Source organism: Pseudescherichia sp. AS216 (assembly GCF_037152055.1).
Taxonomy (GTDB): Bacteria; Pseudomonadota; Gammaproteobacteria; order Enterobacterales; family Enterobacteriaceae; genus Pseudescherichia.
This window is the reverse complement of record NZ_JBBCMV010000002.1, coordinates 743,054-795,171: the sequence shown is the minus strand read 5'-3', so window position 1 is coordinate 795,171 and position 52,118 is coordinate 743,054. Positions and strand designations below refer to the sequence as shown.

Below are 52,118 nucleotides of genomic sequence, written 5' to 3'. Positions count from 1 at the left end.
TTGAAGACGACGACGTTGATAGGCCGGGTGTGTAAGCGCAGCGATGCGTTGAGCTAACCGGTACTAATGAACCGTGAGGCTTAACCTTACAACGCCGAAGATGTTTTGGCGTGATTTGAGTGACGATTTTCAGCTGATACCAGAATTAAGTGCGCAATAATTTGCGCAGCAGCAAGGCGGCCAGTGAAGGAAAGGAAGGAGCATACTGAAGTATGTGACTGACTTTGCGAGCGCAGGCAACGCGGCTGATGCGATAAAGTATTGCGTACCGAGCACAAAGAATTTGCCTGGCGGCACTAGCGCGGTGGTCCCACCTGACCCCATGCCGAACTCAGAAGTGAAACGCCGTAGCGCCGATGGTAGTGTGGGGTCTCCCCATGCGAGAGTAGGGAACTGCCAGGCATCAAACAAGAAGAACCCCGTACCGTAAGGTACGGGGTTTTTTGCTTTGGTATTTTTCTCCCTTATTCTTGAAACTTTCTCACCTGGCACATGCAGGCTCGACATTTTGCCTATTCCTGGTTATTGTCAGCTATCTGGATGTCTACACGTTTAAACGTATGCTGTGAGGTAATAAGGTTATGCCGATTCGGGTGCAGGACGAGCTGCCAGCCGTCAATTTCTTGCGAGATGAAAACGTCTTTGTCATGACGACATCACGTGCAACAGGTCAGGAGATACGCCCTCTGAAGGTGCTGATCCTCAACCTGATGCCCAAGAAAATCGAAACGGAAAACCAGTTCCTGCGGTTGCTCTCTAACTCTCCGCTACAGGTAGACGTTCGCCTGCTGCGTATCGACGCGCGTGAGTCCCGCAATACGCCCGCTGAGCATCTGAACAACTTCTACTGCAACTTCGATGAGATCAACGAGGAGAACTTTGATGGTCTCATTGTGACCGGTGCGCCGCTGGGGCTGGTTGAGTTCAATGATGTCGCCTACTGGCCGCAGATCAAGCAGGTGCTGGAGTGGGCTAAAGATCACGTCACCTCAACGCTGTTTGTCTGTTGGGCGGTGCAGGCCGCACTCAATATCCTCTACGGTATCCCCAAGCAGACCCGCAAAGACAAGCTCTCTGGCGTATATGAACACCACATCACTCAGCAGCATGCGCTCCTAACCCGTGGCTTTGACGACTCGTTTTTGGCCCCGCATTCGCGCTATGCCGATTTCCCTGCAGCGCTGATCCGCGACTATACCGATCTGGATATTCTTGCTGAATCGAGTGAGGGTGACGCTTACCTGTTTGCCAGCAAAGATAAACGCATCGCCTTCGTGACCGGCCATCCTGAATATGACGCCAATACGCTGGCCGGGGAGTATTTCCGCGATCTTGAGGCCGGTCTCGATCCGGTTGTCCCGTATAACTACTTCCCGAAGGACGATCCGCAGAATACGCCGCGTGCGACCTGGCGCAGTCACGGTAACCTGCTGTTTACTAACTGGCTCAATTATTACGTCTACCAGATCACACCGTTCGATCTGCGCCATATGAATCCCACTTTGGATTAAGCGTTTCAGCCAACAAAAAAGCACCTTCGGGTGCTTTTTTTATTTCTGAAAATCACTTCATAGCCGTAGATAACTTTAATTTCTGTCTTATCAATGCATTGCAGCGTTTTCAAAATGAAAATGGAAATTGTTTTTGATTTTGTTTTTTAATTGAGTAGGCTTAACGGAGCTGAACGAAAACTGAACACGATCTTTTGTTCAGGACGGAAATCTATTCGGATCAACGACGAGGAGCCCGCTTATGGCACAACAGGCAACGACTACCGATGAACTGACCTTTACCCAGCCGTATGGCGAGCAGGAGCAGCATATTCTGACGCCAGAGGCCACCGCCTTTCTTACCGATCTGGTCACGCGTTTCACTCCGGCGCGCAATAAGCTACTTGCCGCACGTATCCAGCAGCAGCAGACGATCGATAGCGGCACGCTACCGGGTTTCATTTCGGAAACGGCTTCCATACGTGAAGGAGACTGGAAAATTCGCGGTATTCCGGCTGACCTGCAGGATCGTCGGGTTGAGATCACCGGTCCGGTCGAGCGCAAGATGGTGATCAATGCGCTGAACGCCAACGTCAAAGTTTTTATGGCGGATTTTGAAGACTCGCTGGCTCCCAACTGGCAAAAAGTGATCGACGGGCAGATCAATCTGCGCGATGCGGTTAACGGCACCATCAGCTATACCAATGAAGCTGGCAAGATCTATCAGCTCAAGCCCGATCCGGCGGTGTTGGTTTGTCGAGTTCGCGGTCTGCATCTGCCGGAAAAGCATGTCATCTGGCGTAATGAGGCTATTCCCGGCAGCCTGTTTGATTTTGCCCTCTACTTCTTCCACAACTATCAAAACTTGCTGGCCAAGGGCAGCGGACCCTACTTCTACCTGCCTAAAACCCAGGCCTGGCAGGAGGCTGCCTGGTGGAGCGAGGTCTTTAGCTACACGGAAGATCGCTTCAACCTGCCGCGCGGCACCATCAAGGCCACTCTGCTGATTGAAACGCTGCCAGCAGTCTTCCAGATGGACGAGATCCTCCATGCCCTGAAGGACCACATTGTGGGCCTAAACTGTGGACGCTGGGACTACATCTTCAGCTATATCAAAACGTTAAAAAACTATCCCGATCGTGTACTGCCTGACCGCCAGGCGGTCACCATGGATAAGCCTTTCCTCAACGCCTACTCCCGTCTGCTGATTAAGACCTGCCACCGGCGCGGTGCGTTTGCGATGGGCGGCATGGCGGCCTTTATCCCCAGCAAAGAGAGCGAGCGTAACAACTGGGTGCTGAATAAGGTACGGGCGGATAAAGAGCTGGAGGCGCAAAACGGTCACGACGGTACCTGGATTGCCCACCCCGGTCTGGGCGATACGGTGATGGCCATCTTTGATACCGCGCTGGGCGACAATAAAAACCAGCTCTCTGTCACCCGGGAGGAGGACGCGCCCATCGCTGCCGAAGAGCTGCTTGCGCCCTGCGACGGCGAACGCACGGAAGAGGGGATGCGCGCCAATATCCGCGTTGCGGTGCAGTACATCGAAGCATGGATCTCCGGCAACGGCTGTGTGCCAATCTATGGCCTGATGGAGGATGCCGCAACGGCAGAGATCTCCCGCACCTCTATCTGGCAGTGGATCCATCATCAAAAGACGCTCAGCAACGGTACGCCAGTAACTAAAGCCCTGTTTCGCCAGATGCTCGGCGAGGAGATGCAGGTGATCCAGCAGGAGCTGGGCGAGCACCGGTTCAGCCATGGTCGCTTTGCCGACGCCGCTCGCCTGATGGAGCAGATCACCACCTCTGACGACCTGATCGATTTCCTGACCCTGCCGGGTTACCGCCTCTTAGCCTAATAAAAACAGTGGAGCACAGCCATGAAAACCCGTACCCAACAAACAGAAGCATTACAGCAAGAGTGGAAAACCGCACGCTGGGAGGGCATTAGCCGCCCCTACAGCGCGGAAGAGGTGGTAAAACTGCGCGGCTCGGTGAATCCGGAGTGCACCCTGGCGCAGCTTGGCGCGGCGAAAATGTGGCGTCTGCTGCACGGCGAGTCTAAAAAGGGCTATATCAACAGCCTCGGTGCGCTGACCGGCGGGCAGGCGCTCCAGCAGGCGAAGGCAGGGATAGAGGCCATTTACCTCTCCGGCTGGCAGGTGGCGGCCGATGCTAACCTGGCCTCCAGCATGTATCCGGATCAGTCCCTCTACCCGGCTAATTCGGTTCCGGCAGTCGTGGATCGGATCAACAACACTTTTCGCCGGGCGGATCAGATCCAGTGGTCGGCAGGGATCGATCCCAACGATCCGCGCTACGTGGACTACTTCCTGCCGATCGTGGCCGATGCCGAAGCGGGCTTCGGCGGCGTGCTGAACGCCTTTGAGCTGATGAAGTCGATGATTGCAGCGGGAGCGGCGGCGGTACACTTCGAGGATCAGCTGGCCTCGGTGAAGAAGTGCGGCCATATGGGTGGCAAGGTACTGGTACCCACCCAGGAGGCCATCCAGAAGCTGGTGGCGGCCAGGCTGGCAGCAGACGTGATGGGCGTACCGACGCTGCTGATCGCCCGTACTGATGCCGACGCTGCGGACCTGATCACCTCCGACTGCGATGAGTATGACCGTGAATTTATTACCGGCGAACGCACCAGCGAAGGGTTCTATCGTACCCGGGCCGGGATAGAGCAGGCCATCAGCCGCGGCCTGGCCTACGCCCCCTATGCCGATCTGGTCTGGTGTGAAACCTCGAAGCCAGATCTGGAGCAGGCCCGGCGCTTTGCCGATGCCATCCATGCCCAATTCCCCGGCAAGCTGCTGGCCTATAACTGCTCGCCGTCGTTCAACTGGCAGAAGAACCTCGACGACAACACTATCGCCAGCTTCCAGCAGCAGCTCGCGGAGATGGGCTACAAGTACCAGTTCATCACCCTTGCGGGTATCCACAGCATGTGGTTCAACATGTTCGATCTCGCCCGCGCCTATGCGCAGGGAGAGGGCATGAAACACTACGTCGAGAAGGTTCAGCAGCCGGAGTTTGCTGCGGCGAAGGAGGGCTATACCTTTGTCTCCCATCAGCAGGAGGTGGGAACCGGCTATTTCGATAAGGTGACAACGATTATTCAGGGCGGCGCATCATCGGTGACCGCGCTGACCGGATCAACAGAAGAGCAGCAGTTCTGATAACGGAAACGCCCGGTGGCGCTGCGCTTACCGGGCCTACGCACGGATCCGAAGGGGGACGTATGACGCGTGGCCGGGAGCTATTAATCGCCCAAACTATCCTGCAGGGTTTTGACGCCCAGTACGGACGCTTTCTGGAGATTACCGCCGGCGCGCAGCAGCGCTTTGAGCAGGCGGACTGGCACGCCGTCCAGCAGGCGATGAAGAGCCGCATCCACCTCTACGACCACCATGTTGGGCTGGTGGCCGAGCAGCTGCGCTGTATAACCGAGGGTCGGCGCCTCGACGCGGATTATTTGCTGCGGGTAAAGGCGCACTATACTCAGCTGCTGCCGGACTATCCGCGCTTCGAAATTGCCGAAAGCTTTTTCAACTCGGTCTACTGTCGGCTGTTCGATCACCGGGCCCTGACGCCTGAGCGGCTGTTTATTTTCAGCTCCCAGCCCGAGCGCCGCTTTCGCACCATTCCTCGACCGCTGGCAAAGGATTTTCACCCGACCGGCGGCTGGCAGGCGCTGCTCAACAAGCTGCTTGCCGATCTCCCCCTGCGTCTGCCGTGGCAGGATCGCGCCCGCGACGTGGGCTATATCCTCATGCAGCTAACGGAGAGCATTGGCGACGCGGCGCTAGCGCAGGCACGTTTACAGGTGGCAAACGAGCTTTTTTACCGCAATAAAGCCGCCTGGCTGGTGGGCAAGCTTATCCTGGCCGATGGCACGGTTCCCTTTTTACTGCCGATCCACCGCAGCGAGGAGGGGGAGCTTTTTGTCGATGCCTGCCTGACCACCCACGACGAAGCCAGCATTGTGTTCGGCTTCGCCCGCTCCTACTTTATGGTCTATGCTCCGCTGCCCGCCGCGACGGTGGAGTGGCTGCGGGAGATCCTGCCAGGCAAAACCACGGCTGAGCTCTATATGGCGATTGGCTGCCAGAAGCATGCTAAAACCGAGAGCTACCGGGAGTATCTGCACTACATTGCCAGCAGCGACGAGCAGTTTATTGAAGCGCCGGGCATTCGCGGCATGGTGATGCTGGTCTTTACCCTGCCGGGCTTTGACCGGGTCTTCAAGGTAATCAAAGATCGTTTTGCCCCGCAGAAGGAGATGACCGCCGCCCACGTGCGCGCCTGCTATCAGCTGGTAAAAGAGCACGATCGCGTCGGGCGGATGGCCGATACCCAGGAGTTTGAAAACTTTGTGCTGGAGAAGCGGCAGATTGCGCCTGCGTTGATGGCCCTGTTGATGACGGAAGCGGCGGAGAAGATTACCGACCTGGGTGATAGCATCTCCATCAGCCATCTCTATATCGAACGGCGCATGGTGCCGCTCAATATCTGGCTGGAGCAGGTTGACGGTCAGCTGCTGCGGGACGCCATTGAAGAGTACGGCAACGCCATTCGTCAGCTAGCCGCCGCGAATATTTTCCCTGGCGATATGCTGTTTAAAAACTTTGGCGTGACGCGCCACGGGCGGGTGGTGTTCTATGACTACGATGAGATCTGCTACATGACCGAGGTAAACTTCCGCGACGTTCCCGCCCCGCGCTACCCGGAGGATGAGCTAAGCGCCGAGCCGTGGTACAGCGTATCGCCAGGGGATGTCTTCCCCGAGGAGTTTCGCCACTGGCTCTGTGCCGATCCGCGCGTCGGGCCACTCTTTGAGGAGATGCATGCCGATCTGTTCCGCGCCAGCTACTGGCGGGCACTGCAAACGCGTATCAAAGAGGGCCACGTGGAGGATGTCTACGCCTACCGCCGGCGGCAGCGTTTCAGCGTGCGGTTCGCGGCGTAACGCCCGCGTTTACTCTATCGCATTCCGCCATACGCCAGCGTCACCTCTTTCGCCGCCTTGATGACCAGCGCACCCAGCTCGGTCACGCGATCGTCGGTAATACGTGAGATCGGTCCAGAGATAGAGATAGCCGCAAAAGGCTGACGATGCTCGTCATAGATACAGGCCGCCACGCAGCGCAGGCCCAGCGCGTGCTCCTCATCGTCAAAGGAGTAGCCGCGCTTGCGGGTGAGGGCCAGATCTTCTTTCAGATGCAGGGGCGAGACCAGCGTAGCGTGGGTGTAGGTATGCAGCCCCTGGCGATGCAGCAGGCTGGTAACCTGATCCTCATCCAACTGGGCCAGGAAAGCTTTTCCCGCTCCGGAGGCGTGCATCGGCAGCTTGCCGCCAATGGGGGCAGACATGCGCATCAGCTGGTTACACTGCACCTGGTCAATAATGATGGCCTGATGATCGTTCTGGTCAAGCACCGCCAGGTTCACCGTCTCGCCGGAATCCTCCATCAGCTTACGCAGAATGGGATGCACAATGGCCAGCAGGTTGCGGCTCTGTAAGAAGCTGGCACCAATGACAAACGCATGCGCGCCTATCGCCCAGTGGCCCAGGTCGCCTACCTGGCGGACAAAGCCCAGCTGCTGCATGGTCGTCAGCAGGCGGTGGGTGGTCGAGTTGGGCAGGCCAGCCTGCTGCGCCAGCTCGGTCAGCGCCACGCTGCCTTGAGATTCAGCGATCCACTCCAGCAGCTTCAGGCCGCGCGTCAGGGACTGCACCTGTCCGGTCGCCGGCGGGGTGGCTGCGGCAGCAGCGGTGCGAGGTTTTTTACCGCGTTTCGCGGGTACGGAAGCCACCATGGCCGACTCCTTTTCTGTATCGTGGAAATCATTTTCGTTTTATCTGATTATAATGCAACCTGCGACCAGACTGATCGGATGAGTTCAGGTGAACATCTCTCATGTTTCATGCTGCTCTCTTTTCCACCTGCTGGCTTTGTGCCAGTATGTCCTGCTGGCCTTTGTGGCCTGGTTGAGCGTTGTCGGGAGCACGTGTGAGCAGCAAAGTTGATCAACTGCATCAGCAGTTAAAAGAGCGTATTTTGGTTCTGGATGGGGGCATGGGCACCATGATCCAGGGCTATCGTCTGAGTGAGCAGGATTTTCGCGGCGAGCGCTTCGCCGACTGGCCCTGCGATCTCAAAGGCAACAACGATCTGCTGGTGCTCAGCAAGCCGGAGGTGATCTCTGCAATCCATGACGCCTATTTTGCGGCGGGTGCGGATATCGTTGAGACCAACACCTTTAACTCGACAACCATTGCGATGGCGGACTACCAGATGGAGTCCCTGTCGGCAGAGATCAACCTTGCCGCCGCGAAGCTGGCCCGCGCCTGCGCCGACGAGTGGACCGCCCGCACGCCGGATAAGCCGCGCTACGTGGCGGGGGTGCTGGGTCCAACCAACCGCACCGCCTCTATCTCGCCGGACGTAAACGATCCCGCCTATCGCAACGTCACCTTCGACCAGCTGGTGGCGGCGTACCGGGAGTCCACCCGGGCGCTGGTGGAGGGCGGCAGCGATCTGATCCTGATCGAAACCATTTTCGATACGCTCAATGCGAAGGCGGCCATTTTTGCCGTGAAGGCGGAGTTCGAGGCGCTGGGCGTTGAGCTGCCGATCATGATCTCCGGCACCATTACCGACGCTTCCGGACGCACGCTCTCCGGGCAAACTACCGAAGCATTCTATAACTCACTCCGCCACGCCGACGCGCTGACCTTCGGGCTGAACTGCGCCCTGGGGCCGGATGAGCTGCGTCAGTACGTGCAGGAGCTGTCGCGCATCGCCGAGTGCTACGTCACCGCCCACCCGAACGCCGGGCTGCCCAACGCCTTTGGCGAGTACGATCTTGATGCCGGGCCGATGGCCGCGCAGATCCGCGAGTGGGCCGAAGCGGGCTTCCTGAACATTGTGGGCGGCTGCTGCGGCACAACCCCAGAGCATATTGCTGCCATGAGCCGCGCGGTGGAAGGGCTGCCGCCGCGTCAGCTGCCTGACCTACCGGTTGCCTGCCGCCTGGCGGGGCTGGAGCCGCTGAATATTGGCGACGCTAGCCTGTTTGTGAACGTCGGCGAGCGTACCAACGTTACCGGCTCGGCAAAATTTAAACGCCTGATTAAAGAAGAGAAGTACAGCGAGGCGCTGGACGTGGCGCGCCAGCAGGTAGAGAACGGCGCGCAGATCATCGACATCAACATGGACGAGGGGATGCTTGACGCCGAGGCGGCGATGGTCAAGTTCCTCAACCTGATTGCCGGCGAGCCGGACATTGCCCGCGTGCCGATCATGATCGACTCCTCAAAGTGGGATGTTATCGAGAAGGGGCTGAAGTGCATCCAGGGCAAAGGCATCGTTAACTCCATTTCGATGAAGGAGGGCGTGGAGGCCTTTGTCCGCCATGCGAAGCTGGTGCGCCGCTACGGCGCGGCGATGGTGGTGATGGCCTTTGATGAGGTCGGCCAGGCTGACACGCGGGAGCGGAAGATTGAGATCTGCCGCCGGGCCTACACCATTCTTACCCAGGATGTCGGTTTTCCACCGGAAGATATCATTTTTGACCCCAACATCTTTGCCGTGGCAACGGGCATTGATGAGCACAATAACTATGCCCAGGACTTTATCGGCGCGTGTGAAGACATCAAGCGCGAGCTGCCGCACGCCCTGATCTCCGGTGGCGTCTCTAACGTCTCGTTCTCCTTCCGTGGCAACGATCCGGTCCGTGAGGCGATCCACGCCGTGTTTCTCTACTACGCCATCCGCAACGGCATGGACATGGGCATCGTCAACGCCGGGCAACTGGCCATCTATGACGATCTGCCTGCCGAGCTGCGCGATGCGGTCGAGGATGTGATCCTTAACCGTCGCGACGACAGCACCGAGCGTCTGCTGGATCTGGCCGAGAAGTATCGCGGCAGCAAGAGCGACGATAGCGTCAACGCCCAGCAGGCGGAGTGGCGCAGCTGGGACGTTAAAAAACGGCTGGAGTATTCGCTGGTTAAAGGCATTACCGAATTTATTGAAGAAGATACCGAAGAGGCGCGCCAGCAGGCCGAACGCCCTATTCAGGTGATTGAAGGGCCACTAATGGACGGCATGAACGTGGTAGGCGATCTCTTTGGCGAGGGGAAAATGTTCCTGCCGCAGGTGGTGAAATCTGCCCGCGTGATGAAGCAGGCGGTGGCCTGGCTCGAACCCTTTATCGAAGCCAGCAAAGAGAAAGGCCAGACCAACGGTAAAATGGTGATCGCCACCGTGAAAGGCGACGTGCATGACATCGGCAAAAACATCGTTGGCGTAGTATTGCAGTGCAATAACTACGAGATTGTCGATCTGGGCGTAATGGTGCCGACGGATAAAATCCTGAAAACCGCCCGGGAAGTAAATGCTGACCTGATTGGCCTCTCCGGGCTGATCACGCCCTCGCTGGATGAGATGGTCAACGTGGCGAAAGAGATGGAGCGTCAGGGCTTTACCATTCCGCTGCTGATTGGCGGGGCGACCACCTCGAAAGCCCATACGGCAGTTAAAATCGAGCAGAACTACAGCGGCCCAACGGTGTACGTGCAGAACGCCTCGCGCACCGTGGGCGTGGTGTCGTCGCTGCTGTCAGCAACCCAGCGGGACGATTTCGTGGCCCGCACTCGCAAAGAGTATGAAACCGTGCGTATTCAACATGCGCGTAAAAAGCCGCGCACGCCGCCAGTCAGCCTACAGGCGGCACGGGATAACGATCTGGCCTTCGACTGGGAGAGCTACACCCCGCCGGTGGCCCATCGCCTGGGCGTGCAGGAGGTGACCGCCAGCATTGAGACGCTGCGCAACTACATCGACTGGACGCCGTTCTTTATGACCTGGTCGCTGGCGGGTAAGTATCCACGCATTCTGGAAGATGAGATCGTCGGCGTTGAGGCGAAGCGCCTGTTTCAAGACGCTAACGAGATGCTCGACCAGCTCAGCGCAGAAAAACGTCTTAACCCGCGCGGCGTGGTGGGGCTGTTCCCGGCAAACCGCGTCGGCGATGACGTTGAAATCTACCGCGATGCATCACGTACTCAGGTACTGACGGTGGCACGCCATCTGCGCCAGCAGACCGAAAAGGTAGGCTTTGCTAACTACTGCCTGGCCGATTTCGTTGCGCCGAAGCTGAGCGGCAAAGAGGACTACATCGGCGCGTTTGCCGTCACCGGCGGGCTGGAGGAGGATGCGCTGGCCGAAGCTTATGACGCCCAGCATGACGACTACAACAAGATCATGGTGAAGGCGATTGCCGATCGACTGGCAGAGGCCTTTGCGGAGTACCTGCACGAACGCGTGCGTAAAGTTTACTGGGGCTATGCGCCGAACGAAAACCTCAGCAACGAAGAGCTGATCCGCGAAAACTATCAGGGGATACGTCCTGCGCCAGGCTATCCCGCCTGCCCGGAGCACACCGAGAAGGGCACCATCTGGCAGCTGCTGGACGTTGAGAAACATACCGGCATGAAGCTGACCGAGTCCTTTGCCATGTGGCCGGGCGCGTCGGTCTCTGGCTGGTACTTCAGCCACCCGGACAGCAAGTACTTTGCCGTAGCGCAGATCCAGCGCGACCAGGTCGAGGATTATGCCCGGCGGAAAGGAATGAGCGTGAGTGAAGTTGAGCGCTGGCTCGCACCGAATCTCGGCTACGACGCGGACTGATTGACATTAAGCTCTTATACTAGGAGAAAATGTATACGATAAGGAGGCCGTAACCCTGTGCTAACGCTTTTACACCTGCTGTCCGCCGTTGCACTGCTGGTCTGGGGCACACATATCGTACGTACGGGCGTGATGCGTGTTTTTGGTGCGCGTTTGCGTACCGTGCTGGGCCGCAGCGTTGAGAAAAAACCGCTGGCCTTCTGCGCGGGTATTGGCGTCACCGCCCTGGTGCAGAGCAGTAACGCCACCACGATGCTGGTCACCTCCTTTGTGGCGCAGGATCTGGTGGCGCTTACCCCGGCGCTGGTGATTGTGCTGGGGGCGGACGTTGGTACCGCACTGATGGCGCGGGTGCTCACCTTTGATCTCTCCTGGCTTTCACCGCTGCTGATTTTTATTGGCGTCATTTTCTTTCTTGGACGCAAGCAGTCCCGCGTAGGGCAGCTTGGCCGGGTCAGCATCGGCCTTGGGCTGATCCTGCTGGCGCTGGAGCTTATCGTGCAGGCCGTGACGCCGATTACTCAGGCCAGCGGCGTGAAGGTTATTTTCGCCTCGCTAACCGGCGATATTATGCTGGACGCGCTGATTGGCGCGGTCTTTGCCATTATCAGCTACTCAAGCCTTGCGGCGGTGCTGCTGACCGCGACGCTAACCGCGGCGGGGATCATCTCGTTTCCGGTGGCGCTGTGCCTGGTGATTGGTGCAAACCTCGGCTCGGGTCTGCTGGCAGTGCTCAACAACAGCGCCAGCAGCGCCGCTGCACGCCGCGTTGCGATGGGCAGCCTGCTGTTTAAGCTGGTGGGTAGCCTGCTGATCCTTCCTTTTGTACATCCGCTGGCAGTGGTCCTGGACAGGCTACCGCTGCCGGATGCAGAGTTGGTCATCTATTTCCACGTCTTCTACAACCTGATCCGCTGCGTGGTGATGGTGCCCTTTGCCGGACCGATGGCCCGCCTGTGCGAGCGGCTGATCCGCGATGAGCCTGAGCTTGATATGCGTCTGAAGCCGAAGCATCTTGATACCTCGGCGCTGGATACGCCCACGCTGGCCCTGGCGAACGCCGCCCGCGAGTCGCTGCGCATGGGTGACGCCATGGAACAGATGCTGGACGGTCTGAAGAAGATCATGCACGGCGAGCCGCGTGAGGAGAAAGCGCTACGGAAAACTGCCGATGATATCAACGTGCTCTATACCGCCATCAAGCTCTATCTGGCGCGGATGCCGAAGGATGAACTGGCCGAAGAGGAGTCGCGCCGCTGGGCGGAAATTATTGAGATGTCGCTCAACCTTGAGCAGGCATCAGACATCATTGAGCGGATGGGCAGCGAGATTGCCGATAAGTCGCTGGCGGCCCGGCGCGCCTTCTCTGTTGAAGGGCTTAACGAGCTGGATAGCCTGCTGGAGCAGCTGCGCAGTAATCTGCAGCTGGCGATGTCGGTGTTCTTCTCCAGCGACGTGGCGAGTGCCCGCCGCCTGCGCCGCCGCAAGCACCGCTTCCGTATTCTCGACCGCCGTTACGCCCACGCCCACGTGGATCGTCTGCATCAGCAGAACGTGCAGAGTATCGAAACCAGCTCGCTGCATTTAGGCCTGCTGGGGGATATGAAACGCCTCAACTCGCTCTTCTGTGCGGTGGCCTACAGCGTGCTGGAGCAGCCGGACGAGGATGAGGAGCGCGGGGAGTACTGATTTTGGAAACCGCCTCGTGGATTTTGCTTTAAGCCCTGCATCGTGCAGGGCTTTTTGTTTATCTTCCCTTTAACACGGTGCTTTTTATACCCAAATAGGTATAATCAAGGAGGGGGAATGATAAAACCATTGTATTGGGTTGGTCAGTCGAAGAAGGATCTGCTGGCGCAACCGGAAAATGTGCAGGATGTTTTTGGTTATGCGCTTTGGCTTGCCCAACAAGGTAAGCGCCATAATCAAGCGAAGCCGTTAAAGGGATTTGGTAGCGCCGGGGTACTTGAAGTTGTTGAGGACTATCAGGGAAACACATGGAGAGCCGTCTACACCATCATGCTTAAAGATGCCGTTTATGTGCTGCATGTTTTTCAGAAAAAATCAGTATCGGGTAAAGCAATGGCGAAGCCAGATACTGCCCTCATTTACCAGCGGCTTAAGCCTGCTCAGAATCATGCACGAGGTTCCTGATATGCAAAATGAAATCGAAGCGGGTAGTGGGAATGTTTATAACGATTTAGGCTACGCTAACGCTGAGGAGATGCAGCTTAAGGCGCAGTTAGCAATGGCGATTCATGACATTCTACAAGAGCGTGGGCTGACTCAGCAGCAGGCGGCCCATATTTTAGGTATGACCCAGCCTAAACTATCAAACTTATTGCGTGGCCAATTTCGTGGGATCAGCGAGGCGAAAATGCTCGATTGCCTGACGCGGCTGGGAAGAGATGTCGATATTGTCGTCGGTAAGGCGCAAACCATACCAGGCACGATGAAAGTCGTATTCGGTTAAGATGTAAATATTTCCGGATAGCGCTGCGCCTATCCGGCCTGAGAAGCGTACCTATTTCCCTCTGGCACACAAAACGGCACCCAGGGTATATTTCGCCTTTACAGGAGAAACTATGCTGACACCACAATCCACCCGACTAAACAAATACATCAGCGAGAGCGGGATCTGCTCGCGTCGCGAAGCCGATCGCTACATTGAGCAGGGCAACGTCTTTATCAACGGCAAACGCGCCGGGATAGGGGATCAGGTTGTCGCGGGCGACGTGGTCAAGGTCAACGGCCAGCTTATCGAGCCTCGGGAAGAGGACGATCTGGTATTTATCGCGCTGAACAAGCCGGTGGGAATTGTCAGCACCACGGAAGATAGCGAGAGAGACAACATTGTCGATTTCGTTAACCACAGCAGCCGTATCTTTCCTATCGGCCGCCTGGATAAAGATTCACAGGGGCTGATCTTCCTCACTAACCATGGCGATCTGGTAAACAAAATTCTGCGGGCCGGCAACGATCATGAGAAAGAGTATGTGGTCACGGTGAATAAGCCCGTCACGGACGAGTTTATCCGTGGCATGGGCGCAGGCGTGCCGATCCTGGGTACCGTCACCAAAAAGTGTAAAGTTAAAAAAGAGGCACCTTTTGCCTTCCGCATTACGCTGGTTCAGGGCTTAAACCGACAGATCCGCCGGATGTGCGAGCACTTTGGCTTTGAAGTGACCAGGCTGGAGCGTACGCGCATTATGAACGTCAGCCTGACCGGTATCCCCGTGGGCGAGTGGCGTGACTTGACCGACGACGAGCTGGTAGAGCTGTTCAAGCTTATCGAAAACTCATCGTCAGAGGCGAAGCCGAAAGCGAAGCCGAAAGCGAAGGCGAAACCGAAAACCCAGGGGATTAAACGACCTGTGGTGAACGCCCCGAAATCAGCTGAAAAAGAGCGCAGCAAACCGGCCGGAAAACGGTTCGTGCAGCCGGGGCGTAAAAAGAAAGGGCGCTAATTAGCGCCTTCCACGGGTTGAGGTATTGGCTGACCAGGAGAAGGTCGACTCTGAATCGGGTTTATACGCCTGCTCTTTTTTTAACTTGCGGGCTTTTTTGGCCTCAGTCTCGCGCTGCGCCATCAGCTTGTCGGTGTACTCTTTCTTAACCTGATTGGTTTCGGCGTTGGTCAGGGTGCGGCCATGGGCGATACGGGCGCGATCCAGCAGGGTTTTCAGCTCGCGCTGCTCGCTCTCCGTCATATCTTTTTGCGTCAATCTTGGTGTAGCCATCGCTGAAGCCTCCTGTAGAAGAGGCTTCAGTGTAAAGCAAGCAGAGTAAATTAACCCTGTTTTACCGCATCTTTTTTCGGTTGCTCATCGATGGGTTTACCCGACCAGTAGCCTGCCAGCAGCGAGCCGGAGAGGTTGTGCCAGACCGAGAACAGCGCGCCGGGCAGGGCGGCCAGCGGTGAGAAGTAGATCTTACCCAGCGCGGCGGCCAGGCCTGAGTTCTGCATCCCCACCTCAATCGCCAACGTCCGGCAGATGGACTCATCAAAGCCAAACAGCTTTCCGCCCCAGTAGCCGCCCAGCAGGCCGATGGTGTTGTGCAGAATGATTGCGATAATCACCACGAAGCCAACGGAAGCGATGTGCGATGCAGAGCCTGCAACTACCGCGCTGATGATCGCCAAAATGCAGAGCATCGAAAACGCCGGCAGATACGGCTCCACCGCCTTCACCAGGCGTGGGAAGAGGTGATGAATAACCAGACCAAGCCCAATCGGGATCACCACGATTTGCAGAATGCTCAGCAGCATCCCCATCACATCCACCTGAATATGGGCATCCACGTAGAGGCGCGTCAGCAGCGGCGTTGCCACCACGCCTACCAGCGTAGAGACCGATGAGATAGTGACCGACAGCGCCACGTCGCCCTTGGCCAGGTAGATCATGACGTTGGAGGCCGTGCCGCTGGCAACGCTGCCTACCAGCACCATCCCGGCGGAGAGATCCGGGGGCATCTTAAAGAGCATGGCCAGCAGCCAGGCGGCGAGGGGCATTACCAGATAGTGAAGAAAAATGCCCGCGGCGACCGGGGCGGGACGCGACAGAACACGCTTGAAGTCCTCAAGCTTCAGATGCACACCCATGCCGAACATGATCAGCATCAGCAGCGTGGTCACCCACGGGCCGATGCCGGTGAACGTCGTTGGGGTGTAGTAAGCGAGAACGGAGAGCAGCAGCGCCCACAGGGGGAACAGCCGGGTGATGGCGGTTAACATAATGAATTCCTTGCAGTATTGTCGTGTCGTTGTGCCATTTAGTTATAAAAAAGCCGGGTTCGAGCCCGGCTATAGGTATTTTTTATCGTGTGCTGGAATTTTATTCAAACAAATTATGATGCAGCGTCTGCACAACCTGCTCGGCTTCTGCGCCAGGTACCAGGAAGCAGAGGTTGTGGCTGGATGCGCCGTAGCAGATCATGCGGATGTTAAACGGATCGAGTACGCCAAACACCTCTTTGCCCACGCCACAGGCTTTCGACAGATCGTTACCAATCAGCGCCACCAGGGCGAGGTTCTCTTCCACTTCCACGCGGCACAGCGACGACAGCTCGGTCAGCAGGCCCTGGGTTAGCAGGGTGTCACCCGTAGAGGTCGAGCCGGTGGTGTCCAGCGTCAGGGCAACGCTCACTTCTGACGTGGTGATCAGATCGACGGAGATACTGTGGCGCGCCAGCATACCGAATACTTCGGCCAGGAAGCCGCGGGAGTGCAGCATGTTCAGGCTGTGCAGGGTTACCAGGGTCTGCTTACGGCGCAGCGCCAGGGCGCGAAACAGCGGCGGGTTCTGCGTCTCATTGCAGACCAGCGTGCCGCCCGCTTTAGGATCCTTGCTGGAGCCAACAAACACCGGAATATCGCTGCGCACCGCAGGCAGCAGCGTTGCCGGATGCAGCACTTTTGCGCCGAAGGTCGCCATCTCAGCGGCCTCTTCAAAGGCGATCTCATCGATACGCTTGGCGGCCGGTACAACGCGCGGATCGGTGGTGTAGATGCCGGGAACGTCGGTCCAGATATCCACCCGAGAGGCATGCAGCGCTTCGCCGAGCAGGGCGGCGGTGTAGTCGCTGCCGCCGCGGCCCAGAGTGGTGGTGCGGCCCTTTGGCTCGCTGCCGATAAAGCCTTGCGTAACCACTAACCCTTCGTTGAGACGCGGGGAGAGCTGCTGGGCCGCCAGCTCCGCCAGGGCGGCAACATCCGGCTCGGCGCGGCCAAAGCGATCGCTGGTACGCATCACTTTACGCACGTCAAACCACTGCGCCTGCACGCTACGCTCGCGCAGCACTTCCACAAACAGCAGGGTCGACATCAGCTCGCCGTGACTTACCAGCTCATCGGTCAGCGCGGCAGAGGTGGCAAGAGAAGCGGCTTCCGCCAGGGTAGTAATATTTTCCAGCAGGCGTTCGATCTCCTCGCGGATGACGTCAGGGCGCGTCAGGCGCTCAAGGATATCGAACTGAATTTTGCGAATGGCGTCGAGCTTTACGAAACGTTCGCTGGCCTCCAGCCCTTCGGCGAGCGCCACCAGCAGGTTGGTCACCCCTGCAGAGGCAGAGAGCACCACCAGGCGAACGCTGGCGTCGGAGAGCACCACGTCGGCGCTGCGGTTCATGGCATCGAAATCGGCGACGCTGGTCCCGCCAAATTTGGCAACAATAAGCTTAGCAACACCAAGCGGGGAAACTGCTTTGATCATAACAACCTCGTATCAGGTGCAAATAGTCAGCCCTGGAACAAGGAGAGAGCGAAAAACGGGGTAGGCGCAGAGCAATGAACCGCTACGATTACACCCAGAAGCGCTCCACCTTGCGAGACGCACGACTGCGAACGTCTCTGGTGACAGCCCAGGGGATTCAGCCCCTGTAGCCGATGGCAAGCGCGGCCAGACGCTCTACCACCTCGGCGTTGTTCCCCCTCCTGTGCTCTCTGCGGACTGGCTCCTCAAGCACACTAACCTGGACGACGCGCCTCTTCTGGCTATTCCCAATGGGAATTCATACTTTGGTAACATAAGTAATACTTTATAAATAAAGGTTTCCGGGGGGCGCTGTCAACGCTGCGGTTATGCGGATTTTTCATGTTCAGGGTTATCCCAGGAAAATAACTTATAAACGCTATACTTTGCCCTGTCTCCCCGCGTTAGCGCATCATCATCTTCGTTGGGCAAAAGCATAAAAACCGTCACAATTTTTGTCCGCAGGCGCTACAATCGACCGCAGTTAGGATCCTAAATCAGAAGAGTATTGCTATGAAAAATATCAACCCAACGCAGACTTCTGCCTGGCAGGCATTACAGAAACACTTCGATGAAATGAAAGAGGTCACCCTCGCCGAGCTGTTCGCCAACGATAGCGACCGCTTCAGCAAATTCTCCGCGACCTTCAACGATCAGATGCTGGTGGACTTCTCCAAAAACCGCATCACCGAAGAGACGTTGGCAAAGCTACTGGACTTAGCCAAAGAGACCGAGCTGGCCGACGCGATCAAATCCATGTTCTCCGGCGAGAAGATCAACCGCACCGAAGATCGTGCGGTGCTGCACGTTGCGCTGCGTAACCGCAGCAACACGCCGATTATTGTTGATGGCAAAGACGTGATGCCGGAAGTCAACGCCGTGCTGGAGAAGATGAAAACCTTCTCTGAGGCCATCATCTCCGGCCAGTGGAAAGGCTATACCGGCAAACCGATCACTGACGTGGTGAACATCGGCATCGGCGGCTCCGACCTCGGCCCGTTTATGGTGACCGAAGCGCTGCGCCCGTACAAAAATCATCTGAACATGCACTTTGTCTCTAACGTCGACGGTACGCACATCGCCGAAGTGCTGAAGAAGGTTAACCCTGAATCTACGCTCTTCCTGGTGGCGTCCAAAACCTTCACCACGCAGGAGACCATGACCAACGCCCACAGCGCGCGCGACTGGTTCCTGAAAACGGCCGGTGACCAGCAGCACGTGGCGAAACACTTTGCTGCGCTCTCCACCAACGCCAAAGCGGTGGGCGAGTTTGGTATCGATACCGCTAACATGTTTGAGTTCTGGGACTGGGTAGGTGGGCGTTACTCCCTGTGGTCGGCGATTGGCCTGTCGATCATCCTCTCCGTGGGCTACGACAACTTTGTTGAACTGCTCTCCGGCGCGCACGCCATGGATCAGCACTTCGCCACCACCCCGGCGGAGAAAAACCTGCCGGTGCTGCTGGCGCTGATCGGTATCTGGTACAACAACTTCTTCGGCGCGGAAACAGAGGCGATTCTGCCTTACGACCAGTATATGCACCGCTTCGCAGCCTACTTCCAGCAGGGCAACATGGAGTCCAACGGTAAGTACGTTGACCGTAACGGCAATGCCGTGGACTACCAGACCGGCCCGATTATCTGGGGTGAGCCGGGAACCAACGGCCAGCATGCCTTCTACCAGCTGATCCATCAGGGCACCAAGATGGTACCGTGCGACTTTATCGCACCGGCCATCACCCATAACGCGCTGTCGGATCATCATCAGAAGCTGCTCTCCAACTTCTTCGCTCAGACCGAGGCGCTGGCATTCGGTAAATCCCGCGACGTGGTTGAGCAGGAGTATCGCGACCAGGGTAAAGATCCGGCCTCGCTGGAGCACGTTGTGCCGTTTAAGGTGTTTGAAGGCAACCGCCCGACTAACTCCATTCTGCTGCGTGAGATCACCCCGTTCAGCCTCGGAGCACTGATTGCGCTCTATGAGCACAAAATCTTCACCCAGGGCGCGATCCTCAACATCTTCACCTTCGATCAGTGGGGCGTAGAGCTGGGTAAACAGCTGGCGAACCGTATACTGCCGGAGCTGGGCGATGACAGCGATATCAGCAGCCACGATAGCTCGACCAACGGCTTGATTAACCGCTATAAGTCCTGGCGCTAAAATCTGCGTCATCCTTCAAACCGCAGCCGCATTGGCTGCGTTCGTTAACCCCGGTCACATAGCTATCTATGCTCCCGGGGATTAACGATCTTGCCGCCTTGCTGCAATTCGAATGATTTAGCAGATTGCAGCCAGGCCGTAGGCCCGTGCAAGCGCAGCGCCGCCGGGCATTGATGTTTATTTAATATAAGCCGGTACTATTGCCGGCTCTCTTATCAGATATTTCCTGTTGCCAGTAACTTACCGCAAATCTGTTTATTGAGCTTTATCTGAAAAACGCATTTCCGACATTATTGGCCGCAAATGATTTTAGGATAATACGCAGACAACCAAGGCTTATTTATATTTTAATTTATTGATTTATAGATAATTTTGAGTTGAGCAAGAAATGTTCTTTGCTGAATAGGTCATTAATCCTAAAACCCGCCCTGTAATTCTCTGTGACGCCAATCACGCGTATCGGTTGTGTATACTCGACTGCGCCTGACTCCGTTCAGGTAAATATCCATTCATTCAATGAAGGGAAATTGATATGCATAAAGTCCTGTATGGCATTTTTGCCATCACCGCGCTTGCCGCGACCTCTGCTTATGCCGCTCCGGTACAAGTAGGTGACGCAGCAGGGTCGGCGGCAACGTCGGTCTCGGCGGGAAGCTCCTCCGCGACCAGCGTTAGCACCGTCAGCTCAGCGGTAGGCGTCGCCCTCGCGGCGACCGGTGGCGGCGATGGTTCTAATACCGGAACCACCACCACCACAACGACCAGCACTCAGTAATCACGAGTGCTTTAACTCTAACCACACTTCGGTGTGGTTATTTTGCCCCTGGAGAATTGTCGTGAAGCGACCGGGAATTATTCTGCTTTGTCTGCTGCTGCAGGCGTGCTCCGGCACGACCAAAGAGCTGGGCGGTGCGCTGTGGGACAGCGTGTTTGGCACCCCCGGCGTGCATCTTACCGATGAAGATATTCAGGATATGCCCTATGCCAGCCAGTATATGCAGCTAAACGGTGGCCCTCAGCTGTTTGTGGTGCTCGCTTTTTCTGAAAACGGCCAGCAGAAGTGGGCGACTCAGGACCAGTCTATTCTGGTGACTCAGGATGGTCGCCTCGTTAAAACTCAGCTTCCCGGCGATAACCTGCTTGAGGTGAACAACCTGGCGGCAGATCCGCTGATCAAACCGAACCGCATTACCGATGGCGCAGCGTGGACCCGCACCCTCGGCTGGACCGAGCATGGCCAGGTACGTTATGCCACGGCCCGCTCGCAGTTCCGCTGGGCCGGGCAGGATACGGTGACGGTAGGCAGCGACGTCACCATAGTACGCGTGCTGGAAGAGCACGTTGAGACAGAGCAAAAATCCTGGACCAACCGTTTCTGGATAGACAGCGACGGACGGATCCGGCGGTCGCTACAGTACCTTGGCGCGGACTGGTTCCCGGTTGAGACCACGCTCATCAAGGCGGCAAAACAATGAAGCTAACCGCAATCGCCTCGCTTATTTTTAGCCTTGCTTCCTCTGCTGCTTTCGCAGCGGGCACCATTAAGGTTTACACCCCCGAGAGCGCGGAGCCTAAGACGCTGACCGATGCCGCGCATCTTATTGATTTAGTGGGTCAGCCCCGGCTGGCCAACAGCTGGTGGCCGGGCGCGGTCATTAGCGAGCAGCACGCCACCCAGCGCGAAACGCAGCGGCATCAGGCGCTGCTGGCGCGTCTGGCCGCCCTCGCGGCAGATGAAGAGGGAGAGGATGCCGCCGCAGTTAACGCTCTCCGTCAGCAGCTGCAGGGCATCAAGGTCACGGGACGCCAGCTGGTGCCCCTCGATCCGGATCGGGTCCGGGTCCAGCCCGGTGCGAACCCGCCGCTGGAGGGCGAGTACAGCCTGTGGCTCGGCGCGCAGCCTTCTACGGTTACCGTGCTGGGATTGGTGAGCAGCCCTGGCAAAAAGCCGTTCACACCGGGACGCGACGTCGCGGGATATTTAGATGAGATGGGCTTGCTAAGCGGAGCCGATCGCAATACGGCGTGGGTGATCTATCCCGATGGCCGCACGCAGAGCGTGCCGGTGGCCTACTGGAACAAACGCCATGTGGAACCCATGCCGGGCAGCACGATTTTTGTTGGCTTTGCTGAAAGCGTCTGGACGAAAAGCCGGGACGGCATTAACGCCGATATTCTCACTTCCCTGACGCATCGGATACCGGATTAATGAAGAAAATTTCTCTTTACAGCCTGCTGGCGCTCAGCGTCAGCGCCGCCTGCCATGCGGAAACGTATCCGGCTCCGGTAGGCCCTTCCCAGACTGACTTCGGCGGCGTGGGACTGCTGCAAACGCCCACCGCCCGGATGGCGCGTGAGGGTGAGATCAGCCTTAACTATCGCGATAACGATCAGTACCGCTACTACTCAGGTTCGATTCAGCTCTTTCCGTGGCTAGAGACGACTCTGCGCTACACCGACGTGCGCACTCGACAGTACAGCAGCGTGGACGCCTTTTCCGGCGATCAGACCTACAAAGATAAAGCGTTCGATCTCAAGCTGCGCCTGTGGGAAGAGGGGTACTGGCTGCCGCAGGTGGCAGTGGGCGCACGGGATATCGGCGGGACAGGTCTGTTCGATGCCGAATACCTTGTGGCCAGCAAGGCCTGGGGGCCGTTTGATTTTACTCTTGGGCTGGGCTGGGGTTACCTTGGCACGGCGGGCAATATCAAAAACCCCCTCTGCTCCTACGATGAGAAGTACTGTTACCGCGACAACAGCTACAACCAGGCGGGCTCCATTGACAGTAGTCAGATGTTCCATGGCCCGGCGTCGCTGTTTGGCGGCGTGGAGTACCAGACGCCGTGGCAGCCGCTGCGCCTGAAGCTGGAGTATGAAGGCAATAACTATCAGCAGGATTTTGCCGGTCGTCTGCCGCAGCGCAGCAAAGTGAACGTTGGGGCAATCTATCGCGTAGCAGACTGGGCCGACGTCAACCTGAGCTACGAGCGCGGCAACACGGTGATGTTTGGCTTTACCCTGCACTCTAACTTCAACGATCTGCGCCCCTCTTACAACGATAATGCCCGCCCGCAGTATGAGCCGCAGCCGCAGGACGCCATTATGCAGCACGCGGTGGTGGCGAATCAGCTCACGCAGCTGAAGTACAACGCCGGGCTGGCGGATCCGAAAATTCAGGTGAAAGGCGATACGCTCTACGTTACCGGCGAACAGGTGAAATACCGCAATACCGAAGAGGGTATTGAGCGGGCGAACCGGATCATCGCCAACGATCTGCCGGACGGCGTAAAAACCATCCGCGTGACCGAGAACCGCCTCAACCTGCCGCAGGTGACCACCGAAACCGATGTGGCAAGCCTGCAACGCCATCTGGCCGGAGAGCCGCTGGGGCATGAGACGACCCTGGTGCAGAAACGCGTTGAGCCAGAGGTACCAGAGAGCACCGAGCAGGGCTGGTATATGGAGAAGTCCCGCTTCGATTTCCATATCGATCCGGTGCTGAACCAGTCCGTGGGCGGTCCGGAAAGTTTCTATATGTACCAGCTTGGGGTGATGGCGACCGCCGATCTCTGGCTGACCGACCACCTGCTGACCACCGGCAGCCTGTTTGGCAACATCGCCAACAACTACGACAAGTTCAACTACACCGATCCGCCGGACGACTCCCATCTGCCTCGCGTGCGTACCCACGTGCGCGACTACGTAGCGAATGACTACTACGTTAACAATCTCCAGGCCAACTACTTCCAGTATCTTGGCAACGGCTTCTATGGCCAGGTGTACGGCGGCTATCTGGAGACGATGTACGGTGGAGCCGGGGCCGAGGTGCTCTGGCGGCCGGTGGACAGCAACTGGGCCTTCGGGATTGATGCTAACTACGTTAAGCAGCGTGACTGGCGCAGCGCGAAGGAGATGATGAAGTTCACCGACTACAGCGCGAAGACGGGACACCTGACCGCCTACTGGACGCCTTCCTTTGCTCAGGACGTGCTGATTAAAGCCAGCGTCGGGCAGTATCTGGCGGGAGATAAGGGCGGTACGCTGGAGGTGTCGAAACACTTCGACAGCGGCGTCGTCGTGGGCACCTATGCCACGCTGACTAACGTATCACCGGACGAGTACGGGGAAGGGGATTTCACAAAAGGGGTCTATGTATCGATTCCGCTGGATCTCTTTGCCTCTGGCCCGACCCGCAGCCGGGCAGCTATCGGCTGGACGCCGCTTACCCGCGACGGCGGTCAGCAGCTTGGACGTAAGTTCCAGCTGTATGACATGACCAGCGATCGGAGCGTGAATTTCCGCTAATGCTGAGCCGGGCGGCGCAATGCTGCCCGGCCATACCATAAGTAAAGAATCTAGATCTGGATCACACTTCTGCGTTATACATAGAGCTCGCCACTGACAATGAGGTGCCGTATGACATCGCTTATTCGTCCACGCGTTGAGTTCATCTCCACCATCCTGCAAACCGTCCTGAATCTTGGGCTGCTGAGTCTTGGCCTGATCCTGGTTGTCTTTCTCGGTAAAGAGACGGTGCACCTTGCGGACGTGCTCTTTGCGCCCGAGCAGACCAGCAAATATGAGCTGGTTGAGGGGCTGGTGGTCTACTTTCTCTACTTCGAATTTATCGCCCTGATTGTTAAGTATTTTCAGTCTGGTTTTCACTTCCCGCTACGCTACTTTGTCTATATCGGCATCACCGCCATCGTGCGGCTGATCATTGTCGACCACAAATCGCCGATGGACGTGCTGATCTACTCCGGCGCGATCCTGCTGCTGGTGATCACCCTCTGGCTCTGCAACTCGAAACGGCTGAAGCGGGAGTAAAAAAAATGGCGCTCCTGAGAGCGCCAATAACAGTCACGAGTCAAAGTACAAACGGATAGATCAACGTTGAGGATAACAGTGGCACTACATGATGAAACCTAGCCTTTCACCCCGCCTGCCGTCAGGCCGTTAACCAGCCAGCGCTGGGCCAGCAGGAAGACAAGGGTAATCGGAATAGCCGAGAGCACCGCCGCCGCGGCAAAATCGCCCCACAGGTAGTTTTGCGGGTTGAGATACTGCTGCATACCTACCGCCAGGGTGTAGCTGTCGACGTCGCGCAGCAGCAGCGAGGCAACCGGGACTTCGGTAATGGCGGCGATAAACGACAGAATAAAGACCACCGCCAGAATCGGTACCGAGAGCGGCAGCAAGACCAGACGAAACGCCTGCCACGGCGTCGCCCCATCCAGCGAAGCCGCCTCTTCCAGCGAATTGTCGATGGTTTCAAAGTAGCCCTTGATCGTCCAGACATGCAGGGCGATGCCGCCCAGATAGGCGAAGATCACCCCGCCGTGCGTGTTCAGGCCGATAAAGGGTACATACTGACCGAGGCGGTCGAACAGGGCATAGAGCGCCACCAGGGAGAGCACCGCCGGGAACATCTGGAAAATTAGCATCCCTTTCAGCAGCGCCGACTTACCGGTAAAGCGCATGCGGGCAAAGGCGTAGGCGCAGGTGGTGGAGAGCACCACGATGCCCACCGCCGTAATGCCAGCAATTTTTACCGAGTTCCACAGCCACAGCAGCACCGGGAACGGCGGCGGGGTAACGCGCCCATCCGCATGCTCAACGCTGAAGCCCAGCGCCAGACGCCAGTGCTCCCACGAGATCTGGTCCGGGATCAGGCTGCCGGTAGCGAAGTTACCTGGACGCAGCGAGATGGCAATGACCATCAGCAGCGGGAACATGATCGCCGCGATAAAAACCAGCAGGCCCAGATGCGTAAGGAAAAGGCGCAGCTTTTGTGATTTGGGTTGAACCATAGCCATTGTCTGTCTCTCCCTTAATCAAATTTCATGCGCGTGGCTTTCAAATTCACAATCGCCAGGACGCCAACCAGCAGGAAGATCAGCGTGGCAATCGCCGCAGCAAGCCCGAAATCCTGGCCGCCGCCGCCTTCAAAGGCAATGCGGTAGGTATAGCTCACCAGCAGGTCGGTATAGCCTGCCGGGGTGGTGGTACCCAGGCGATCCGGGCCACCGTTGGTCAGGAGCTGGATCAGCACAAAGTTATTAAAGTTAAACGCAAAGCTGGCGATCATCAGCGGCGTGAGCGGCACGACCAGCAGTGGCAGGGTGATGCGGAAGAAGTTCTGCATCGGTCCCGCGCCATCCATTGACGAAGCCTCATAGAGATCGTCAGGGATCGCTTTCAGCAGCCCCATGCAGAGGATCATCATGTAGGGATAGCCGAGCCAGGTGTTAACGATGACCACCATCGCGCGGGCCGTCGTCGGGTCGCTAAACCAGGCGGGTTTAGCACCGAACAGCGCCCCCAGCATCATGTTGATTTCGCCGAAGCTCTGGTTAAACAGCCCTTTGAAAATCAGGATTGAGATAAAGGACGGTACGGCGTAGGGCAGGATCAGCAGCACGCGGTAGATAGCTTTGCCGCGCAGGGCTTCCCACTGCACGAGGCACGCCAGCACCATGCCGACCGCCACGGTCAGCACCACCGTCAGCAGCGAGAAGACCACGGTCCAGACGAAGATTGCCATGAACGGCTTCTGGATGCCTTCGTCGGTGAAGACACGCATAAAGTTGTCCCAGCCGATGGTCACGGTATAGCCTGGGCTAAGGCGTTCGCTGCCCCAGCCACCGTCGGCGTTAACGGCCTGATAGAAACCGACCTCGTTATTGGGGCGGTATTTTACGCCGCTCTGGTTGTTGGTGAGCGTGCCGTCGTCGGCAAGGGTATAGAGCGGGCGCGTGCCGGAGAACTGGCGCAGAGAACTCATTACCACGTGGCTCTCATCCGGTAGCACGGCGGTAAGCTGCGTCAGCGCCTGGCGCTGCTGGGTAATCACCCGCAGGTTAGCGCGTTCGCCCGCAGGCAGGGTTGCCGCCTCTTTCAGGGGCAGGGTCTGCTCGCCACCGGGCGTAAAGGGTTGTGAAACGTAGTGCTTGTCGCTCTCGCCGTCGGTCAGCACCAGCTGCCATTTATTCTCTGCCGGATAGAGGCCAAAGTTAAAGGTCTTACCCGCCTGATAGACGCGATCCATCAGCACATCGCGAACGCGCTCCTGCGCCAGCTGATTGGTGCTGCTGTAGTTGGTAAACGCGATAGCGATGGTACAGATCAGCGGAAAGAGAACAAACAGGCCCATCCCGGCGAGACCGGGATAGACATAGCGCCAGGCGTAGGCTTTACGATTGGCGAAAATATAGAGGCCAACCGAGCTTAAGATCAGCGTCGTGATGGCAAACAGGTACTCTCCCTGGGCGTACATCAAAACCACAAGATAGCCCACCAGCAGCCCCAGCAGGGCGATCGCTGACCACTTCAGCGCGTTGCTTTGCCACCAGGCACTCTTTTTAACGACATCCATGAGACACTTCCTCAACAACCGTGGAAAACATTGTCAGTTGTAGGGCGGGTAGCGATGCGCCACCCGCCATTTTTATTACTTGGTAACACGACCCTGCGCATCTTTCAGCGCAGCATCCACGGTCTGGCGACCGCTGGCGGCGTTGATTACTGCCGTACGCACTGCATACCAGAAGGCAGCCATCTGCGGAACGTTAGGCATGATTTCGCCCTTCTCGGCGTTGCCCATGGTGGCGGCAATGCGTGGATCCTTCGCTAAGGTCTCCTGGAAGGATTTCAGCGCGACGGCACCCAGCGGCTTATCTTTGTTAACCGCGTCCAGGCCCTGGTCGGTCAGCAGGTAGTTTTCAATGAACTCTTTTGCCAGCTCTTTGTTCGGGCTGGCGGCGTTGATGCCCGCGCTCAGCACGCCAACGAACGGCTTCGACGGCTTGCCTTTAAAGGTCGGCAGCAGCGTCACGCCGTAGTTCACCTTGCTCTTGTCGATGTTTGACCACGCCCACGGACCGTTGATGGTCATCGCGGTTTCGCCTTTATTAAAGGCCGCTTCGGCGATGGAGTAGTCGGTGTCGGCATTCATGTGTTTGTTCTTAATCAGATCAACCAGGAAGCCCAGGCCCGCTTTGGCACCGGCGTTGTCCACGCCCACGTCTTTCACGTCATACTTGCCGTCGGCAAATTTAAACGCGTATCCGCCATCAGCGGCGATCAGCGGCCAGGTGAAGTACGGCTCCTGCAGGTTGAACATCAGCGCGCTCTTGCCTTTCGCCTTCAGCTCTTTATCCAGCGCCGGGATCTCTTCCCAGGTTTTCGGCGGGTTCGGTACCAGGTCTTTGTTATAGATCAGCGACAGGGCTTCAACGGAGATCGGATAGGCGATCAGCTTGCCGTTATAGCGCACCGCGTCCCAGGTGAACGGGAAAAGCTTGTCCTGGAAGGCTTTGTCGGGGGTGATTTCCGCCAGCAGGCCAGACTGGGCATAGCCACCAAAACGGTCATGCGCCCAGAGGATAATATCCGGGCCGTCACCGGTCGCCGCCACCTGCGGGTACTTCTCTTCCAGCTTGTCCGGATGCTCAACGGTGACCTTAATCCCGGTATCTTTCTCGAATTTCTGGCCGACTTCCGCGAGGCCGTTATAGCCTTTGTCGCCGTTGATCCAGATCACCAGCTTGCCTTCTTCAATTTTGGCAAGGGCCGAGGCGGAAAACATCATCGTCGTCAGCGCGGAGAGCGCAAGGATGCGAGCGCCAGTTTTCATGTTCATAAATCCCGTCCTTTAGGTAGCGATAAATTGACGCCTCTCAGTCTCCCGGTTTGACAAGCGCTTCTCATCCTCCCCCGACCTACGCCCTGCCGCCGTGATGTGTGATCTTTGTTACATAAAACAGAGTTATGCGTACCGGCGCACACAAAAGCGCCGCAATTTTTGCTGGTGGCATCACGAAAATTGCCCGCAGCCCGCGGCCCCGGTGGCAGAGCCATGCCGCTCATCCTCCCGTCTCCTCCCCCATAAAAAACCGGGGGGTGGAGGATTCGCCTGACTTACGCATGACGCATATTCACTGCAACTGAATGTTTCAGGGTTGTAACGAAGGAAGGGAGAAGGGCATGGCGAGCGTGCAGCTGAGGAATGTGACGAAGGCCTGGGGTGACGTAGTGGTATCAAAAGATATCAACCTCGACATCCAGGAGGGGGAGTTCGTGGTGTTTGTCGGACCGTCAGGCTGCGGAAAATCGACCCTGCTGCGCATGATTGCCGGGCTGGAGACCATCACCAGCGGCGACCTCATGATTGGTGATACGCGAATGAACGAGATCCCCCCTGCGGATCGCGGCGTTGGCATGGTGTTCCAGTCCTATGCGCTCTATCCCCACCTCTCGGTGGCAGAAAATATGTCGTTCGGCCTGAAGCTGGCTGGCGCAAAGAAAGACGTGATTAACCAGCGCGTTAACCAGGTCGCCGAGGTGTTACAGCTGGGCCATCTGCTGGATCGCAAGCCGAAAGCGCTCTCCGGCGGTCAGCGCCAGCGCGTCGCCATTGGCCGTACGCTGGTGGCGGAGCCGCGCGTGTTCCTGCTCGATGAGCCGCTATCGAACCTTGATGCGGCGCTGCGCGTGCAGATGCGGATCGAGATCTCCCGCCTGCACAAGCGCCTTGGACGCACGATGATCTACGTCACCCATGATCAGGTCGAGGCGATGACCCTGGCAGACAAGATTGTGGTGCTGGACGCGGGCCGCGTGGCGCAGATTGGCAAGCCGCTGGAGCTTTATCACTACCCGGCAGACCGTTTCGTGGCGGGCTTTATTGGCTCGCCCAAGATGAACTTCCTGCCGGTAAAAGTGACCGCTACCGCCATTGAGCAGGTGCAGGTAGAGCTGCCGAACCGCCAGCAGATCTGGCTGCCGGTAGACAGTGCTCACGTCCAGGTGGGCGCAAATATGTCGCTTGGGATCCGTCCCGAGCATCTGCTGCCCAGCGACATCGCCGATGTCACGCTGGAGGGGCAGGTACAGGTTGTTGAGCAGTTAGGTCACGAAACGCAAATTCATATCCAGATCCCCGCCATCCGTCAAAACCTGGTTTACCGCCAGGGGGACGTGGTGTTGGTAGAAGAGGGTGCCACATTCGCTATCGGCTTGCCGCCGGAGCGCTGCCATCTGTTCCGTGAGGACGGCAGCGCCTGTCGGAGATTGCATCAGGAGCCTGGCGTTTAAGCATTCCCATTACAAAGAAAAGCAAGCAAAGCTTCAGGAGATAGAACGATGATTACTCTGCGCAAACTCCCTCTGGCCGTCGCCATAGCAGCAGGCGTGATGGCAGCCCAGGCGGGTGCTGTTGATTTTAAAGGCTACGCCCGTTCTGGCATCGGCTGGACCGGCAGCGGCGGCCCGCAAGAGTGTTTCCAGGCGACCGGGGCCCAAAGTAAATACCGTCTTGGTAACGAATGTGAAACCTATGCGGAGATCAAACTGGGCCAGGAAGTGTGGAAAGAGGGCGATAAGAGCTTCTACTTCGACACCAACGTAGCCTACTCCGTTTCCCAGCAGAACGACTGGGAAGCCACCAGCCCGGCCTTCCGCGAAGCCAACGTTCAGGGTAAAAACCTGATCGAAGCGCTGCCAGGCTCCACCATCTGGGCAGGTAAACGCTTCTACCAGCGTCATGACGTCCACATGATCGACTTCTACTACTGGGATATCTCTGGCCCAGGCGCAGGTATCGAAAACATCGATCTCGGCTTCGGTAAACTCTCTCTGGCGGGCACCCGTTCATCTGAGTCCGGCGGCTCGACCACTTTCGCCGATCGCGATCCGATTACTGGCGATCGTACCTATGACAATATCGTGCCGAACGACGTCTTTGACGTGCGCTTAGCCGGCATGGAAGTGAACCCGGGCGGTACCCTGGAGCTGGGCGTAGACTACGGCCACACCAACCTGCCGGATAACTACTCCCTGCGTCCAGGCGCGACTAAAGATGGCTGGATGTTTACCGGTGAGCACGTGCAGACCATCGGCACCGGCTTCAACAAGTTCATCGTTCAGTACGCTACCGACTCCCTTACCTCTAACGGTAAAGGCATTCCGCAGGGTGCACAGCTTGACAACAACGGTCACCTGCTGCGCTTTATCGACCACGGCTCCATCTCGATGGGCGACCGCTGGGACATGATGTACGTCGGTATGTACCAGGATATCGATCTGGATAACAACAACGGCACCCGCTGGTGGACCGTGGGCGTGCGTCCGATGTTCAAATGGACACCGATCATGAGCACCCTGCTGGAAGTTGGCTATGACAACGTGAAGTCCCAGCGTACCGACTCCACCAACGACCAGGTCAAAGTGACCCTGGCCCAGCAGTGGCAGGCAGGCGACAGCATCTGGTCCCGTCCGGCGCTGCGCGTGTTCGCAACCTACGCCAAGTGGGATGAGTCCTTCGGCTTCGCTAACAACAATGCTGGCCCGGCTTACACTACTGGCTACGCTTACCAGGATACCTCTGCCCGTACCTTCAGCCGCGGCGATGATGACGAGTGGACCTTCGGTGCCCAGATGGAAATCTGGTGGTAAGACAGCGTTGATGTAATGCAGTACCAGAGAGGGGCTTCGGCCCCTCTTATACCAGTAAGCGATCTATCCTGACGCGGCGCGCTATTGCCTGGCTACCGTCTCGTCATCTCTACAGAGGTCACCATAATGAAAATGAAAAAAACGCTTCTCGCGCTCTGCCTCGGTGCAGGGCTGCTCGCCTGCGTACCCGCAGTCAGCTTCGCCGACGTAAACCTGGTTCCGCAGGACACCTCAGCCGCGCCGGCCATCCCGACAGGGACGCTCCAGCAGCTCGCCTGGACCCCGGTTGCTAATTCACAAACCCAGACCACCAATTTGGCGACGGCAGGGCAAACCCTGAACGTACCCGGCATCACCGGTAAAGTGGCCGCCTACAGCGTGCCGGCCAACATCGGTGAGTTAACCCTTACCCTCACCAGCGTCGCGGATAAGCAAAAATCGATCTTTGCGCCCAACGTGCTGGTGCTCGATCAAAACCTGACCCCCGCCGCGTGGTTCCCGAGCAGCTACTTCACCTATCAGGAGCCGGGCGTGATGTCTGCCGACCGTCTTGAGGGGATCATCAAGCTGACGCCGGCGCTGGGCCAGCAAAAAATCTACCTGCTGGTCTTTACCACCCCGGAAGATTTGCAGCGCACCACCACCATGATCAACCCGGCAAAGGCCTACGCGAAAGGCGTGGGTAACGCAGTACCGGATATTCCGGATCCACAGGCGCGCCATACGCCGGACGGCACGGTGAAACTCAAAGTCAGCACTAACTCTGCCTCCAGCATTCTGGTCGGCCCGATCTTTGGCTCTTCCGGCCATGCTGCCGTGACCGTTGGTAATACTGCCGCACCGGCCACCGCCTACAGCGCCCCGGCCGCCGCACCTGCTCCGGCAGCCGCACCTGTGCAAGCCCCGGCTCCGGCAGCCAGGCATGAACCGGTACTGAACGATACGGAAAACTACTTTAACCAGGGTATTAAACAGGCCGTCGCCAGCGGCAATATCGATAAAGCACTCAAACTATTGAATGAGGCTGAGAGCCTGGGCTCGACGTCCGCCCGCGCTACGTTTATCAGCAGTGTAAAAGGCAAGGGGTGATCGTCTCCCCACAATGCTGATTTTGTCCGTTTGGTGCACCTTCACCGGTGCACCCTTTTTCCCGATCTGCCTGTTCTGCGATACACTGTTGCTACGTTATGTACCGGAGAGTAAGGCATGCCACACCCTGCGCTAACGCAACTGCGCGCGCTGCGCTATTTTGACGCAATCCCCGCACTTGAACCGCACCTGCTAGACTGGCTGCTGCTGGAAGACTCAATGACCAAGCGTTTTGAGCAGCAGGGTTGCCAGGTGAGTGTTACGCTCATAAGAGAGGCGTTCGTCACCGCCGATGAGGTACCAGAAGAGCGCCCGCTGTTGCCCGAGGCATCACGCTACTGGCTGCGGGAGATCCTGCTCTGTGCCGACGGCGAGCCCTGGCTGGCTGGCCGTACGGTGGTGCCGGAGTCGACCCTGAGCGGTCCGGAGCTGGCGCTGCAGCGGCTGGGCAATACGCCGCTGGGGCGCTATCTCTTTACCTCATCAACCCTGACCCGTGATTTTATTGAAATAGGCCGTCACGCCGATCTCTGGGGACGCCGCTCCCGGCTGCGCCTTGGCGGCAAGCCGCTGCTGCTGACGGAGCTGTTTTTACCTGCATCGCCGCTGTATCGAGAGGAGTAGAAATGGAGTGGAGTCTTACGCAGGGTAAGCTGCTGGCTTATCACCGCTTAATGCGCACGGACAAGCCAATTGGCGCGCTGCTGTTGCTGTGGCCCACCCTGTGGGCACTGTGGGTGGCGACGCCGGGCGTGCCGCCGCTGGGGATTCTGGTGGTGTTTATCGCCGGGGTCTGGCTGATGCGCGCCGCAGGCTGCGTGGTGAACGACTACGCCGATCGTAAGTTTGATGGCCACGTGAAGCGCACTGCCAACCGGCCGCTGCCGAGCGGCGCGGTGAGTGAAAAAGAGGCGCGTAACCTGTTTGTCGTGCTGGTGCTGCTGGCGTTTGTGCTAGTGCTGACCCTCAACCTGATGACCATCCTGCTGTCGGTAGCGGCGCTGGCGCTGGCCTGGACCTACCCCTTCATGAAGCGCTATACCCACCTGCCGCAGGTGGTGCTGGGTGCCGCCTTTGGCTGGTCGATTCCCATGGCCTTTGCCGCCGTGAGCGAGTCGGTTCCCCTGAGCTGCTGGCTGATGTTCTTCGCCAACATTCTGTGGGCGGTGGCCTACGATACGCTCTATGCGATGGTGGATCGGGACGATGACGTCAAGATCGGCATTAAATCGACGGCTATTCTTTTTGGTCGTCACGATAAGCTGATCGTCGGCATTTTGCAGGTGCTGGTGCTGGTACTGATGGCGGCGGTGGGCTGGCTGAACGGGCTGGGTTGGGCTTTCTATGCCTCGATTGCGGTAGCAGGCGCGCTGTTTATCTGGCAGCAGAAGATGATTGTGCATCGCGATCGCGACGCCTGTTTCAAAGCTTTCCTGAACAATAACTACGTGGGCCTGGCGCTGTTTGTTGGGCTGGCGGTGAGTTACCTGCCCTAAAAAAGAGGCCCGGCAAGCTTGCCGGGCCTCACTATTACGCTTCCGCCTGCGTCGCGCTCTCGATGGTCAATCGCACGTCAGGCGTTACCAGATCCGCCAGCAGGAGATAGACCTGCATGGTTTTAGCCGGATCGGCATCTCCTGTATCGCTGATATAGCCTTCATCGCGCAGCGTCAGCACCAACGTACTAAACACCGCTTTATCGAAGAACTCCGGCGCGTTGATCCCATGCAGCACCGACAGACGCTGGGCCAGGGTGCGGCTCTCTTTCTCCAGCGTGCCACGGTTAATGGCCGGGTTAGCGCTCAGCAGCCAGAAGGTAATGGCGTAACGCTGTAGCGTTTCGCGTGCGCCCGCTGCCAGCAGCTGCAGGGTGCGTGAGCGCTGCGGGTTGAGATACAGACGGTCGTCTTTATCTACCAGCAGGCCCTGGCGCACCATCTCGGCGATCAGGGCGTTCATCACGTCCGGCAGCTCGCTGTTATCCCAGCGCAGGAACAGCTCCGCTTTCAGCATCGGATAGAGCACGTCAACGTGGCGCAGCAGCTCTTCGCGAGAGATCTGGCGATGCTGGGTCACGATGGCCGCCATCAGAGAGGGCAGCACCAGCATATGCGCGATGTTGTTGCGGTAGTAGGTCATCAGCACCGCCTGCTCGCGCGGCAGAATGATGATGTCGCCAATGGTGTCTTTCTCTACCTCGAACTTGTTCATCTGCAGCGCGTGGGCAATCAGCTCGCTGGCGCTTGCCGCCGGGGCGGTGGCGTCAGGCGAGTAGGGCACGTTGCGCAGCAGGTCGAGATAGCAGTCCAGCTGCTCGGTCAGCTGCTCGCGGGTCAGCGAGCGCTGGCGCGAGGCCAGCAGCGCGGTACAGCAAAGGTTCATGGCATTTGCCGCGCCCGCGTTGTTAATGCGCACCATCAGATCGGCGGCGATGGTATTCACGGTCGGCGTCAGCCAGGCCGGGCGTATCGCTTCAATCGGATCGATCGACTCGCGCCACTCCGGCACGTGCTGATTAAGATAGTTCATCAGCGGTAGCGGCTCGCCAAAGTTAACATAGCCCTGGCCGAGGTTGCGCAGCTTGCTCAGGCCGCGCAGCATCTGAAAGACGTTCTCTTTCTCTTTGGTCGCCCCGCGCAGCTCTTTGGCGTAGGTACCTACCTCCATCACGTGCTCGTAGCCGATATAGATCGGTACCAGGGTGATAGGGCGCGTGCCGCCGCGCAGCATGGCTTGCAGGGTCATCGACAGGGTGCCGGTTTTCGGATCCAGCAGACGCCCCGTACGTGAGCGCCCACCCTCGACGAAGTACTCTACCGAGTAGCCGCGGCTGAACAGCTCGCCCAGGTACTCACGGAACACCGTTGAGTAGAGCTTATTGCCCTTGAAGGTACGGCGAATAAAGAATGCCCCGAGACGGCGGAAAATCGGCCCGGCAGGCCAGAAGTTAAGGTTGATACCGGCAGCAATATGCGGCGGGACCAGTCCCTGATGATAGAGGACGTAGGAGAGCAGCATGTAGTCCATGTGGCTACGGTGGCACGGCACGTAGACAATTTCATGGCCGTCGTGCGCCAGCTGGCGGACCCGCTCGGCGTTATGCACGTTGATACCCTGATAGAGCCGGTTCCAGGTAAAGCCGAGAATACGGTCGCTCAGGCGGATCATCTCATAGGAGAAGTTAGCGGCAATCTCTTCCATCAGGGCGATGGCGTTCTGCTGGGCCTTCTCGTGAGAGATCTTTTTGCTGCGCGCTTCGTCTTCTACCGCGCGGGCAATTGCTTTTGATGCCAGCAGCTTATTGAAGAGATCCTGGCGTGCCGGCAGGCGCGGGCCCACGGCGGCAAGCCGCTGGCGGGCAAAATGCATGCGCGCTACGCGGGCCAGCTTCTGGGCGATAATTTTGTCCGTGCCATGCTCGGTGGCCATCCGGCGCAGGGAGACCGGCGGGGAGAAGCGCACAAAGCTATCGCGGCCCAGCCAGGAGACGGCAAAGAACTTCTGGATGCCGTTCAGCATGCGCAGCGGCGGGTTAACTTCGCCTTTTTCGCGCCCCGGCGAGCGGCCAAACATCACCGATACCGGCACCATCTGTACGTCCAGATCCGGGTGATTACGGTGGAGATCCAGGTAGTCATGGAACAGCTTAACGGAATCTTCTTTTGGCGTGTACCAGCTAAAAACACGCGGGCCGCTATGGATAAAGATGTAGCGCGGCAGCAGCGCGCCGTCGATCTCCAGCGGCTCCAGCGGGTCGGGCAGCTCATGTGCCAGACACTGAGCACGCAAAGTCAGTAAGTCTGCCTTCGAGTTATAAGGCAAAACGTACATAATAGGGCGTGAGGTATCGAGTCCTGGTTCCTGGGCAGGTTCTGCCGGAATCGACTTGCTTTTTACCAACACGCTTAATGGTAAATTCAGTAATTTGTAGTAAATTCGTGGCCAGCCGGACATAAACAATGTGAAGCCTCTGGTTAATAATGCCATTGCGCCGCAAGAATATCAGAAAGCGCGCAGAATATCTTTTGTACCTCGGTACGCTCGCATAGACATTGATGATAATTACATAAAAAGGTTCTTTTGATGGCCAATAATACCACTGGTTTAACCCGAATCATTAAAGCTGCAGGGTACTCATGGAAGGGCGTTCGTGCGGCATGGCTCAATGAGGCCGCCTTCCGCCAGGAGGCCGTGGCGGTGATCCTCGCTATTGTTATCGCCTGCTGGCTCGACGTAGACGCTATTACCCGCGTGCTGCTCATTGGGTCCGTAGTGCTGGTAATGATAGTGGAGATCCTGAACAGCGCGATCGAAGCGGTTGTTGACCGCATTGGCACTGATTTTCATGAGCTTTCCGGCCGGGCCAAAGACATGGGCTCAGCGGCGGTGCTGATGTCTATCCTGCTTGCGCTGGCAACCTGGGGCATGCTGCTCTGGCCACATTACCGCTAAGGTGCGCAAAATCGGGCTTGTGCGGCGGTTTTGCTCAAAATTTGGTTTCAAAAACAGTTTTTGCTGTATATACTCACAGCATAACTGTATATACACCCAGGGGGCGGGATGAAAGCGTTAACAGCCAGGCAGCAAGAGGTGTTTGATCTCATTCGCGATCACATCAGCCAGACCGGCATGCCGCCGACGCGTGCTGAGATTGCGCAGCGTTTGGGATTCCGTTCGCCAAACGCGGCGGAAGAACACCTGAAAGCGCTGGCGCGTAAAGGGGTTCTTGAGATTGTTTCCGGCGCATCGCGCGGGATCCGACTGCTGCAGGAAGAGGAAGAGGGGCTGCCGTTGATTGGCCGCGTCGCTGCCGGTGAGCCGCTGCTGGCGCAGCAGCATATTGAAGGCCACTACCAGGTCGATCCCTCCCTGTTTAAGCCCAGCGCTGATTTCCTGCTGCGGGTTAGCGGGATGTCGATGAAAGATATCGGCATCATGGATGGCGATCTGCTGGCAGTACATAAAACTCAGGAAGCGCGTAACGGCCAGGTGATCGTGGCACGTATTGATGATGAAGTGACGGTAAAGCGGCTGAAAAAGCAGGGCAATACCGTACAGCTGCTGCCTGAAAACAGCGACTTCGATCCTATCGTTGTTGACCTGCGTCAGCAGAACTTCAGTATTGAAGGGCTGGCGGTCGGCGTTATTCGCAACGGCGAATGGCTCTGATATCCTGTAAGTGCCTGTGGCAGCTCGCTTTATCCTGCCACAGCGCTTAATCTATTTTTTTGTTCCTGCATTTGCTCCCTCTTTTTTTGCCCTCTCTTCCTGTTGTTTGTTTGCCTCTGAATGGTTAAATATTCCGAATAAATCCCACCTTAGAAAATCCTTAGCTACAATTATTATCACGTTCAGCAGATAACGAACGTAACGAAGGACCAACGAATATTGCTATTCAACACCGAACGATGATGAGGATACCATTATGAATAAAGACGAAGTCGGCGGTAACTGGAAACAGTTCAAAGGTAAAGCGAAAGAGCAATGGGGCAAATTAACGGACGATGATATGACCGTTATTGAAGGTAAACGCGACCAGCTGGTCGGTAAAATTCAAGAACGTTACGGTTATCAGAAAGACCAGGCCGAGAAAGAAGTCGGCGAATGGGAAACTCGTAACGAGTATCGCTGGTAATCACGCTAGGTTGACAGCTTGAATGCCCTGCCCGACGGTACAAGGATGTACCGACCCTTCCTGCTCTACCTCGAAGCCTAACGCGGTTTTTTCTTCACTAAGATGCTGTGATCGTGCTGGCACTCGCCCTGATGACGACAGGCTTCCACTTCCGAACACGCTGCACAAAGCCCGTGCGCCTCAATAACGTTATGCCGTAGCGCAAAGCCCATCTTTGCCGCTAGCGCATGCATGATATCTTCCACGCCCTCAGCCGCTTCCTCTTTTACCACGCCACAGCGATCGCAGATGAACATCGCCGACGTATGCGTGGGCTGATCGAAGAGGTGACACAGCACGTAGCTGTTTGTCGACTCAACCTTATGCACAAATCCCTGCTCCAGCAGGAAGTCGAGAGCGCGATAAACCGTTGGCGGCTTGGCCTGCGGCTCAGAGACACGCAAAAGATCGAGTAAATCGTAAGCGCTGATCGCACCCTGTTGCAGGCTCATCAGGCGTAGAACCTCAAGGCGCTGCGGGGTCAGGCGCACGTTGCGCTGCGCGCACAGCGTTTCAGCATGTGCCAGCATCTGCTGCGAAGTGGTCTTATCCATTGGGCATCCTCAAGTGACGTAATGTAATAACGTTGAAACTGCTACTTTACCATATCCTGTGGCGAACGCCGAGATCCACGCCATCCTTCCGCCCGCAAGAGGCCTTACCCCTGGCATTTACCTGAAATTTTCAACGCCCGTAGTAGAAAAACTTCCCCAATCGAATTTCCTCCTCTATAAGTAAAGAGTCTTTATAAAAAGACGCAGATTGTTACGAATAAAAATATTCTCATGCAGGTAAAAAACGAATTAGCTGCATTTAGCATCGCTTTTCACAGCAATAGTTCACCTCTCGCCAGGCGATAACTGGCAGGGCATAAATCGACCTTTGATCAATAAGACAGGGCAAACTGTGAAAAAAATTTTTAAGCTTTCAGTGGTAACACTTGCGGTCTCTTTTGGAGTAGTCACTCAGGCAGGGGCAGCGAATACATGGGCAGAAGCACGTAGTGATGCCATGGGCGGAACCGGTGTCGCATCCGCCAGCTACGGCAGTGGCGTACTGATTAACCCGGCACTGCTGGCGAAGGCCAAACCGGATGATAATGTGACTGTCATCCTGCCAAGCGTCCAGGCACAGATTACAGATAAAGATAATTTGCAGGACGAAATCGATGATATTAACGACAAAGTTGACTATTACGATGACGTCATTGATAACCTGACCACGGCGCAAATTATTGCGAATCCGCTGGGCACTATTGATCAGTTCCAGGGAGCAGCACGCGACCTCGCCGACGAGCTGGATTTCCTGAAGGGTAAAACGGCGCACGCTAATGCCGCTGCGGGCATTGCGGTCAGCATCCCCAACGACGTTCTCTCCTTTGCATTCGTAACCAAAGCCTATGCGCATGCGCGCGTGAGCTCTGCTATCGACCAGCAGGATATTAACTATCTGCGCAATATTCAAAACAGCGACCTGGTTGCGGCAGGCGTGGCGCTGAACGCTGCGCTCTCTCCATCCGGCTCGGATGAGATCACCCGTAACCTGAACTCTACTGCATCTGGACGGGCCGCTATCGTCTCCGATTATGGCGTGGCCGTGGCGCGTCAGTTCCAGTTTGGCGACGTGCCGGTCTCTATCGGCGTAACGCCGAAGCTGCAAAAAACCTGGCTGTTCAACTACACCACCTCTATCTACGACTACGACAGCAGCGACTTCAACAGCAGCCGCTATCGTAACGACGATACCGGCTTCAACGTTGATGCCGGTATTGCCGCTGACTTTGGTGATAACTGGACCGTAGGCCTGAGCGGGCAGAACCTGATCTCTCGTGATATCGATACCAAAGATATCCAGATCCGCAACGGCCGCACCGGGGAAGTACGCAACTACAAAGATACCTACCAGATCAGCCCGGTGGTGACCGCAGGTCTGGCGTGGCACACGGATCTGGTGACCCTCAGCGCCGATGGCGATGTAACCGAAACCAAAGGCTTTAAGAGCGAAGAGGCTTCCCAGTACGTTGGCGTGGGTGCTGAAGTGCGTCCGCTTGACTGGCTGGCGGTGCGTGCGGGCTACCGTGCCGATGTGAAAGGGGACGACAGCAACGTCGCCACCGCCGGTATCGGCTTTGCGCCGTTTAACCGTGTTCACGTCGATCTGATGGGTCTGTACGGCGAAGATGAAACCTGGGGCGCAGGTGCGCAGCTCAGCCTGACGTTCTAATGATCTATCCGCCGGAGGCGCAATGCCTCCGGCGTGCTGTTCAAATTACTTCTCTCCTGACGTATCTTAAGATGTACTGAGTACATTAAATCGCTTGTTATATGTACTGAGTACACATAAAATGACTTAAAAGTCGCGAGCATGTCAGGGAACGAGATGTACACTTTTATTGAACTACATGGTTTTAGTAAGCGGCGTCATGCACTTATGCCGGATGATGAGTTCCGAGCGTTTCAGGAGGTGTTAATTGAAAATCCTGAAGCCGGAGACACTATTTCGGGCACCGGAGGATTTCGGAAAATTCGTTGGAGCCGTCCAGGCATAGGGAAGCGCGGTGGTGTGCGGGTAATTTATTACCATATAACGAGTAAAGGACGAATCTATCTGGCTCTGGTATATCCTAAAAATGAGCAGAATGATTTAACGGAAGAACAAAAGAAAGTGCTGAAGCAGTTATGCAATATGCTGGTGTAACGCTGAGGTTCTGTAACTCCCATATGGGTAAAGTAACAGGCCCGATGCGGCGTCAACAAGGGCGATGAGGTACAGATGAAAGACGAGTTGTTTGCCGATCTGCTGGCCAGTGCAGAAGAAATGATAAAAATTGAAAAAGGTGAATTAACGCCAGAGCCCCAGCATGTTCATACGTTTAGTCCGATCGACGTTAAAGCTATCCGCAAAGCGACCGGGCTAAAACAGCAGGATTTTGCAGCGGCCGTTGGCGTCAGCTACGATCTTGTAAAAAGTTGGGAAACAAAACGGCGTCAGCCGACCGGCGCGCCGCGAAAGTTGCTGCTGTTATTGCAGATTAATCCTTTTATTATCAATCAGCTTAAAGCTATTTAATGCTGTGATGCACTTGTTCAGGTGCATCATTTTGATTAATTTATTATTAAAGCTTTTATTCAATAGTGCCTGTCAGCTAAAGCGTATCTTTTATGGACTAAAGAAATGTTCAGCCACGAATTTTGCCAGGACCATTAAAAAAACGAAAGCGCACGAGCACATACAAAGAAGTGTAATTCTGTAATACCCATGCATCCAGCTATAGAGATCGCCTGGGATGCTATCAAAGAAATTGTATACTTCTTTATTATCATTCCACATGAAAAGGGGGGCTTTCTTTTTCAAAAGACAGAGAAAGTAATAAACAAGCGTAAAAGAGCCGAAAAAACCCATTAAAGAGTGGAAATGATAGGGGGCATAAAACGAGAAGCCACGATCATGGTATAACTCAATGAGCTGGTTATACTTTTTTTTGTTTGCACCAAAAAAGAAGAAGAGAAAAGCAAAGCAAAAAAAACCTACCCATACGGCAGCTAATCCCAAATAAGAAAACCAAAGAGACATACGCTTAATCCTTAAGTCGTCAGAGAAACACACTCCCTGAACAGGTCTTGCGTCTGATAATCCGCTGTTCAGCACCTTGTATTACAAGATATCCGGGGCATAGTTTATGCACAATGTTCCGGCGTGCTGTTCAGGCGAAATGAGTATGCTATAGTAGCGCCCCTTTTCCATTTTGATGAAAAAACGTACGCTATGCCGCCAGTCACGCCCGCTACCGCCTTCGCCGCCCACCGCTTCTCCATCGCGCCCATGCTCGACTGGACAGACCGACACTGCCGCTATTTTTTGCGTCTGCTGTCGCGGGAGACGCTGCTCTACACCGAGATGGTGACTACCGGGGCGATTATTCACGGCAAAGGCGACTACCTGGCCTACAGCGACGAAGAGCATCCCGTGGCGCTTCAGCTGGGCGGCAGCGATCCGGCGCAGCTGGCCCACTGTGCGAAACTGGCCGAATCCCGCGGCTACGATGAGATCAACCTCAACGTTGGTTGTCCGTCCGATCGCGTGCAGAACGGCATGTTCGGGGCCTGCCTGATGGGCAATGCGCAGCTGGTGGCCGACTGCATCAAAGCCATGCGCGACGTGGTCTCTATTCCGGTGACGGTGAAGACCCGCATCGGCATTGACGATCAGGACAGCTATGAATTCCTTTGCAGCTTTATTGATACCGTTTCCGGCAGGGGCGAGTGTGAGACGTTTATTATCCATGCCCGCAAGGCCTGGCTCTCTGGGCTCAGTCCCAAAGAGAACCGCGAGATCCCGCCCCTGGACTACCCGCGTGTCTATCAGCTTAAGCGCGATTTTCCACACCTGACTATGTCCATCAACGGCGGTATTAAATCGCTGGAAGAGGCGAAGGCGCACCTTGAGCATATGGATGGGGTGATGGTCGGGCGTGAGGCGTATCAAAACCCAGGCATCCTGGCTGCGGTTGACCGTGAGATTTTTGGCGTAGCGCGTGAAGATGCCGATCCGGTTGCGGTGGTGCGGGCCATGTATCCGTATATCGAGCGTGAGCTGAGCAGCGGGGCCTATCTCGGGCATATTACTCGCCATATGCTGGGGCTTTTCCAGGGCGTTCCCGGCGCGCGCCAGTGGCGTCGCTATCTGAGTGAAAATGCGCATAAAGCAGGGGCAGATATTAACGTGCTGGAGCAGGCGCTGAAGCTGGTCGCAGATAAGCGTTAAAAATTCGCTAAAAGTTAGCTAAATTCACCACGCCTCGCAGCACTCTGCGGGGCGTTTTGCTTTATTATCAATAAATTACACTCTGGCACGATTCTTGTAATAGGTTGGGTAACTATTAAGGGGGAAAAGCCATGCTGGAACTACTGTTTGTGATTGGATTTTTTATGATGCTGTTGGTAACGGGCGTCTCGCTGCTGGGCATTATTGTTGCTCTGGCAGTGGCCACGGCGCTGATGTTCGTCGGTGGGTTGTTTGCGTTGATGTTTAAACTGCTGCCCTGGCTGCTGCTGGCGGTGGCCATCGTCTGGGTTATCCGGGCGGTGAAAAAGCCAAAACTGCCGCTGTATCAGCGTAATAGCCGCTGGCGTTACTAAGTTATGCGGTCTTGATCACAACCTGGCATTTTTCTCTGGCAGGTTCAGCCAAACCGCATAGGATTTAGGTATCGAATCTGTCACTATTGCGCGTCTTTTGAATTCATCGAGCTGTACCCTACATACAGCCGAACTAAAAAAAGAAAGGGCTTCCTTAAGGGAAGCCCTAATTCTTTTCCCTCGTCATACTTCAAGCAGCCGGTGCGTTGGCTGCGCTTACTCGCCCCAGTCACTTACCTATGTAAGCTCCTGGGGACTCGCGCACTTGCCGCCTTCCTGCTACTCGAATTATTTAGAGGGAATCAGGGGATTAGCAAACTCGATCCCTGCGTTGACCGACTCTCCAGCGTCTCGTGCGCGCGCTGCGCCTCCGCCAGCGGGAACTTCTGATCTTCCGCCACGTCTACCTTAATCACGCCGCTGGCAATCAGTGAAAACAGCTCGTTGCTCGCCTCCTCCAGCTCCTCCCGGTTAGTGATGTAACCCTGAAGGGAAGGGCGGGTGGCATACAGGGAACCTTTCTGGTTAAGAATGCCGAGGTTAACGCCGGTGACCGGGCCAGAGGCATTGCCGAAGCTGACCATCAGGCCGTGACGCTGCAAGCAGTCCAGCGAGGACTCCCAGGTATCTTTTCCTACCGAGTCATAGACCACGCGCACCTTTTTACCGCCGGTGATCTCCTTAACGCGCTCAACGATGCTCTCTTCGCGGTAGTTAATCACCTGCCACGCGCCGGCCTGCAACGCCCGCTGCGCCTTCTGCGCGCTACCCACGGTGCCGATCAGCTTCCCGCCCAGCGCCTTGGACCACTGGCAGGCAATAAGCCCTACGCCGCCCGCCGCCGCATGGAACAGAAACGGCTCGTCGGGCTTGATCTCATAGGTTTTACGCAGCAGATAGAAGACCGTCAGTCCTTTCAGGAACGAGGCGGCCGCCTGCTCAAAGGAGATCGCATTTGGCAGCAGAGCGACCTTATCCGCAGGCACGTTGTGCACCGAGCTGTAGGCACCCAGCGCTGACTGGGCATAGACCACCCGATCGCCTGCCTTAATGTGGCTAACGTTTTTACCCACTTTGCTCACTACGCCTGCCGCCTCTGTACCGAGACCGCTTGGCAACGCCGGCGGCGGATAGAGGCCGCTGCGGATGTAGGTATCGATATAGTTGATACCAATAGCCTTGTTCTCGACCTGCACCTCGTTCTCTGCCGGATCGGTGGGGGTAAACTCCACCGCTTTTAATACCTCAGGGCCACCATGCTTGTGAAATTCAACTCTTGTTGCCATGTTTCCTCCCAAAGATCCTAAGCCAGGGTATCATTAGGGTCGGGTGTCATAATCCAAAATATGATAAAGTTTCGACCCACAATTTATCTCGGTACTCCATTCACTATGGCAGGAAATAAACCCTTCAACAAACAGACTGAACCCCGCGACATGCAAGTCGAGGGGATGAAAGTGCCGCCACACTCAATCGAAGCGGAGCAGTCGGTGTTGGGCGGTTTAATGCTGGATAACGAACGCTGGGACGACGTTGCCGAGCGCGTTGTAGCGGAAGATTTCTATACCCGTCCACATCGGCATATTTTCACTGAGATGCATCGCCTGCAGGAGATGAGCAAGCCCATCGACCTGATCACCCTGGCGGAGTCGCTGGAGCAGCAGGGCCAGCTGGACAGCGTAGGCGGTTTTGCCTATCTGGCAGAGCTATCGAAAAATACGCCAAGCGCGGCGAACATCAGTGCCTATGCCGACATCGTCCGCGAACGTGCGGTGGTGCGCGAGATGATCTCGGTGGCTAACGAAATCGCCACCGCGGGCTTTGATCCGCAGGGCCGTACCAGCGAAGACCTGCTCGATCTCGCCGAGTCCCGCGTTTTCCAGATTGCCGAAAACCGGGCCAATAAAGACGAAGGGCCGAAAAGCATCGATCAGATCCTTGAGGCCACCGTTGCGCGTATTGAGCAGCTGTTTCAACAGCCCCACGACGGCGTTACCGGCGTTGATACCGGCTATCAGGATCTGAATAAGAAAACGGCGGGCCTGCAACGTTCGGATCTGATCATCGTGGCGGCGCGTCCGTCGATGGGTAAAACCACCTTCGCCATGAACCTGTGCGAAAACGCCGCGATGCTGCAGGATAAGCCAGTGCTGATCTTCAGCCTGGAGATGCCTGCCGAGCAGATCATGATGCGTATGCTGGCGTCGCTCTCCCGCGTCGATCAGACCCGCATCCGTACCGGCCAGCTTGACGATGAGGACTGGGCGCGTATCTCCGGCACCATGGGTATTCTGCTCGAGAAGCGTAACATGTATATCGACGACTCCTCTGGCCTGACGCCGACCGAGGTGCGCTCCCGCGCCCGCCGGATTTTCCGCGAGCATGACGGCCTGAGCATGATCATGATCGACTACCTGCAGCTGATGCGCGTTCCGTCGCTCTCCGACAACCGTACGCTGGAGATTGCGGAGATCTCCCGCTCGCTGAAGGCGCTGGCGAAAGAGTTACAGGTGCCGGTCGTGGCCCTGTCGCAGCTTAACCGCTCCCTGGAGCAGCGTGCCGATAAGCGCCCGGTCAACTCCGACCTGCGTGAATCCGGCTCTATCGAACAGGATGCCGACCTGATCATGTTTATCTACCGTGATGAGGTGTACCACGAGAACAGCGATCTGAAAGGCATCGCGGAAATTATTATTGGTAAGCAGCGTAACGGCCCGATTGGTACGGTACGCCTGACCTTTAACGGGCAGTGGTCGCGCTTTGATAACTATGCGGGACCACAGTATGACGATGAGTAATCTCTGTCACCCTTCAAACTACAGGTGTGTTAGCTGCGCTCGCTCACCCCAGTCACTTACTTCAGTAAGCTCCTGGGGATTCACTTGCTTGCTGCCTTCCTGTAGCTCGAATGATTTAAGAGATTCATATTTCTATCAATGAAGGATTAACATGCAAGCGGCAACCGTAGTAGTCAACCGCCGCGCTCTGCGACACAATCTGCAACGCCTGCGCGAGCTGGCTCCCGCCAGCAAACTGGTTGCAGTGGTGAAAGCGAACGCTTATGGACACGGTCTCCTGGAGACCGCGCGAACGCTCCCCGACGCCGACGCCTTTGGCGTTGCCCGTCTCGAAGAGGCCCTAACCCTGCGTGCGGGCGGCATTACCCAGCCCATTCTGCTGCTGGAGGGGTTCTTTTCTGCCGACGATCTCTCTACGCTCTCCCTGCACAAGCTGCATACCGCCGTGCACAATATTGAGCAGCTGGAGGCGCTGGAGAGTGCGGCGCTGCCTGAACCCATCACCGTCTGGATGAAGCTCGATACCGGCATGCATCGGCTGGGTGTGCGCCCTGAAGAGGCCAGCGCGTTCTACCAGCGTCTTTGCGCCTGTAAAAACGTGCGCCAGCCGGTGAATATCGTTAGCCACTTTGCCCGGGCCGATGAGCCAGAGTGTGGTGCAACCGAGCAGCAGCTGGATATCTTTAACACCTTCACCGAAGGCAAGCCGGGCCTGCGCTCTATTGCGGCCTCCGGCGGCATTCTGCTCTGGCCGCAGGCCCATTTTGACTGGGTCCGTCCTGGCATCATTCTTTATGGCGTCTCGCCGCTGGATCAAAAGCCCTGGGGCGCTGACTTTGGCTTTCAGCCGGTCATGTCCCTGACTTCAACGCTGATCGCCGTGCGTCCGCACCGTGCGGGTGAGCCAGTAGGCTACGGCGGAACCTGGACCAGCGAGCGCGATACGCGTCTCGGCGTGGTGGCGATGGGCTACGGCGATGGCTATCCCCGCGCCGCGCCGTCCGGTACGCCGGTGCTGATCAACGGCCGCGAAGTGCCTATCGTCGGGCGCGTGGCGATGGATATGATCTGCGTTGACCTTGGGCCAGAGGCCCAGGAGCGTACAGGCGATCCGGTTGTGATGTGGGGCGACGGGCTACCGGTAGAGCGCATCGCTGAGATTACAAAAGTAAGTGCTTACGAACTTATTACGCGACTGACGTCTCGGGTCGCGATGCAATATGTAGATTAATGTTTGCGCCCGGCGGCGCTGCGCTTGCCGGGCCTACAAATGCTAACAACTCCTCGATCTCTATCCGCTTCCGGTTTATTGTGTTTGAAACCCCGCCTGTAAACCTGGAGAACCACCGCGTGTTTCAAAACGTTGACGCCTACGCTGGCGACCCCATTCTGACGCTGATGGAGCGTTTCAAAGAAGATCCCCGTAGCGATAAGGTAAACCTCAGCATCGGCCTGTACTACAACGAAGACGGCCTGATCCCACAGCTGCAGGCAGTGGCCGAAGCGGAGGCGCGCCTGAACGCCCAGCCGCATGGCGCATCGCTCTATCTGCCAATGGAAGGCCTGCCGGGCTATCGTCACACCATCGCGCCGCTGCTGTTTGGTGCTGAACATCCGGTGCTGAAGGCGAACCGCGTTGCGACTATCCAGACGCTCGGTGGCTCCGGCGCGCTGAAGGTGGGTGCCGATTTCCTGAAGCGCTACTTCCCTGACTCCGGCGTCTGGGTTAGCGATCCGACCTGGGAAAACCACATCGCCATCTTTGAAGGGGCCGGATTCGAAGTAAGTACTTACCCGTGGTTTGATAGCGAAACCAACGGCGTGCGCGTTGACGCCCTGCTGGAAAAACTGCAAACCCTACCCGCCCGCAGTATCGTTCTGCTGCATCCGTGCTGCCATAACCCAACCGGGGCTGACCTGACCAATCCTCAGTGGGACGCAGTCATCGAGGTGCTGAAAGCGCGCGAGCTGATCCCGTTCCTCGACATCGCCTATCAGGGCTTTGGCGCCGGCATGGAAGAGGATGCCTACGCTATTCGCGCCATCGCCGATGCTGGTCTGCCAGCGCTGGTGAGCAACTCCTTCTCGAAGATCTTCTCGCTCTACGGCGAGCGCGTCGGCGGCCTGTCTATCATTTGTGACGATGCCGACACCGCCGGGCACGTGCTGGGGCAACTGAAAGCCACCGTACGCCGCAACTACTCCAGTCCGCCAAACTTTGGCGCGCAGCTGGTGGCCACCGTGCTGGGTGATGCAACCCTGAAAGCCCAGTGGCTGGCGGAAGTTGAAGCGATGCGCCTGCGCATCTCTGCCATGCGCCATGAGCTGGTGAACGTGTTGCGCGAGGCGGTGCCGGGGCATAATTTTGACTATCTGTTACAGCAGCGCGGCATGTTCAGCTATACCGGGCTGAGCGCAGCGCAGGTTACCCGCCTGCGTGAAGAGTTTGGTGTCTACCTGATTGCCAGCGGACGTATGTGCCTGGCGGGCCTGAATAGCAGTAATGTGCACCGCGTCGCACAGGCCTTTGCCGCTGTGATGGCATAATACGCGCCTTCCCCGGTGTAATGCCGGGGAAAATCCTGCCTGATTATCACGTTTAAGGATGAATATGCGTAAAATGCCTCTCGCACTCAGTGCATTCTGTCTGCTGTTTACCGTAGGCGCTGCCAGCGCGCACGCCTCCGTTCCCTCGCCGCTCTATCCGGGAACCAACGTTGCGAAACTGGCTGAGCAAGCCCCCATTCACTGGGTCTCCGTCGCGCAAATTGAAAATAGCCTCCAGGGCCGCCCGCCGATGGCCGTTGGGTTTGATATCGATGATACCGTGCTCTTCTCCAGCCCAGGCTTCTGGCGGGGCAAAGAGACCTTTTCACCGCAGAGCGAAGCGTATCTGCACAATCCTGAATTCTGGGAGAAGATGAACAACGGCTGGGATGCGTTCAGCATTCCGAAAGAGGTGGCGCGGACGCTGATCGCTATGCACGTCAAACGTGGCGATGCGATCTATTTCGTGACCGGGCGTAGCCAGACCAAAACCGAGACCGTGTCAAAAACGCTACAGGATGATTTTCAAATCCCCGCTGCGAATATGAATCCGGTGATCTTTGCCGGTGACCAGCCGGGCCAGAACACCAAAACCCAGTGGCTGCAGGATAAGCACATTAAGATGTTCTACGGCGACTCGGATAACGACATCCGCGCCGCTCGTGAAGTGGGTGCACGGGGCATTCGCGTGCTGCGCGCCTCTAACTCTACCTACCGGCCCCTGCCGCAGGCGGGAATATATGGCGAAGAGGTCATCGTCAACTCTGAGTATTGATCGGCAAAAGGCAATCGCCAGGTTGCCTTATTTTCTTCCTTTTCTGGCTGTTCTGCCCTACGTGTTACACACTTAGCATCAGGTGAAATAACTCTGGAGCACGCTATGTGGTATCAACAAACTCTCAGGCTTGGCGCAAAGCCACGCGGTTTCCATCTGGTGACGGACGAGGTGCTGGAACAGCTTCCTTCCCTTAACCGCATCAAAACGGGTTTGTTGCACCTCTTGCTACAGCACACCTCCGCCTCTCTCACGCTGAATGAAAACTGCGATCCCACCGTGCGTCATGATATGGAGCAGCATTTTCTGCAGGCGGTGCCGGACAGTGCCCGCTACGAGCACGACGCTGAGGGGCCGGACGATATGCCCTCCCATATTAAATCCTCGACGCTTGGCGTATCGCTGCTGCTACCGGTGCAAAACGGCCGCGTACAGCTGGGGACATGGCAGGGTATCTGGTTAGGAGAGCACCGCATTCACGGCGGGTCACGCAAAATCATCGCAACACTACAAGGGGAAGAGAAATGATCAATTCGGAACTGCTGCCCTACTGCATGGGTAAACCAGGCGCGGAGCAGAGCGTACACAGTGACTGGAAGGCTACGCAGATCAAAGTGGCAGACGTGCTGTTTGCGATGGTGCATGACATTGATAACCGCCCGGCGGTGTCGCTGAAAACCAGTCCGGAACTGGCCGAGCTGCTGCGCAGCGAAAATGCAGATGTACGGCCAAGCGCGCGTCTGAACAAAGCGCACTGGAGCACGGTTTTTCTTGATGGGTCGCTGCCCGATTCGCAGATTTACTACCTGGTAGATGCGTCTTACAAGCTGGCGGTGGAAGCGCTGCCTGACGCGGTCAGGCAGCAGCTTTCCGTCTAACTATTTCAGCATCGGTTTAAGGAAGCGGGCAGTGTGCGAGGCTTCGCACTCTGCGACCGTTTCCGGCGTACCGGAGACGAGGATCTCGCCGCCGCCGCTGCCCCCTTCCGGACCGAGATCGACAATCCAGTCCGCCGTTTTGATCACGTCGAGGTTGTGTTCAATAACGACGATGGTGTTGCCCTGATCGCGCAGCTGGTGGAGCACTTCCAGCAGCTGCTGGATGTCAGCAAAGTGCAGGCCAGTGGTCGGTTCGTCCAGAATATAGAGCGTCTGACCTGTACCGCGTTTTGACAGCTCACGCGCCAGCTTCACGCGCTGCGCCTCACCGCCCGAAAGCGTGGTGGCAGACTGGCCGAGACGGATGTAGGAGAGTCCCACGTCCATCAGGGTTTGCAGCTTCCGCGCCAGCGCCGGAACGGCATCAAAGAACTCACGCGCCTCTTCGATGGTCATATCCAGCACTTCATGGATGCTCTTGCCCTTGTATTTGATCTCCAGCGTTTCGCGGTTATAGCGTTTGCCTTTGCACTGGTCGCACGGCACATAGATATCCGGCAGGAAGTGCATCTCGACCTTGATCACGCCGTCGCCCTGACAGGCCTCGCAGCGCCCGCCGCGCACGTTAAAGCTGAAACGCCCCGGGGTGTACCCGCGCGAGCGTGATTCCGGCACGCCGGCAAACAGCTCACGTACCGGCGTAAAGACGCCGGTATAGGTAGCCGGGTTTGAGCGCGGAGTACGACCAATTGGGCTTTGGTCGATATCGATCACCTTGTCGAAGTGCTCCAAGCCCTGAACCTCACGGTAGGGTGCCGGCTCGGCAATGGTCGCACCGTTAAGCTGGCGCTGGGCAATCGGGAATAGCGTATCGTTGATCAGCGTCGATTTACCCGAGCCGGAGACGCCGGTGATGCAGGTAAACAGGCCTACCGGCAGGGTCAGCGTAACGTCCTTCAGGTTGTTACCGCGCGCGCCGGAGAGCTTCAGCACCTTCGACGGATCGGCAGGTACGCGATCTTTCGGTACGGAGATCTGCCGCTTGCCGCTCATGAACTGGCCGGTTAGCGACTCCGGTACCGCCATGATGGCATCCAGCGGGCCTTCCGCCACTACCTGACCGCCGTGAACGCCTGCGCCTGGACCGATATCAATTACGTGGTCGGCGGCGCGGATAGCGTCCTCATCATGCTCAACGACAATCACCGTGTTGCCGAGGTCGCGCAGGTGGATCAGCGTGCCCAGCAGGCGTTCGTTGTCGCGCTGGTGCAGACCGATGGACGGCTCATCCAGCACGTACATCACCCCGACCAGGCCGGCACCGATCTGGCTTGCCAGACGGATGCGCTGCGCTTCACCCCCGGAGAGGGTCTCCGCCGAGCGGGAGAGAGTCAGGTAGTTGAGACCGACGTTTACCAGGAACTTCAGACGGTCGCCAATCTCCTTCAGCACCTTCTCGGCGATCTTCGCCCGCTGGCCTGCCAGCTTAAGGTTGTTGAAGAAGTCCATTGCGTGGCCGATGCTCATGTCGGAGATCGCCGGCAGCGGCGTGTCCTCAACGAAGACGTGGCGGGCTTCACGACGCAGGCGCGTGCCGTCACAGGAGGCGCACGGACGGTTGCTGATAAACTTCGCCAGCTCTTCACGTACCGCACTGGACTCGGTCTCTTTGTAACGGCGCTCCATGTTGTGCAGAACGCCTTCAAACGGATGGCGGCGCACGGAGGTGTCCCCGCGATCGTTCATGTACTTGAATTCGATGCTCTCTTTACCGGAGCCGAACAGCACCACTTTTTGCACCGACGCGCTCAGGCTTTCCCAGGCATCATCAACGTCAAACTTATAGTGATCCGCCAGCGAGCGCAGCATCTGGAAGTAGTAGAAGTTACGGCGATCCCAGCCGCGGATCGCGCCGCCGGACAGCGACAGCTCCGGGTTCTGGATCACGCGGTCTGGATCGAAATACTGCTGTACGCCCAACCCGTCACAGGTCGGGCAGGCACCGGCCGGGTTGTTGAAGGAGAACATGCGCGGTTCCAGCTCGTTCATGCTGTAGCCGCAGATCGGGCAGGCAAAGTTAGCGGAGAAGAGCAGCTCTTCCACCTTCTCATCGTCCATATCGGCAACAATCGCCGTCCCGCCGGAGAGATCCAGC

General features: G+C 57.0%; 45 protein-coding genes, 2 rRNA genes and 1 riboswitch (1 of these 48 cut by a window edge). Of the genes, 36 read left to right on the top strand and 11 right to left on the bottom strand.

The genetic code is table 11. The features are described 5' to 3' along the window. From WFN61_RS09275 to aceK, 6 genes are all read left to right on the top strand, one after another. A 23S ribosomal RNA gene (locus tag WFN61_RS09275) occupies positions 1 to 88 on the top strand; the annotation flags it as partial. Positions 89 to 286: 198 nt separating this feature from the next. Continuing rightward, positions 287 to 402 (top strand): 5S ribosomal RNA (gene rrf / locus WFN61_RS09270). Between the two features lie 179 nt (positions 403 to 581). Beyond that, positions 582 to 1,511 carry a homoserine O-acetyltransferase MetA gene (metA, locus tag WFN61_RS09265; RefSeq protein WP_144816817.1) on the top strand — a complete coding sequence of 310 codons (930 nt, stop codon included), beginning with the start codon at positions 582 to 584 and terminating at the stop codon, positions 1,509 to 1,511. Between the two features lie 241 nt (positions 1,512 to 1,752). Next, positions 1,753 to 3,354, top strand: coding sequence for a malate synthase A (gene aceB, locus WFN61_RS09260; RefSeq protein ID WP_337038569.1), 1,602 nt, complete (start codon positions 1,753 to 1,755; stop codon positions 3,352 to 3,354). 21 nt (positions 3,355 to 3,375) lie between these two features. Beyond that, on the top strand, positions 3,376 to 4,680 hold the full coding sequence (gene aceA / locus WFN61_RS09255; protein ID WP_144816812.1) for an isocitrate lyase: 1,305 nt from the start codon (positions 3,376 to 3,378) through the stop codon (positions 4,678 to 4,680). 62 nt (positions 4,681 to 4,742) lie between these two features. Further along, positions 4,743 to 6,470, top strand: a complete 1,728-nt coding sequence (gene aceK / locus WFN61_RS09250; RefSeq protein ID WP_312235388.1) for a bifunctional isocitrate dehydrogenase kinase/phosphatase — start codon at positions 4,743 to 4,745, stop codon at positions 6,468 to 6,470. A gap of 14 nt (positions 6,471 to 6,484) precedes the next feature. Here the strand turns inward: aceK and iclR are convergent, their stop codons facing one another. After that, entirely contained in the window at positions 6,485 to 7,321 is an 837-nt protein-coding gene (iclR, locus tag WFN61_RS09245; RefSeq protein WP_144816806.1) for a glyoxylate bypass operon transcriptional repressor IclR, read from the bottom strand. A gap of 194 nt (positions 7,322 to 7,515) precedes the next feature. Here iclR and metH point away from each other — a divergent pair, with 194 nt between their 5' ends. The 5 genes from metH to rluF all read left to right on the top strand — a co-directional run bounded on the left by metH (position 7,516) and on the right by rluF (position 14,666). Continuing rightward, complete coding sequence (metH, locus tag WFN61_RS09240) at positions 7,516 to 11,199, top strand: methionine synthase (protein ID WP_337038568.1); 3,684 nt, start codon at positions 7,516 to 7,518, stop codon at positions 11,197 to 11,199. 57 nt (positions 11,200 to 11,256) lie between these two features. Then, entirely contained in the window at positions 11,257 to 12,888 is a 1,632-nt protein-coding gene (locus tag WFN61_RS09235; RefSeq protein ID WP_144816802.1) for a Na/Pi cotransporter family protein, read from the top strand. 117 nt (positions 12,889 to 13,005) lie between these two features. Continuing rightward, positions 13,006 to 13,353, top strand: coding sequence for a type II toxin-antitoxin system RelE/ParE family toxin (locus WFN61_RS09230; RefSeq protein ID WP_337038567.1), 348 nt, complete (start codon positions 13,006 to 13,008; stop codon positions 13,351 to 13,353). Between the two features lies 1 nt (position 13,354). Next, complete coding sequence (locus WFN61_RS09225; RefSeq protein ID WP_144816798.1) at positions 13,355 to 13,672, top strand: helix-turn-helix domain-containing protein; 318 nt, start codon at positions 13,355 to 13,357, stop codon at positions 13,670 to 13,672. 112 nt (positions 13,673 to 13,784) lie between these two features. Further along, the gene (gene rluF / locus WFN61_RS09220) at positions 13,785 to 14,666 is read left to right on the top strand and encodes a 23S rRNA pseudouridine(2604) synthase RluF (RefSeq protein ID WP_337038566.1); all 882 of its coding nucleotides are present in this window, start codon (positions 13,785 to 13,787) and stop codon (positions 14,664 to 14,666) included. On the opposite strand, the gene WFN61_RS09215 is transcribed toward rluF, so the two are convergent. From WFN61_RS09215 to lysC, 3 genes are all read right to left on the bottom strand, one after another. Further along, the gene (locus WFN61_RS09215) at positions 14,667 to 14,939 is read right to left on the bottom strand and encodes a DUF3811 domain-containing protein (RefSeq protein ID WP_144816793.1); all 273 of its coding nucleotides are present in this window, start codon (positions 14,937 to 14,939) and stop codon (positions 14,667 to 14,669) included. It lies immediately after the preceding gene. A gap of 50 nt (positions 14,940 to 14,989) precedes the next feature. Further along, positions 14,990 to 15,934, bottom strand: a complete 945-nt coding sequence (gene panS / locus WFN61_RS09210) for a ketopantoate/pantoate/pantothenate transporter PanS (RefSeq protein WP_337038565.1) — start codon at positions 15,932 to 15,934, stop codon at positions 14,990 to 14,992. A 100-nt stretch (positions 15,935 to 16,034) separates the two neighbouring features. Next, entirely contained in the window at positions 16,035 to 17,411 is a 1,377-nt protein-coding gene (lysC, locus tag WFN61_RS09205; RefSeq protein ID WP_144816789.1) for a lysine-sensitive aspartokinase 3, read from the bottom strand. 90 nt (positions 17,412 to 17,501) lie between these two features. Then, positions 17,502 to 17,696, bottom strand: a riboswitch (Lysine riboswitch). Positions 17,697 to 17,963: 267 nt separating this feature from the next. On the opposite strand from lysC, the gene pgi reads away from it, so the two are divergent. From pgi to psiE, 6 genes are all read left to right on the top strand, one after another. Then, positions 17,964 to 19,610, top strand: coding sequence for a glucose-6-phosphate isomerase (pgi, locus tag WFN61_RS09200; protein WP_144816786.1), 1,647 nt, complete (start codon positions 17,964 to 17,966; stop codon positions 19,608 to 19,610). A gap of 532 nt (positions 19,611 to 20,142) precedes the next feature. Next, complete coding sequence (yjbE, locus tag WFN61_RS09195; protein ID WP_144816784.1) at positions 20,143 to 20,385, top strand: exopolysaccharide production protein YjbE; 243 nt, start codon at positions 20,143 to 20,145, stop codon at positions 20,383 to 20,385. Between the two features lie 61 nt (positions 20,386 to 20,446). Continuing rightward, positions 20,447 to 21,085 carry a YjbF family lipoprotein gene (locus WFN61_RS09190; protein WP_337038564.1) on the top strand — a complete coding sequence of 213 codons (639 nt, stop codon included), beginning with the start codon at positions 20,447 to 20,449 and terminating at the stop codon, positions 21,083 to 21,085. After that, positions 21,082 to 21,819, top strand: coding sequence for a capsule biosynthesis GfcC family protein (locus tag WFN61_RS09185; protein WP_312273007.1), 738 nt, complete (start codon positions 21,082 to 21,084; stop codon positions 21,817 to 21,819). Before WFN61_RS09190 ends, WFN61_RS09185 begins: the two co-directional genes overlap by 4 nt. Beyond that, positions 21,819 to 23,915 carry a YjbH domain-containing protein gene (locus WFN61_RS09180; protein WP_337038563.1) on the top strand — a complete coding sequence of 699 codons (2,097 nt, stop codon included), beginning with the start codon at positions 21,819 to 21,821 and terminating at the stop codon, positions 23,913 to 23,915. Before WFN61_RS09185 ends, WFN61_RS09180 begins: the two co-directional genes overlap by 1 nt. Positions 23,916 to 24,026: 111 nt before the next feature. Then, the gene (gene psiE / locus WFN61_RS09175; protein WP_042388915.1) at positions 24,027 to 24,437 is read left to right on the top strand and encodes a phosphate-starvation-inducible protein PsiE; all 411 of its coding nucleotides are present in this window, start codon (positions 24,027 to 24,029) and stop codon (positions 24,435 to 24,437) included. Between the two features lie 98 nt (positions 24,438 to 24,535). Here the strand turns inward: psiE and malG are convergent, their stop codons facing one another. The 3 genes from malG to malE form a co-directional block, all read right to left on the bottom strand. Beyond that, a complete protein-coding gene (gene malG, locus WFN61_RS09170; RefSeq protein WP_144816776.1) occupies positions 24,536 to 25,426 on the bottom strand; it encodes a maltose ABC transporter permease MalG in 891 nt (296 codons plus the stop codon). Positions 25,427 to 25,440: 14 nt separating this feature from the next. Continuing rightward, positions 25,441 to 26,985, bottom strand: a complete 1,545-nt coding sequence (gene malF / locus WFN61_RS09165) for a maltose ABC transporter permease MalF (protein WP_144816774.1) — start codon at positions 26,983 to 26,985, stop codon at positions 25,441 to 25,443. 75 nt (positions 26,986 to 27,060) lie between these two features. Beyond that, positions 27,061 to 28,251 (bottom strand): maltose/maltodextrin ABC transporter substrate-binding protein MalE, encoded by a 1,191-nt coding sequence (gene malE / locus WFN61_RS09160; protein WP_042388903.1) that lies wholly within the window; start codon positions 28,249 to 28,251, stop codon positions 27,061 to 27,063. Positions 28,252 to 28,595: 344 nt separating this feature from the next. Here malE and malK point away from each other — a divergent pair, with 344 nt between their 5' ends. The 5 genes from malK (at position 28,596) to ubiA (ending at position 33,649) form a co-directional block, all read left to right on the top strand. Beyond that, positions 28,596 to 29,705: a maltose/maltodextrin ABC transporter ATP-binding protein MalK gene (malK, locus tag WFN61_RS09155; protein WP_144816770.1), complete on the top strand. Its 1,110-nt coding sequence runs from the start codon at positions 28,596 to 28,598 to the stop codon at positions 29,703 to 29,705. Between the two features lie 48 nt (positions 29,706 to 29,753). Then, entirely contained in the window at positions 29,754 to 31,064 is a 1,311-nt protein-coding gene (locus WFN61_RS09150) for a maltoporin (protein WP_312273009.1), read from the top strand. A 126-nt stretch (positions 31,065 to 31,190) separates the two neighbouring features. Then, positions 31,191 to 32,153 (top strand): maltose operon protein MalM, encoded by a 963-nt coding sequence (gene malM / locus WFN61_RS09145; RefSeq protein ID WP_337038562.1) that lies wholly within the window; start codon positions 31,191 to 31,193, stop codon positions 32,151 to 32,153. Between the two features lie 117 nt (positions 32,154 to 32,270). After that, positions 32,271 to 32,777 carry a chorismate lyase gene (gene ubiC, locus WFN61_RS09140; protein ID WP_103818748.1) on the top strand — a complete coding sequence of 169 codons (507 nt, stop codon included), beginning with the start codon at positions 32,271 to 32,273 and terminating at the stop codon, positions 32,775 to 32,777. A 2-nt stretch (positions 32,778 to 32,779) separates the two neighbouring features. Then, positions 32,780 to 33,649, top strand: coding sequence for a 4-hydroxybenzoate octaprenyltransferase (ubiA, locus tag WFN61_RS09135; RefSeq protein ID WP_144816763.1), 870 nt, complete (start codon positions 32,780 to 32,782; stop codon positions 33,647 to 33,649). Positions 33,650 to 33,683: 34 nt separating this feature from the next. Here the strand turns inward: ubiA and plsB are convergent, their stop codons facing one another. Further along, entirely contained in the window at positions 33,684 to 36,107 is a 2,424-nt protein-coding gene (plsB, locus tag WFN61_RS09130; protein ID WP_144816760.1) for a glycerol-3-phosphate 1-O-acyltransferase PlsB, read from the bottom strand. 129 nt (positions 36,108 to 36,236) lie between these two features. Between plsB and WFN61_RS09125 the strand changes: the two genes are divergently transcribed. From WFN61_RS09125 to WFN61_RS09115, 3 genes are all read left to right on the top strand, one after another. After that, a complete protein-coding gene (locus WFN61_RS09125; RefSeq protein ID WP_144816758.1) occupies positions 36,237 to 36,605 on the top strand; it encodes a diacylglycerol kinase in 369 nt (122 codons plus the stop codon). 108 nt (positions 36,606 to 36,713) lie between these two features. Beyond that, entirely contained in the window at positions 36,714 to 37,322 is a 609-nt protein-coding gene (gene lexA, locus WFN61_RS09120; protein WP_042388880.1) for a transcriptional repressor LexA, read from the top strand. 256 nt (positions 37,323 to 37,578) lie between these two features. Beyond that, positions 37,579 to 37,788: a CsbD family protein gene (locus WFN61_RS09115; RefSeq protein WP_042388878.1), complete on the top strand. Its 210-nt coding sequence runs from the start codon at positions 37,579 to 37,581 to the stop codon at positions 37,786 to 37,788. Positions 37,789 to 37,865: 77 nt separating this feature from the next. On the opposite strand, the gene zur is transcribed toward WFN61_RS09115, so the two are convergent. After that, positions 37,866 to 38,381 (bottom strand): zinc uptake transcriptional repressor Zur, encoded by a 516-nt coding sequence (gene zur / locus WFN61_RS09110; RefSeq protein WP_144816755.1) that lies wholly within the window; start codon positions 38,379 to 38,381, stop codon positions 37,866 to 37,868. 352 nt (positions 38,382 to 38,733) lie between these two features. Here zur and WFN61_RS09105 point away from each other — a divergent pair, with 352 nt between their 5' ends. The 5 genes from WFN61_RS09105 (at position 38,734) to pspG (ending at position 42,965) form a co-directional block, all read left to right on the top strand. Then, entirely contained in the window at positions 38,734 to 40,050 is a 1,317-nt protein-coding gene (locus WFN61_RS09105; RefSeq protein ID WP_144816753.1) for a conjugal transfer protein TraF, read from the top strand. A gap of 156 nt (positions 40,051 to 40,206) precedes the next feature. Then, positions 40,207 to 40,524 carry a type II toxin-antitoxin system RelE/ParE family toxin gene (locus WFN61_RS09100; RefSeq protein WP_144816751.1) on the top strand — a complete coding sequence of 106 codons (318 nt, stop codon included), beginning with the start codon at positions 40,207 to 40,209 and terminating at the stop codon, positions 40,522 to 40,524. A gap of 75 nt (positions 40,525 to 40,599) precedes the next feature. Further along, positions 40,600 to 40,896: a NadS family protein gene (gene nadS / locus WFN61_RS09095; protein WP_144816749.1), complete on the top strand. Its 297-nt coding sequence runs from the start codon at positions 40,600 to 40,602 to the stop codon at positions 40,894 to 40,896. A 696-nt stretch (positions 40,897 to 41,592) separates the two neighbouring features. Beyond that, a complete protein-coding gene (gene dusA, locus WFN61_RS09090; RefSeq protein WP_337038561.1) occupies positions 41,593 to 42,591 on the top strand; it encodes a tRNA dihydrouridine(20/20a) synthase DusA in 999 nt (332 codons plus the stop codon). A 131-nt stretch (positions 42,592 to 42,722) separates the two neighbouring features. Continuing rightward, on the top strand, positions 42,723 to 42,965 hold the full coding sequence (gene pspG / locus WFN61_RS09085) for an envelope stress response protein PspG (RefSeq protein WP_042388868.1): 243 nt from the start codon (positions 42,723 to 42,725) through the stop codon (positions 42,963 to 42,965). A 302-nt stretch (positions 42,966 to 43,267) separates the two neighbouring features. On the opposite strand, the gene WFN61_RS09080 is transcribed toward pspG, so the two are convergent. Then, positions 43,268 to 44,251 carry a quinone oxidoreductase gene (locus WFN61_RS09080; RefSeq protein ID WP_144816742.1) on the bottom strand — a complete coding sequence of 328 codons (984 nt, stop codon included), beginning with the start codon at positions 44,249 to 44,251 and terminating at the stop codon, positions 43,268 to 43,270. A gap of 105 nt (positions 44,252 to 44,356) precedes the next feature. Between WFN61_RS09080 and dnaB the strand changes: the two genes are divergently transcribed. The 6 genes from dnaB (at position 44,357) to WFN61_RS09050 (ending at position 49,963) form a co-directional block, all read left to right on the top strand. Beyond that, a complete protein-coding gene (dnaB, locus tag WFN61_RS09075; protein ID WP_042388864.1) occupies positions 44,357 to 45,763 on the top strand; it encodes a replicative DNA helicase in 1,407 nt (468 codons plus the stop codon). 151 nt (positions 45,764 to 45,914) lie between these two features. Beyond that, positions 45,915 to 46,994, top strand: coding sequence for an alanine racemase (gene alr / locus WFN61_RS09070; RefSeq protein WP_257758626.1), 1,080 nt, complete (start codon positions 45,915 to 45,917; stop codon positions 46,992 to 46,994). Between the two features lie 119 nt (positions 46,995 to 47,113). Next, a complete protein-coding gene (tyrB, locus tag WFN61_RS09065) occupies positions 47,114 to 48,310 on the top strand; it encodes an aromatic amino acid transaminase (RefSeq protein ID WP_337038560.1) in 1,197 nt (398 codons plus the stop codon). Between the two features lie 64 nt (positions 48,311 to 48,374). Next, positions 48,375 to 49,085 (top strand): acid phosphatase AphA, encoded by a 711-nt coding sequence (gene aphA / locus WFN61_RS09060; protein WP_337038559.1) that lies wholly within the window; start codon positions 48,375 to 48,377, stop codon positions 49,083 to 49,085. Between the two features lie 105 nt (positions 49,086 to 49,190). After that, positions 49,191 to 49,613 (top strand): secondary thiamine-phosphate synthase enzyme YjbQ, encoded by a 423-nt coding sequence (locus WFN61_RS09055; protein ID WP_144816734.1) that lies wholly within the window; start codon positions 49,191 to 49,193, stop codon positions 49,611 to 49,613. Next, positions 49,610 to 49,963 carry an MmcQ/YjbR family DNA-binding protein gene (locus WFN61_RS09050; RefSeq protein WP_337038558.1) on the top strand — a complete coding sequence of 118 codons (354 nt, stop codon included), beginning with the start codon at positions 49,610 to 49,612 and terminating at the stop codon, positions 49,961 to 49,963. Before WFN61_RS09055 ends, WFN61_RS09050 begins: the two co-directional genes overlap by 4 nt. Here the strand turns inward: WFN61_RS09050 and uvrA are convergent, their stop codons facing one another. Further along, positions 49,964 to 52,118, bottom strand: partial view of an excinuclease ABC subunit UvrA gene (gene uvrA / locus WFN61_RS09045; RefSeq protein WP_337038557.1) — the 3' portion only. The gene runs 671 nt beyond the window's last position; the window shows 2,155 of its 2,826 coding nt (coding positions 672-2,826); the start codon falls outside the window, past its right edge; its stop codon occupies positions 49,964 to 49,966. It lies immediately after the preceding gene.

What these genes read in the sequence shown, in the direction of transcription:
- metA (WP_144816817.1), top strand. Translation starts at nt 582, where the DNA reads ATGCCGATTCGGGTGCAGGACGAGCTGCCAGCCGTCAATTTCTTGCGA.
- aceB (WP_337038569.1), top strand. Translation starts at nt 1,753, where the DNA reads ATGGCACAACAGGCAACGACTACCGATGAACTGACCTTTACCCAGCCG.
- aceA (WP_144816812.1), top strand. Translation starts at nt 3,376, where the DNA reads ATGAAAACCCGTACCCAACAAACAGAAGCATTACAGCAAGAGTGGAAA.
- aceK (WP_312235388.1), top strand. Translation starts at nt 4,743, where the DNA reads ATGACGCGTGGCCGGGAGCTATTAATCGCCCAAACTATCCTGCAGGGT.
- iclR (WP_144816806.1), bottom strand. Translation starts at nt 7,321, where the DNA reads ATGGTGGCTTCCGTACCCGCGAAACGCGGTAAAAAACCTCGCACCGCT.
- WFN61_RS09230 (WP_337038567.1), top strand. Translation starts at nt 13,006, where the DNA reads ATGATAAAACCATTGTATTGGGTTGGTCAGTCGAAGAAGGATCTGCTG.
- WFN61_RS09225 (WP_144816798.1), top strand. Translation starts at nt 13,355, where the DNA reads ATGCAAAATGAAATCGAAGCGGGTAGTGGGAATGTTTATAACGATTTA.
- rluF (WP_337038566.1), top strand. Translation starts at nt 13,785, where the DNA reads ATGCTGACACCACAATCCACCCGACTAAACAAATACATCAGCGAGAGC.
- WFN61_RS09215 (WP_144816793.1), bottom strand. Translation starts at nt 14,939, where the DNA reads ATGGCTACACCAAGATTGACGCAAAAAGATATGACGGAGAGCGAGCAG.
- panS (WP_337038565.1), bottom strand. Translation starts at nt 15,934, where the DNA reads ATGTTAACCGCCATCACCCGGCTGTTCCCCCTGTGGGCGCTGCTGCTC.
- lysC (WP_144816789.1), bottom strand. Translation starts at nt 17,411, where the DNA reads ATGATCAAAGCAGTTTCCCCGCTTGGTGTTGCTAAGCTTATTGTTGCC.
- pgi (WP_144816786.1), top strand. Translation starts at nt 17,964, where the DNA reads ATGAAAAATATCAACCCAACGCAGACTTCTGCCTGGCAGGCATTACAG.
- yjbE (WP_144816784.1), top strand. Translation starts at nt 20,143, where the DNA reads ATGCATAAAGTCCTGTATGGCATTTTTGCCATCACCGCGCTTGCCGCG.
- WFN61_RS09185 (WP_312273007.1), top strand. Translation starts at nt 21,082, where the DNA reads ATGAAGCTAACCGCAATCGCCTCGCTTATTTTTAGCCTTGCTTCCTCT.
- WFN61_RS09180 (WP_337038563.1), top strand. Translation starts at nt 21,819, where the DNA reads ATGAAGAAAATTTCTCTTTACAGCCTGCTGGCGCTCAGCGTCAGCGCC.
- psiE (WP_042388915.1), top strand. Translation starts at nt 24,027, where the DNA reads ATGACATCGCTTATTCGTCCACGCGTTGAGTTCATCTCCACCATCCTG.
- malG (WP_144816776.1), bottom strand. Translation starts at nt 25,426, where the DNA reads ATGGCTATGGTTCAACCCAAATCACAAAAGCTGCGCCTTTTCCTTACG.
- malF (WP_144816774.1), bottom strand. Translation starts at nt 26,985, where the DNA reads ATGGATGTCGTTAAAAAGAGTGCCTGGTGGCAAAGCAACGCGCTGAAG.
- malE (WP_042388903.1), bottom strand. Translation starts at nt 28,251, where the DNA reads ATGAACATGAAAACTGGCGCTCGCATCCTTGCGCTCTCCGCGCTGACG.
- malK (WP_144816770.1), top strand. Translation starts at nt 28,596, where the DNA reads ATGGCGAGCGTGCAGCTGAGGAATGTGACGAAGGCCTGGGGTGACGTA.
- WFN61_RS09150 (WP_312273009.1), top strand. Translation starts at nt 29,754, where the DNA reads ATGATTACTCTGCGCAAACTCCCTCTGGCCGTCGCCATAGCAGCAGGC.
- malM (WP_337038562.1), top strand. Translation starts at nt 31,191, where the DNA reads ATGAAAATGAAAAAAACGCTTCTCGCGCTCTGCCTCGGTGCAGGGCTG.
- ubiC (WP_103818748.1), top strand. Translation starts at nt 32,271, where the DNA reads ATGCCACACCCTGCGCTAACGCAACTGCGCGCGCTGCGCTATTTTGAC.
- ubiA (WP_144816763.1), top strand. Translation starts at nt 32,780, where the DNA reads ATGGAGTGGAGTCTTACGCAGGGTAAGCTGCTGGCTTATCACCGCTTA.
- plsB (WP_144816760.1), bottom strand. Translation starts at nt 36,107, where the DNA reads ATGTCCGGCTGGCCACGAATTTACTACAAATTACTGAATTTACCATTA.
- WFN61_RS09125 (WP_144816758.1), top strand. Translation starts at nt 36,237, where the DNA reads ATGGCCAATAATACCACTGGTTTAACCCGAATCATTAAAGCTGCAGGG.
- lexA (WP_042388880.1), top strand. Translation starts at nt 36,714, where the DNA reads ATGAAAGCGTTAACAGCCAGGCAGCAAGAGGTGTTTGATCTCATTCGC.
- WFN61_RS09115 (WP_042388878.1), top strand. Translation starts at nt 37,579, where the DNA reads ATGAATAAAGACGAAGTCGGCGGTAACTGGAAACAGTTCAAAGGTAAA.
- zur (WP_144816755.1), bottom strand. Translation starts at nt 38,381, where the DNA reads ATGGATAAGACCACTTCGCAGCAGATGCTGGCACATGCTGAAACGCTG.
- WFN61_RS09100 (WP_144816751.1), top strand. Translation starts at nt 40,207, where the DNA reads ATGTACACTTTTATTGAACTACATGGTTTTAGTAAGCGGCGTCATGCA.
- nadS (WP_144816749.1), top strand. Translation starts at nt 40,600, where the DNA reads ATGAAAGACGAGTTGTTTGCCGATCTGCTGGCCAGTGCAGAAGAAATG.
- dusA (WP_337038561.1), top strand. Translation starts at nt 41,593, where the DNA reads ATGCCGCCAGTCACGCCCGCTACCGCCTTCGCCGCCCACCGCTTCTCC.
- pspG (WP_042388868.1), top strand. Translation starts at nt 42,723, where the DNA reads ATGCTGGAACTACTGTTTGTGATTGGATTTTTTATGATGCTGTTGGTA.
- WFN61_RS09080 (WP_144816742.1), bottom strand. Translation starts at nt 44,251, where the DNA reads ATGGCAACAAGAGTTGAATTTCACAAGCATGGTGGCCCTGAGGTATTA.
- dnaB (WP_042388864.1), top strand. Translation starts at nt 44,357, where the DNA reads ATGGCAGGAAATAAACCCTTCAACAAACAGACTGAACCCCGCGACATG.
- alr (WP_257758626.1), top strand. Translation starts at nt 45,915, where the DNA reads ATGCAAGCGGCAACCGTAGTAGTCAACCGCCGCGCTCTGCGACACAAT.
- aphA (WP_337038559.1), top strand. Translation starts at nt 48,375, where the DNA reads ATGCGTAAAATGCCTCTCGCACTCAGTGCATTCTGTCTGCTGTTTACC.
- WFN61_RS09055 (WP_144816734.1), top strand. Translation starts at nt 49,191, where the DNA reads ATGTGGTATCAACAAACTCTCAGGCTTGGCGCAAAGCCACGCGGTTTC.
- WFN61_RS09050 (WP_337038558.1), top strand. Translation starts at nt 49,610, where the DNA reads ATGATCAATTCGGAACTGCTGCCCTACTGCATGGGTAAACCAGGCGCG.